53 protein-coding genes and 1 pseudogene (2 of these 54 only partly in view) are annotated in these 55,231 nt (G+C 70.3%); 23 read left to right on the top strand and 31 right to left on the bottom strand.

Annotation, left to right across the window (positions count from 1 at the left end; genetic code table 11):
* From lnt to ABS78_RS08540, 11 genes are all read right to left on the bottom strand, one after another.
* Positions 1-1,578, bottom strand: the 5' portion of a protein-coding gene (gene lnt / locus ABS78_RS08590) for an apolipoprotein N-acyltransferase (RefSeq protein ID WP_293377111.1). It extends 39 nt beyond the left edge of the window; 1,578 of the gene's 1,617 nt are visible here — the first part of the coding sequence; its start codon is at positions 1,576-1,578; its stop codon lies beyond the left edge, outside the window.
* 56 nt (positions 1,579-1,634) lie between these two features.
* Entirely contained in the window at positions 1,635-2,537 is a 903-nt protein-coding gene (locus ABS78_RS08585; RefSeq protein WP_293377108.1) for a hemolysin family protein, read from the bottom strand.
* On the bottom strand, positions 2,515-2,937 hold the full coding sequence (gene ybeY / locus ABS78_RS08580; protein WP_293377189.1) for an rRNA maturation RNase YbeY: 423 nt from the start codon (positions 2,935-2,937) through the stop codon (positions 2,515-2,517). The genes ABS78_RS08585 and ybeY overlap by 23 nt, the downstream gene beginning before the upstream one ends.
* A 53-nt stretch (positions 2,938-2,990) precedes the next feature.
* A complete protein-coding gene (locus tag ABS78_RS08575; RefSeq protein WP_293377105.1) occupies positions 2,991-3,947 on the bottom strand; it encodes a PhoH family protein in 957 nt (318 codons plus the stop codon).
* Positions 3,948-3,960: 13 nt separating this feature from the next.
* Entirely contained in the window at positions 3,961-5,292 is a 1,332-nt protein-coding gene (miaB, locus tag ABS78_RS08570; protein ID WP_293377102.1) for a tRNA (N6-isopentenyl adenosine(37)-C2)-methylthiotransferase MiaB, read from the bottom strand.
* A gap of 63 nt (positions 5,293-5,355) precedes the next feature.
* Entirely contained in the window at positions 5,356-5,763 is a 408-nt protein-coding gene (locus tag ABS78_RS08565; RefSeq protein WP_293377099.1) for a Fur family transcriptional regulator, read from the bottom strand.
* Positions 5,764-5,796: 33 nt separating this feature from the next.
* Positions 5,797-6,252, bottom strand: coding sequence for a GNAT family N-acetyltransferase (locus ABS78_RS08560; protein WP_293377096.1), 456 nt, complete (start codon positions 6,250-6,252; stop codon positions 5,797-5,799).
* Positions 6,249-6,902, bottom strand: coding sequence for a tRNA (adenosine(37)-N6)-threonylcarbamoyltransferase complex dimerization subunit type 1 TsaB (gene tsaB / locus ABS78_RS08555; RefSeq protein ID WP_293377186.1), 654 nt, complete (start codon positions 6,900-6,902; stop codon positions 6,249-6,251). Before tsaB ends, ABS78_RS08560 begins: the two co-directional genes overlap by 4 nt.
* A 34-nt stretch (positions 6,903-6,936) precedes the next feature.
* Positions 6,937-7,518: a NifU family protein gene (locus ABS78_RS08550; protein WP_293377093.1), complete on the bottom strand. Its 582-nt coding sequence runs from the start codon at positions 7,516-7,518 to the stop codon at positions 6,937-6,939.
* Between the two features lie 68 nt (positions 7,519-7,586).
* Positions 7,587-8,873, bottom strand: a complete 1,287-nt coding sequence (locus tag ABS78_RS08545) for an amidohydrolase family protein (RefSeq protein ID WP_293377090.1) — start codon at positions 8,871-8,873, stop codon at positions 7,587-7,589.
* The gene (locus ABS78_RS08540; RefSeq protein WP_293377087.1) at positions 8,870-10,369 is read right to left on the bottom strand and encodes an amidohydrolase family protein; all 1,500 of its coding nucleotides are present in this window, start codon (positions 10,367-10,369) and stop codon (positions 8,870-8,872) included. The genes ABS78_RS08545 and ABS78_RS08540 overlap by 4 nt, the downstream gene beginning before the upstream one ends.
* Before the next feature lie 251 nt (positions 10,370-10,620).
* Here ABS78_RS08540 and ABS78_RS08535 point away from each other — a divergent pair, with 251 nt between their 5' ends.
* Positions 10,621-12,117, top strand: coding sequence for a hypothetical protein (locus ABS78_RS08535; RefSeq protein ID WP_293377084.1), 1,497 nt, complete (start codon positions 10,621-10,623; stop codon positions 12,115-12,117).
* 52 nt (positions 12,118-12,169) lie between these two features.
* Here ABS78_RS08535 and ppa read toward each other — a convergent pair whose 3' ends face one another.
* Both ppa and ABS78_RS08525 read right to left on the bottom strand, forming a co-directional pair.
* Positions 12,170-12,703: an inorganic diphosphatase gene (gene ppa / locus ABS78_RS08530; protein WP_293377081.1), complete on the bottom strand. Its 534-nt coding sequence runs from the start codon at positions 12,701-12,703 to the stop codon at positions 12,170-12,172.
* 141 nt (positions 12,704-12,844) lie between these two features.
* Positions 12,845-13,285 (bottom strand): YidB family protein, encoded by a 441-nt coding sequence (locus ABS78_RS08525; RefSeq protein ID WP_363082921.1) that lies wholly within the window; start codon positions 13,283-13,285, stop codon positions 12,845-12,847.
* A gap of 215 nt (positions 13,286-13,500) precedes the next feature.
* Between ABS78_RS08525 and ABS78_RS08520 the strand changes: the two genes are divergently transcribed.
* The 5 genes from ABS78_RS08520 (at position 13,501) to infB (ending at position 20,471) form a co-directional block, all read left to right on the top strand.
* The gene (locus tag ABS78_RS08520; protein WP_293377075.1) at positions 13,501-14,199 is read left to right on the top strand and encodes a hypothetical protein; all 699 of its coding nucleotides are present in this window, start codon (positions 13,501-13,503) and stop codon (positions 14,197-14,199) included.
* A 134-nt stretch (positions 14,200-14,333) separates the two neighbouring features.
* The gene (gene rimP / locus ABS78_RS08515) at positions 14,334-14,897 is read left to right on the top strand and encodes a ribosome maturation factor RimP (RefSeq protein ID WP_293377072.1); all 564 of its coding nucleotides are present in this window, start codon (positions 14,334-14,336) and stop codon (positions 14,895-14,897) included.
* 12 nt (positions 14,898-14,909) lie between these two features.
* A complete protein-coding gene (gene nusA, locus ABS78_RS08510; RefSeq protein WP_293377069.1) occupies positions 14,910-16,589 on the top strand; it encodes a transcription termination factor NusA in 1,680 nt (559 codons plus the stop codon).
* 109 nt (positions 16,590-16,698) lie between these two features.
* Positions 16,699-17,355 carry an RNA-binding protein gene (locus ABS78_RS08505; protein WP_293377183.1) on the top strand — a complete coding sequence of 219 codons (657 nt, stop codon included), beginning with the start codon at positions 16,699-16,701 and terminating at the stop codon, positions 17,353-17,355.
* A 71-nt stretch (positions 17,356-17,426) separates the two neighbouring features.
* Positions 17,427-20,471 carry a translation initiation factor IF-2 gene (infB, locus tag ABS78_RS08500; RefSeq protein ID WP_293377066.1) on the top strand — a complete coding sequence of 1,015 codons (3,045 nt, stop codon included), beginning with the start codon at positions 17,427-17,429 and terminating at the stop codon, positions 20,469-20,471.
* 113 nt (positions 20,472-20,584) lie between these two features.
* Here infB and ABS78_RS08495 read toward each other — a convergent pair whose 3' ends face one another.
* Entirely contained in the window at positions 20,585-21,334 is a 750-nt protein-coding gene (locus ABS78_RS08495) for a creatininase family protein (RefSeq protein ID WP_293377063.1), read from the bottom strand.
* 131 nt (positions 21,335-21,465) lie between these two features.
* The gene (locus tag ABS78_RS08490; RefSeq protein ID WP_293377060.1) at positions 21,466-21,951 is read right to left on the bottom strand and encodes a hypothetical protein; all 486 of its coding nucleotides are present in this window, start codon (positions 21,949-21,951) and stop codon (positions 21,466-21,468) included.
* A gap of 111 nt (positions 21,952-22,062) precedes the next feature.
* On the opposite strand from ABS78_RS08490, the pseudogene acs reads away from it, so the two are divergent.
* The 5 genes and pseudogenes from acs to mdoH form a co-directional block, all read left to right on the top strand.
* Positions 22,063-23,997, top strand: a pseudogene (gene acs / locus ABS78_RS08485) (acetate--CoA ligase); the annotation flags it as partial.
* Positions 23,998-24,018: 21 nt separating this feature from the next.
* Entirely contained in the window at positions 24,019-24,402 is a 384-nt protein-coding gene (locus tag ABS78_RS08480; protein WP_293377180.1) for a hypothetical protein, read from the top strand.
* Between the two features lie 4 nt (positions 24,403-24,406).
* A complete protein-coding gene (locus tag ABS78_RS08475) occupies positions 24,407-25,378 on the top strand; it encodes a small ribosomal subunit Rsm22 family protein (protein ID WP_293377057.1) in 972 nt (323 codons plus the stop codon).
* A gap of 84 nt (positions 25,379-25,462) precedes the next feature.
* Positions 25,463-26,962, top strand: a complete 1,500-nt coding sequence (locus ABS78_RS08470; RefSeq protein WP_293377054.1) for a glucan biosynthesis protein — start codon at positions 25,463-25,465, stop codon at positions 26,960-26,962.
* Positions 26,950-28,959 (top strand): glucans biosynthesis glucosyltransferase MdoH, encoded by a 2,010-nt coding sequence (gene mdoH, locus ABS78_RS08465; protein WP_363082916.1) that lies wholly within the window; start codon positions 26,950-26,952, stop codon positions 28,957-28,959. Before ABS78_RS08470 ends, mdoH begins: the two co-directional genes overlap by 13 nt.
* Positions 28,960-29,167: 208 nt before the next feature.
* Here mdoH and ABS78_RS08460 read toward each other — a convergent pair whose 3' ends face one another.
* The 6 genes from ABS78_RS08460 to ABS78_RS08435 form a co-directional block, all read right to left on the bottom strand.
* The gene (locus tag ABS78_RS08460) at positions 29,168-30,037 is read right to left on the bottom strand and encodes a ParB/RepB/Spo0J family partition protein (protein WP_293377051.1); all 870 of its coding nucleotides are present in this window, start codon (positions 30,035-30,037) and stop codon (positions 29,168-29,170) included.
* Entirely contained in the window at positions 30,037-30,837 is an 801-nt protein-coding gene (locus tag ABS78_RS08455) for a ParA family protein (RefSeq protein ID WP_293377174.1), read from the bottom strand. Before ABS78_RS08455 ends, ABS78_RS08460 begins: the two co-directional genes overlap by 1 nt.
* 49 nt (positions 30,838-30,886) lie before the next feature.
* Positions 30,887-31,522, bottom strand: a complete 636-nt coding sequence (gene rsmG, locus ABS78_RS08450) for a 16S rRNA (guanine(527)-N(7))-methyltransferase RsmG (RefSeq protein WP_293377048.1) — start codon at positions 31,520-31,522, stop codon at positions 30,887-30,889.
* A gap of 47 nt (positions 31,523-31,569) precedes the next feature.
* Positions 31,570-33,432 (bottom strand): tRNA uridine-5-carboxymethylaminomethyl(34) synthesis enzyme MnmG, encoded by a 1,863-nt coding sequence (gene mnmG, locus ABS78_RS08445; RefSeq protein WP_293377045.1) that lies wholly within the window; start codon positions 33,430-33,432, stop codon positions 31,570-31,572.
* 73 nt (positions 33,433-33,505) lie between these two features.
* Positions 33,506-34,843 carry a tRNA uridine-5-carboxymethylaminomethyl(34) synthesis GTPase MnmE gene (gene mnmE, locus ABS78_RS08440; protein WP_293377042.1) on the bottom strand — a complete coding sequence of 446 codons (1,338 nt, stop codon included), beginning with the start codon at positions 34,841-34,843 and terminating at the stop codon, positions 33,506-33,508.
* Complete coding sequence (locus tag ABS78_RS08435; protein ID WP_293377039.1) at positions 34,840-35,073, bottom strand: DUF6489 family protein; 234 nt, start codon at positions 35,071-35,073, stop codon at positions 34,840-34,842. The genes mnmE and ABS78_RS08435 overlap by 4 nt, the downstream gene beginning before the upstream one ends.
* Positions 35,074-35,168: 95 nt before the next feature.
* On the opposite strand from ABS78_RS08435, the gene ABS78_RS08430 reads away from it, so the two are divergent.
* From ABS78_RS08430 to ABS78_RS08420, 3 genes are all read left to right on the top strand, one after another.
* Complete coding sequence (locus ABS78_RS08430; RefSeq protein WP_293377036.1) at positions 35,169-35,864, top strand: dienelactone hydrolase family protein; 696 nt, start codon at positions 35,169-35,171, stop codon at positions 35,862-35,864.
* Positions 35,864-36,832: a quinone oxidoreductase gene (locus tag ABS78_RS08425; protein WP_293377033.1), complete on the top strand. Its 969-nt coding sequence runs from the start codon at positions 35,864-35,866 to the stop codon at positions 36,830-36,832. The genes ABS78_RS08430 and ABS78_RS08425 overlap by 1 nt, the downstream gene beginning before the upstream one ends.
* A gap of 482 nt (positions 36,833-37,314) precedes the next feature.
* A complete protein-coding gene (locus tag ABS78_RS08420) occupies positions 37,315-38,115 on the top strand; it encodes an SDR family oxidoreductase (RefSeq protein ID WP_293377030.1) in 801 nt (266 codons plus the stop codon).
* Between the two features lie 76 nt (positions 38,116-38,191).
* On the opposite strand, the gene rho is transcribed toward ABS78_RS08420, so the two are convergent.
* The 4 genes from rho to hemE form a co-directional block, all read right to left on the bottom strand.
* The gene (gene rho, locus ABS78_RS08415; RefSeq protein ID WP_293377027.1) at positions 38,192-39,634 is read right to left on the bottom strand and encodes a transcription termination factor Rho; all 1,443 of its coding nucleotides are present in this window, start codon (positions 39,632-39,634) and stop codon (positions 38,192-38,194) included.
* Positions 39,635-39,900: 266 nt separating this feature from the next.
* Entirely contained in the window at positions 39,901-40,377 is a 477-nt protein-coding gene (locus tag ABS78_RS08410) for a CopD family protein (RefSeq protein ID WP_293377024.1), read from the bottom strand.
* Positions 40,374-41,441 carry a ferrochelatase gene (gene hemH / locus ABS78_RS08405; RefSeq protein ID WP_293377021.1) on the bottom strand — a complete coding sequence of 356 codons (1,068 nt, stop codon included), beginning with the start codon at positions 41,439-41,441 and terminating at the stop codon, positions 40,374-40,376. The genes ABS78_RS08410 and hemH overlap by 4 nt, the downstream gene beginning before the upstream one ends.
* A 55-nt stretch (positions 41,442-41,496) precedes the next feature.
* Entirely contained in the window at positions 41,497-42,546 is a 1,050-nt protein-coding gene (gene hemE, locus ABS78_RS08400; protein ID WP_293377018.1) for a uroporphyrinogen decarboxylase, read from the bottom strand.
* A 490-nt stretch (positions 42,547-43,036) separates the two neighbouring features.
* Here hemE and ABS78_RS08395 point away from each other — a divergent pair, with 490 nt between their 5' ends.
* The 5 genes from ABS78_RS08395 (at position 43,037) to dnaQ (ending at position 46,762) form a co-directional block, all read left to right on the top strand.
* Positions 43,037-43,891 carry a pyruvate, water dikinase regulatory protein gene (locus ABS78_RS08395; RefSeq protein ID WP_293377015.1) on the top strand — a complete coding sequence of 285 codons (855 nt, stop codon included), beginning with the start codon at positions 43,037-43,039 and terminating at the stop codon, positions 43,889-43,891.
* Positions 43,892-43,908: 17 nt separating this feature from the next.
* Positions 43,909-44,502 carry a Maf family protein gene (locus ABS78_RS08390; protein ID WP_293377171.1) on the top strand — a complete coding sequence of 198 codons (594 nt, stop codon included), beginning with the start codon at positions 43,909-43,911 and terminating at the stop codon, positions 44,500-44,502.
* The gene (gene aroE / locus ABS78_RS08385; protein ID WP_293377012.1) at positions 44,499-45,359 is read left to right on the top strand and encodes a shikimate dehydrogenase; all 861 of its coding nucleotides are present in this window, start codon (positions 44,499-44,501) and stop codon (positions 45,357-45,359) included. The genes ABS78_RS08390 and aroE overlap by 4 nt, the downstream gene beginning before the upstream one ends.
* The gene (gene coaE, locus ABS78_RS08380) at positions 45,356-45,961 is read left to right on the top strand and encodes a dephospho-CoA kinase (protein WP_293377009.1); all 606 of its coding nucleotides are present in this window, start codon (positions 45,356-45,358) and stop codon (positions 45,959-45,961) included. Before aroE ends, coaE begins: the two co-directional genes overlap by 4 nt.
* Positions 45,962-46,057: 96 nt before the next feature.
* A complete protein-coding gene (dnaQ, locus tag ABS78_RS08375; protein ID WP_293377006.1) occupies positions 46,058-46,762 on the top strand; it encodes a DNA polymerase III subunit epsilon in 705 nt (234 codons plus the stop codon).
* A gap of 9 nt (positions 46,763-46,771) precedes the next feature.
* Here dnaQ and ABS78_RS08370 read toward each other — a convergent pair whose 3' ends face one another.
* Together ABS78_RS08370 and ABS78_RS08365 are read right to left on the bottom strand one after the other, a co-directional pair.
* On the bottom strand, positions 46,772-47,389 hold the full coding sequence (locus ABS78_RS08370) for a response regulator transcription factor (protein WP_293377003.1): 618 nt from the start codon (positions 47,387-47,389) through the stop codon (positions 46,772-46,774).
* On the bottom strand, positions 47,386-49,008 hold the full coding sequence (locus ABS78_RS08365; RefSeq protein ID WP_293377000.1) for a histidine kinase: 1,623 nt from the start codon (positions 49,006-49,008) through the stop codon (positions 47,386-47,388). The genes ABS78_RS08370 and ABS78_RS08365 overlap by 4 nt, the downstream gene beginning before the upstream one ends.
* A 277-nt stretch (positions 49,009-49,285) precedes the next feature.
* On the opposite strand from ABS78_RS08365, the gene ABS78_RS08360 reads away from it, so the two are divergent.
* Both ABS78_RS08360 and ABS78_RS08355 read left to right on the top strand, forming a co-directional pair.
* Positions 49,286-50,080, top strand: coding sequence for a PEPxxWA-CTERM sorting domain-containing protein (locus ABS78_RS08360; RefSeq protein ID WP_293376997.1), 795 nt, complete (start codon positions 49,286-49,288; stop codon positions 50,078-50,080).
* Positions 50,081-50,223: 143 nt separating this feature from the next.
* Positions 50,224-51,882, top strand: a complete 1,659-nt coding sequence (locus ABS78_RS08355) for an MFS transporter (RefSeq protein ID WP_293376994.1) — start codon at positions 50,224-50,226, stop codon at positions 51,880-51,882.
* A gap of 128 nt (positions 51,883-52,010) precedes the next feature.
* Here ABS78_RS08355 and ald read toward each other — a convergent pair whose 3' ends face one another.
* Positions 52,011-53,135, bottom strand: a complete 1,125-nt coding sequence (ald, locus tag ABS78_RS08350) for an alanine dehydrogenase (RefSeq protein WP_293376991.1) — start codon at positions 53,133-53,135, stop codon at positions 52,011-52,013.
* A gap of 121 nt (positions 53,136-53,256) precedes the next feature.
* Here ald and ABS78_RS08345 point away from each other — a divergent pair, with 121 nt between their 5' ends.
* Positions 53,257-53,667 (top strand): hypothetical protein, encoded by a 411-nt coding sequence (locus tag ABS78_RS08345; RefSeq protein ID WP_293376988.1) that lies wholly within the window; start codon positions 53,257-53,259, stop codon positions 53,665-53,667.
* On the opposite strand, the gene ABS78_RS08340 is transcribed toward ABS78_RS08345, so the two are convergent.
* The 3 genes from ABS78_RS08340 to mtgA form a co-directional block, all read right to left on the bottom strand.
* On the bottom strand, positions 53,636-54,064 hold the full coding sequence (locus ABS78_RS08340; protein ID WP_293376985.1) for a CBS domain-containing protein: 429 nt from the start codon (positions 54,062-54,064) through the stop codon (positions 53,636-53,638). The genes ABS78_RS08345 and ABS78_RS08340 overlap by 32 nt on opposite strands.
* An 82-nt stretch (positions 54,065-54,146) precedes the next feature.
* Positions 54,147-54,299 carry a hypothetical protein gene (locus ABS78_RS08335; RefSeq protein ID WP_293376982.1) on the bottom strand — a complete coding sequence of 51 codons (153 nt, stop codon included), beginning with the start codon at positions 54,297-54,299 and terminating at the stop codon, positions 54,147-54,149.
* Between the two features lie 104 nt (positions 54,300-54,403).
* Complete coding sequence (mtgA, locus tag ABS78_RS08330) at positions 54,404-55,084, bottom strand: monofunctional biosynthetic peptidoglycan transglycosylase (protein WP_293377168.1); 681 nt, start codon at positions 55,082-55,084, stop codon at positions 54,404-54,406.
* Positions 55,085-55,191: 107 nt separating this feature from the next.
* Between mtgA and ABS78_RS08325 the strand changes: the two genes are divergently transcribed.
* Positions 55,192-55,231: the 5' portion of a nitroreductase gene (locus ABS78_RS08325; RefSeq protein WP_293376979.1), read on the top strand. It continues 623 nt past the right edge of the window; only the first 40 of its 663 coding nucleotides appear in the window; the start codon lies at positions 55,192-55,194; its stop codon lies beyond the right edge, outside the window.

The following is a 55,231-nucleotide window of genomic DNA, read 5'->3' as shown; positions in this document are numbered from 1 at the left end:
GCTGCGCGGACGGCGGCGACGGCCCGCCAGCCAGGCCGCGGCCGAGAGCAGCAGCATGGCGGCGAACGGGACCTCCCCGATCCGGCTGTAGAGGGTGGGCGGGCCCGGCGAGGGGAGGCGGGCGTCGATGATCCCCGCGCGCCCCAGGCCGAGCATCCGCCGCGACAGGATGCGGCCCTGAGGATCGATCACGGCCGAGACGCCCGTTGGGGTGGAGCGCACCATCGGCAAGCCGGCCTCGATGGCCCGATAGCTGGCGATGTTCAGGTGCTGCCACGGACCGCTGGTCGCGCCGAACCACGCGTCGTTCGAGATGTTGAGGATCCAGGCGGGCCGCTCGGCCCCGTCGGCCAGTCGCGGGAACAGCGCCTCGTAGCAGATCAGCGGCTGGACGGTCGGCAGGCCCGGCAACTCCAGCGGGCGCGGCGGCGGGCCGGCGGAGAAGTCGTCGGGCATCCGGACCAGCGCGCGGACACCCAGGCGGTCGGCCAGGTCCCCCAGAGGCATGAACTCGCCGAACGGCACCAGGCGGTGCTTGTCGTAGACGCCGATCACGCGCAGCGCCGGCCCATCGCGGCGGAAGGCCAGGAGCGTGTTGTAGTAGAGCCAGCCGTCGCCGCCGCCCGCACGGCCGTTCGGGTCCGCATCGACCCGGTTCGCCCCCATCAGCAGCGTCTGGCCCGGCCGTACCGCGTCACGCAGCCGCGGCGCAAAGGGCGAGCCCGGGGCGAGCAGGTCGTCGATCACGGCGGGCAGGGCGCCCTCGGGCCAGATCACGATGTCCGGAGGAGTTGCGGCCGGACGGCCGGTCAGGTCCAGGTAGGCGTCGAAGACCGCCTCCAGGTTCTCGGGCTTCCACTTGTCCTTCTGGTCGATGTTGGCCTGGACGATTCGGACCACCGGCGCGTCGGCGGCGTAGGGCGTGCGCGCCGCGGCGGCGAGGCGGCCCGCGCCGCCCGCGTACAGCGCCGTGAGCGCCACCCCGGCCGCCATGAGCATCCCCGCCTGCGCCAGCCGTCGGACCGGCAGCATCAGCAGCGCCGGAGCCGAGGCGATCGCCAGGGTGATCCAGGTCAGGCCGTACGCGCCGAAGAGGGCGGCCGCCTGCGAGGGCGCGCTGCCCGCGCGCCAGCTCTCGCCCACGAGGTTCCAGGGCAGGCCCGTCAGGACGTGGCCCCGGAGCCACTCGGCCGCCGCGAACACGCCGGCGAAGACCAGCGGCTTCCAGGCGCTGCGAGGCCGCAGCGCCCGGTACGCCACACCCGCCGCGCCCCAGAACAGCGCCAGCCCGCCGGCCATCAGGACGACCGCGAACGGGGCCATCCAGCCGTGGGCCGCAACGTCCACGAGGAACGGCTCGGCGATCCAGAAGGTCGAAACCGCGAAGTAGCCCAGGCCCGCCAGCCAGCTCAGCCCGAACGCCGCCCGGAGGGGCCGCTCGCGCACCGCCTCGAGCCGCAGCAGCAGGACCGCATAGCCCGCAAGGCCGACGATCAGGCCGAACGGCGGATGGGCGATCCCGGCCGCCAGGCCCGCGAGCAGCGCGGTCAGGGGCGCATACCAGCGGGGACGGGTCATATGACGCTCTTCGCGCGGAGTTCGCCTGTCTGACCCTGCCGCCGGCGACCCGCCATTCAAGCCTCGATGGCCGTCGCGTCGACCGGCTGGGCCAGACGCACACGCACCCGTTTCACGCGCCTGGGATCTGCGGCCAGCACCTCGAAGGTGAAGCCGTCGGGGTGCTCGATGGTCTCGTTCTTCTGCGGCACGCGTCCCACGAGGGCGTTGAGCAGACCGGCGACCGTGTCGATCTCCTCGTCCAGCGCTTCGGCCGCGAGGTCCGCCCCGTCGCCGATCGCCTGCTCCAGTTCTTCCAGGGGCGCGCGGCCGTCGACGATCCAGCCTTCGTCGTCGTGGACGATGGGCGCGAAGCCCTGATCGCCGGCCTCGTCGTGCTCGTCGTCGATATCGCCGACCAGCGTCTCCAGCAGGTCTTCCAGGGTGACGAGACCGTCGGTGCCGCCGAACTCGTCGATCACCAGGGCCAGGTGTATCCGGCGCGCGCGCATGGTGGTGAGCAGCTGCGCCGCGCTCATCGAAGGCGGCACGTACAGCCCCTCGCGGACCAGATGGTGGCGGCCCATCAGGATACGGTCGTCGGGCTTGGGCTGGCGGGTCTTGCGGGCCAGGAGCTTGAAGACGTCCTTCATGTGGACGACGCCCACCGGCTCGTCGAGCGTCTCCTTGTAGACCGGCATCCGGCTGTGCTCGGCCTCCACGAACCGGGCCGTCACCTCCGCAAAGGTGCAGCTGCGCTCCACGGCCACGATGTCGGGGCGCCGGCGCATGAGATCGCCCACGCGCAGCTCCTCGAACGCTCGGGCATGGCGGACGAGTTCGCCGCCCGCTTCGGTCAGGGACTTGGGGGTTTCGTCGGCGGCCGCCTCGGCCGTCCCGCGAAAGAAGTCGAAAAGCCGTACGAGCCCGAGCCATCCCTGGCGCGGGCTCCGTCGACTAGGAGGGTCCGGGTCGTTCATGCTCTCCCTCGCCGGCCGCATAGGGATCGGAAATCCCCAGCTCCGCCAGCACAGCGCGCTCGAAGCCTTCCATGGCTTCGGCTTCATCATCGCCGATGTGATCGTATCCGAGAAGATGCAGAACGCCATGCACCGTCAAATGCTGAAGGTGATGCGCCAGCGGCTTGCCCTGTTCGGCGGCTTCGCGGGCGCAGACTCCGAACGCCAGGGCGATGTCGCCCAGGTGGAATTCCGGATTCCGCGGCGCCGGGAAACTGAGGACGTTCGTGGGCGAATCCTTCTGGCGGAATCTGGCGTTCAGCTCCCGAACCGACTCGTCGTCGGTGAGCAGGATGGTGACTCCCTCGTGCCCCGCGCCTTCGCGGTCGAGCGCGACCAGGGCCGCGCCGCGGACCAGCATCTCCACGTCCGGCAACGCCTCGACCCAGGCGGGGTCCTCGATCTCGATGTCGATCACACCGTGCGCCCCCGCCGGGCCGCATCGGCGTCGTAGGCGCGCACGATCCGCTCCACCAGCGGATGGCGGACCACGTCCTCGGCGCCGAAACGGGTGACGCCGATCCCCTTCTCCCCCTCCAGGAGGCCGACGGCGTGCGCCAGGCCGCTGTCGCCGGGGTTCGGCAGGTCGATCTGGGTCGGGTCGCCGGTCACGGCCATGCGCGAGCCCTCGCCCAGCCGGGTCAGCACCATCTTCATCTGCGCACGGCTGGCGTTCTGCGCCTCGTCCACGATGACGAAGGCATGGCTCAGGGTGCGGCCGCGGAGAAAGGCGATCGGCGCGACTTCGATCTCGCCCTTCTCGCGCCGCCGGCGAAGCTGCTCCGCCCCCAGGATATCGGTCAGCGCTTCCCAGACGGGCGCCATGTACGGGTCGACCTTCTCGTTCATGTCGCCGGGCAGGAAACCCAGCCGCTCGCCCGCCTCGACCGCCGGACGCGAAACGATCAGGCGATCCACCGCTCCCCGCAGCAGCATGCCGGCGCCGTAGGCCACCGCGAGGAAGGTCTTGCCCGTGCCCGCCGGGCCCAGGCCGAACACCAGTTCGCAATCGGCCAGCGCCTGGAGATACCGCGCCTGGTTGGGCGTCTTGGGCGCCACCTGGCCGCGGCGGCCGACCGGCAGGGGTTGCGCCCCCGGCGTCCCGCCGCCCGTGCGCGCCTGGCCGATGGCGACCCGCACGTCGGCCTCGACCACCTCGAAGCCCTGGTCGGCGCGGGCCGCGATCGCCTGCACCGCCTTCTTGGCCTGGCCGCGGGACTTGGCGTCGCCCGACAGAGAGACGCCGCCGCCGGGGGTTTCCAGCAGCACGCCGAAGGCGTCCTCGATCAGGGCGGCGTGCCGGCTGTTGGCGCCGGCCACGGCGCGGACCGCCTCGTCGGACAACGGCACGAATTCAGGGGCGCGGCTCATTCGGACGCGCGGCTCAAGCCGCCTCCAGTTCCAGGATCCCCGCGAGGGAGTTCTTCGCCCCGCGTTCGATCGTCACCGGAACGATCCGGCCCAGCAACCGATCCGGCGCCGTCACATGGACCGCCTGAAGATAGGGACTCTTGCCCACGAGCTGGCCGGCGTGGCGGCCGGTCTTCTCGAACAGCACGGGCAGGGTGCGGCCGGCCTGGGCGGCGTTGAACGCCTGCTGCTGTTCGTCCAGCAGGGCCTGGAGCCGCCGGAGCCGTTCGTCCGCGACCTCGGGCGCGACCTGTCCCATCATGGCCGCCGCGGGCGTGCCGGGCCGACGGGAATATTTGAACGAGAAGGCGCTGGCGTAGCCCACCTCGCGCACGAGCTGCAGCGTGGCTTCGAAATCGGCGTCCCGCTCGCCCGGGAAGCCGACGATGAAATCCCCCGAGATCGCGATGTCGGGCCGGGCGGCGCGGATCCGTTCGATCAGGCGCAGATAGCTCTCGGCCGTATGCGCCCGGTTCATCGCCTTCAGCACCTTGTCCGAGCCCGCCTGCACCGGCAGGTGCAGATAGGGCATCAGGGCCTCGACCTCGCCGTGGGCGGCGATCAGGGCGTCGTCCATGTCGCGCGGATGGCTGGTGGTGTAGCGGATACGGTCCAGGCCCGGGATCGTCGCCAGGCGACGGACGAGACCGGCGAGACCGCCGACGCCCTGATAGGCGTTGACGTTCTGTCCCAGCAGGGTGACCTCGCGCACGCCCTTCTCGGCCAGGGCGCGGGCCTCGGCCTCGATGGCTTCGGCCGGGCGGCTCCATTCGCCGCCGCGCGTATAGGGCACGACGCAGAAGGTGCAGAACTTGTCGCAGCCCTCCTGCACCGTCAGGAACGCCGAGACGCCGGCGGGATTGCGGACGGCGGGCAAGGCGTCGAACTTCTCGTCGGGGGCGAAATCGGCGGACAGCCGCTCGCCGCGCGCGCGGTGCGCGCGCGCGATCAGCTCGGGAAGCTGGTGATAGGCCTGCGGCCCCACCACCAGGTCCACGGCCGGCTGGCGGCGCATGATCTCCTCGCCCTCGGCCTGGGCCACGCAACCGGCCACGGCGATGGTCATGCCGCCCGGCTTCTCCTGCTTCAGGCGCTTCAACTGGCCCAGTTCCGAATAGACCTTCTCGGTGGCCTTCTCCCGGATGTGACAGGTGTTGAGCACCACCAGATCGGCGCCCGTCGGGTCGTCGGTCACGCCATAGCCCAGCGGCGCAAGGACGTCGGCCATGCGTTCGCTGTCGTAGACGTTCATCTGACAGCCGTACGTCTTGATGTAGAGGCGCTTTGCGGGCGCGGGCTCGGACATGCCGCGCGTTATGGGGACCCGGGCGCGCAGGCGCAATCCCTCCCCTCGAACGACAAAGGCGACCTACTCCTCGACCGGCACCCCGTAGAGTTCCAGCCGGTGGTCCACCAGCTTGTAGCCCAGCTTCCGGGCGATGGCCTCCTGCAGGGCCTCGATCTCGGGGTCCACGAACTCGATGACCTTGCCCGTCTTCATGTCGATGAGATGGTCGTGGTGCTCGTCGGTATGTTCTTCGTAGCGCGAGCGGCCGTCGCGGAAGTCGAGCCGATCGATGATGCCCGCCTCCTCGAACAGGCGGACGGTGCGGTAGACGGTGGCGATCGAGATGTGCGGGTCGATGGCGTGCGCGCGCCGATGCAGCTCTTCCACGTCGGGATGGTCGTCCGACGCCGACAGGACGCGCGCGATCACCCGCCGCTGGTCGGTCATGCGCATGTTCTTCTCGAGGCAGAGCTTCTCGATTCGATCCACGGGGGCCCCTTTCCGTCTCGCCTTAGGATAGGTCTAGAGGTCTGCGTTCGTAAGGTCGAGACGCATCACGAGCGCGTCGGCCCGCCCGTCGGCGCCCCGGTCGTAGTAGCCGCGCCGCAAGCCCGCGCGCACGAAGCCCAGGTCGGCGTAGAGGCCGATGGCCGACAGGTTTCCGACGTCCACTTCCAGGAAGATCTCACGCGCCCCTCCACCCCGCGCGGCTCCAAGGGCGGCGGCCATCAGGGCCCTGGCGACCCCGCGGCGGCGCGCCCACGGCGCGACGCCCACGGTCAGGATCTCGGCTTCCTCCCCGACGATGCGGACGAGCGCGACGCCGGCGGCGTCGCCCGCCTCGGCCAGGAACCCCGCCACGCCCGGCTGGGCCAGGATCTCGCGGAAGTCGGTCTCGTCCCAGGGCCGGTCGAAGGCCTGGGCGTGCGCCGAGGCCAGGGCCGGCGCATGATCCGGGAGAGCGGGGTGGAGCTTCACGGCCGGGGGTCGTCCGGCGTCCTGCCGCCGGGAAGCTTCGCGTCGGGCGCCCGCAGGTAGAGCGGCCTGAGGGGCGCGGACGATCGGCCGGCCGCCAGGCGCGCGACAAGACGGGCGTCGCAACCCTCCGGCGTCGACACCGCGGCGCCGGGCGCAGCCGAGGCCAGAAGGGGGGCGCCCGAGCCCACCAGCGTCAGCGGACGACCCTGGGCCAGCTCCGCCAGTCGCGCCGCCGCGGTTCCGACCGGCAGAACGTCGGGCGCCATCAGCGCCACGCCGCCGTCGAAGATCTGGAGATAGAGCTGGTCGCGGCGCGCATCGATGGCGGCGACGACCGTGCCCGCGGCCTCGGCGGCGAGCGCCTCCAGCGTCCCCACACCCGCGGCCGGCCGGCCCAGGGCCGAGGCCAGGCCCTTGGCGAAGGCCACGCCGACGCGCAGGCCCGTGAACGAGCCCGGTCCCACCGTCGCCCCGATCAGGTCCAGGTCGGCGAAGGGGCGGCCGGCCTCGGCCATCGCCGCCCGAACCATCGGGGCCAGCCGCTCCTGATGCCCACGCGCCATGGCTTCGCTGTGGTGTGCGAGCACGGTCCCGTCGTCCACCACGGCGACCGAGCAGGCGTTCAGGCAGGTGTCGAGGCCCAGGACCAGCATCGATCCTCGCCTATCCCGTTCGCGTCGGGCCTCAAAGGGCCTGTTCGACCGCGGTCACTTCCGGGACGTAGTGCTTCAGCATGTTCTCGACCCCCTGCTTCAGGGTCGCCGACGACGAGGGACAACCCGAGCAGGCGCCGCGCATGTGCAGCCAGACCACCCCCGTGTCGACGTCGAAGCGGTTGAACAGGATGTCGCCGCCGTCCTGCGCCACCGCGGGACGGATGCGGGTGTCCAGCAGGTCCTTGATCTCGGCGACGATCTGGGCGGTCTCGCCCTCGTAGACGCCGCCGTCGTGGTCGTCGTCCCCGGCCGCCGCGGCCGCGCCGTCGTTCAGCAGCGGTCGGCCCGACGTGTAGTGATCCATGATCGCCGCCAGGACGGGCGCCTTGATCAGCGGCCAGTCCACCGAGGGATGCTTGCCCACGGTGATGAAGTCGGGGCCGAAGAACACCCGGGTCACCCCGGTCACTTCGAACAGCTCGGCGGCCAGCGGCGAATCGCCGGCCTCCTCGGGGCTGCGGAAGTCGCGCGACCCGTCGCTCAGGACGTCGCGGCCGGGCAGGAACTTCAGCACCTCGGGGTTCGGCGTGGCTTCGGTCTGGATGAACATGCCGCAGATGTGGCGCTGGACCGCGCCGAGCGCAAGTTTTCCCGCCGGGCCGACGGCCCGCGCGCCCCTCAGTTCGCCGGCGTCAGCACCGTCCCGATGTAGCGGTCGCGGAGCAGGCGGTTGCGCGCGGTCAGGGGCTGTTCGACGCCGCGGACCATCACCATCCGCGCCGCCGTCGTGGTCTCCAGCGGGTCGCCGTTCCAGAGCACGAGGTCGGCCTCCTTGCCCGCTTCGATGGAGCCGAACCGGTCGGCCACGCCGAAGATCCTCGCCGGATTTAGCGTGATCGCCGCCAGCGCCTCGTGCGGCGTGATCCCGAAGCGGGCCGCACGCCCGGCCAGATAGCGCGGCGTGCGGATCAGGAAGACGATGCGGGCCACGCTGGGCTTGAACGCCACCAGTACGCCGGCCTGGCTGAGGATCGCGGCGTTCTCGTAGGTCGCGTTCAGGTTCTCCCACTGGAAGGCCTGGTTCTCCTCGGCGTCGATCACCACGGGGACCTTGGCCGCGGCGATCTCCCGGGCCAGCATCCAGGCCTCCGAGCCGCCGGACAGGATCACCTGCACCTTCTGCTCGCGCGCGAAGGCCAGGACGTTGCGGATATCCGAGGCGCGGTTCGCCTCGACCAGCAGCGGGACGCGACCCTCGGCCACCGGGACCAGCGCCTCGAGATCGGCGCGCGAGAGGGACAGCTCCTCAAGCCGCGCCGGATCGACCGCGGCGGGATTGCGGGCATGGGCGCGGGCGTCGGCCAGCGCCTGGGCGAGCTGGACGAACAGGGCCCCGCGCGACCCGCCCGCCGCCGATGCCCCCATCTCGCCGGCGTCCAGGTAGAGCGCCGCGCGCGGCTTCACGGTCGGATCGCCGCCTTCGCCGAGGTGGATGACCCCCACCTGGCCGCCGAAGAGCCGCGCCGGGGCGTTGGGCGGCCGCGAGGGCGGATTGGGCGCCACCACCGCACGCGTCACGCCTTCGATCCGCGCCTCGGGGACCTGGGGCGAGTTCGGATTCACGTCGCTCAGCACGTCGAAGCCAGCGCTGAGCCGCGGATTGTTCGAGCCCCGGCCGCCATAGCCGCTGCCGATGGTGTCGTTCAGGCCGATCGGCGTGACCGCAGCCACGAGGCCGGGTGTCAGGATCTGGCCACGCGCATCGATGACACGGGCGTCCGGCGGAATGGCGATCCCGGCCCCGACCGCGGCGATCCGTCCGTCGCGGACGACGACCGAGCCCTGGGCGATGTCGCCCGAGGGGCCCATCGTCAGCACCCGGGCGTTGACGATGGCCACCGTCTCGGCCGCGACAGGGCCGGCGCCCAGGAGCAGCGCGGCGGCGAACAGCAGGCGGCGGATCATCGCGGCGTCCCCGTTCCCTTCGCGTCCGAGCCCTGCCCACTCAGGCCTGGCACGTCCAGTCCCTTAGGGGCGGGCCGGGGCGGCGAGACCGGCCGCCGGGCGTTGCCGAGTTCGAAGTCCGACCGGGGCGGCGACGGCGGCGCGGCCCGGTCGTAGGCCAGGGCGCCGTCGATGAACACCAGGTCGGGGAGGCTGTAGACGCTGAGAGGATCGGCGCTCCACAGGACGACGTCGGCCGCCTTGCCCGCCTCCAGAGATCCGGTCCTGTCGTCGATCCCGATCACGCGGGCGGCGTTGATCGTCACCCACGCGATGGCGTCCTCGGGCGTCGTGCCCAGACCCGCCTCGCGCCCGGCCGTCATGGCCCGCGCCGCCTCGTGGTTCAGGTGCTGGATCAGGCGCACGTCGTCCGAGTGCATGGCCGCCACCCCGCCCGCCTTCTGGACGAAGGCCGCAGTCTCCATTACCGAATCGTAGGCCTCCATCTTGTAGCCCGACCAGTCGCCGGCCCAGGTGACGACGGCGATCTTCTCACGCGCCAGCAGCGGCGCGATCTTGAACGCCTCCAGCGCGTGGTGGAACGCGGCGATCCGGAAGCCGAACTCGTGGCTGAGATCGATCATCTGGATCATCTCGTCGGCCCGGTAGCAGTGGATGTGGACCTTGATGTCGCCGGTGAGGGCGGCGGCCACGGTCTCCAGCATCAGGTCGCGGCGGGGCGGATCGCCGCTACCCCGGCGACGCCAGTCGGCCCAACGCTGGGCGTACTCCTGGGCCGAGATGAAGGTGTTGCGATAGCCCATCATGCCGCCGGCGCGCGTGCCGGGGCGCCCGCCCCCGCCGCCGGTCGGGTTCTCGCCGCAGGCCATCTTCAGCCCATAGGGCGCGCCAGGGAACTTCATGCCCTGGGGCGCCAGCGCCGGGACGTTCTTCAGGGTGACGGTGCGGCCGTTGAACAGGTTGGACGAACCGGGAAGGATCTGGATCGTCGTCACCCCGGCCTGCAGCGCGCGCTCGAACATCGGGTCCTGGGTCCAGACCGTGTGCTCGATCCAGATCCCGCCCGGATTCGGGCCGCTCTCGTTGCTGCCGTCGCCGTTGGCGCCCGAGGGGCTGGAGCCGGCGCCGATGTGGGCGTGGGGATCGACCAGGCCGGGAGTCAGCCAGCGTCCGGCGGCGTCGATCACCCGGACATCGGCCGGCCGCGCCACGTCTCGGCCCACGGCGGCGACCTTGCCGTCCCGGATCAGCAGCGACCCGCCGTCGATCCGGGGACCGGCGGCGGTCAGGATCGTCGCGTTGACGATGAGGACCGGCGGAGCGGCCGGCGCCTCGTAGGTGGACGGAAACGGATCGGGGCGAGCGGCCGGATCCAGACCCGCGCGGATCGGCCGCGGGGCCGCCGACTCCGCCGGGGGCGGCTTCACGGCGGCCGCACAGGCCGCGAGCGGCAGGGCCAGCAGGGTCACCAGCAGGAACCCGGACGCTCTCCACATCGCGAAACACCCCAGAGGCCGGAGACCACACAAAGTCCGACAAGTGAAATCTAGTCCAGTATCCACGCAAGTTTTATTCAAGCTATGTGGTCAAAGGCACAATGTGGCATCGTTCTTCTGCATCCAGGCTTCATCGCGCATATTTTTGCGCGCCCGGCGGACACTGGGGACGTCGGGCGGCTCGCGGGAACGGCAAGGCCTTGCCGCGCGCGCGCGTGGGGCGGATGCGGACTGGACCCTGAGGAAGACACATGCGTTACGCGCCCCATCTCGACCGCCGAAGCCTCCTGGGCGCCGCGGCCGCAGGCCTGACAGGCGCTCTGACGGGCGCCCTGGCGAACACGCCGGCCCGGGCCCAGGCGCCTGTTCCGGTCTCCTCCCTCCCGCCCATCCCGCCGGCGCTCCGAAAGGGCCGCCTCTCGGTTCGCGGCCGCGACGTCGCCTACGCCTCCGAAGCCGCCGAACGGGTGATGCGCAACCCGGCCGGCGCGCCACGGGCCACCATCTTCTCGGTGAGCTATGTCGAGGAGGGCGCCGATCCCCGCGCGCGCCCTGTGAGCTTCATCTGGAACGGCGGGCCGGGCGGCGCGACCTGGCACCTGCGCGAGCATCTCTCGCCGAGGATCACCCGGAGAGCCGACACGCCGCGCGGCTACGCCTTCATCGGAAATCCCGACAGTCCGATCGACGTCAGCGACCTGGTCTTCATCGACGCCCCGGGCGCCGGTTACAGCCGGTTCCTGGCCGAGGACGCCAAGCCGGAATACTGGGGCGTCGAAGCGGACGGCCGCGCCTTCGCGGACTTCATCGCCGGCTGGCTGGCCGACAACGGCCGGCTGGAGTCCCCGGTGTTCCTGGTGGGCGAGAGCTATGGCGGCACGCGTGCGGGACAGGTCGCCAGGCGGCTGGCCGCCCGGCCCCGGCCCGTGAACCTCACCGGAATCGTCCTGATCTCACCCACCCTGGGCAGCGGCGGGCCGCCCGACCCGCCGGCGCCTGTCCTCGTCCTGCCCAGCTTCGCCGCCGTCGCACACCATCACCGCCGCGGGGCGCATACGGCGAAGCCGCTGGAGACGGTGGTCAGGGAGGCCGAGCAGTTCGCAGACGGCCCCTATGCCGCCGCCCTGGTCCGCGGCGCGGCCCTGGCGGCCGCCGAGCGGGAAGCCATCGCCGCGCAGGTGGCCGGATTCATCGGCCTGCCCCGCCGGTTCGTCCTCGACGCGGGCCTCGCGCCCTCGGTCCAGCAGTTCCGCGGGCAGCTTCTCGCCGACCAGGGCCAACGCCTGGGCGGCGGCGACGCCCGCGAGGCCCGGGTCCCGCCGCCGCCCGGCCAGGACAGCGTGCTGAGCGTCGCCGATGGTTACGACCTGGGCGAGTCCATCGTGAGGCTGTTGACCGACGAACTGGGCTACACGCCGGCCGGCCCGTACTGGCGCGACCCGGTCGAGGCCAATCGCCGCTGGAACCCGACGCTGACCGGGCCGGGATACGCACCGTCCATCTTCAAGGACCTGACCGCTTCGACGGGTCCGGCCGCGCCGACACCGAAGATCTTCCTCGTCGCCGGCTGGTTCGACCTGGTCGTCCCGTATCGTCGCCCGCTGGAGGCGCTCACGGCGGCCGGCTTCGCCCCCGGACAGTTCGAGGCCAAGGTCTATCCGGCCGGCCACGGCGTCTACGAGGACCTCGCCACCCGGGCGCGGAGCACCGACGACCTGCGCGCCTTCTACCGACGCGCGCTGGGGTGAGGCCCGCGGCGCCGGCACGAGCGGGACAATTCTGGCCGGACTCGGATCAGGCTCAGGCCTGAGCGTTGTAGCGGTCGATCGAGACCTTGATCAGTTCGGCGGCTTCGGCCGGGTCGGCCCAGCGCACGATGTCGACCGACTTGCCCTTCTCCAGGTCCTTGTAGTGCTGGAAGAAGTGGGCGATCTGCTCGGTCAGGATGGCCGGCAGCGAGCGCCAGGAATCCACGCCCGCGTAGAACGGGTGCAACTTGTCCACCGGCACCGCCAGGATCTTCTCGTCGCCGCCGGCCTCGTCGCGCATGATCAGCGCGCCCACCGGCCGCGCCCGTATGATGGCGCCCGGCACCACCGGCGTCGGCCCCACCACGATGATGTCCATCGGGTCGCCGTCGTCGGCCAGGGTGTGCGGGATGAAACCGTAATTGCCGGGATAGAACATCGCGGTGTGCAGGAAACGGTCGACGAAGATCGCGCCCGACTCCTTGTCGATCTCGTACTTCACCGGCTCGCCGCCCTGCGGAATCTCGATCAGGGCGTTGACGTCGTACGGCGGGTTCTCGCCGACGGGAATCTTGGAGAGGTCCATGGGGGAGGGTCTTTCAGGGACACACAGGAGTGAGGGCCGCTCTGTGGTCGAAAGCCCCGCGCGAGTAAAGGGCCGCGGCGGAGGTCGGAGGACCGTTCCGGCTTGAATAGCGCCGGAACGGCAGTCCCGCAGCACGGCGTCTCAGCGTCCGAGTTTCCCCAGGATATCGCCCAGGCCGCCGCTGAGCGCGCCCGCCAGACCCCCGCCCGACGCCTCGCCGTCCGGCGTGAGCTGGTCGATGATCTGCGGCAGGATCTGAGAGACCGTCGCGGCGGCGTGCGCCGGATCGATGCCCAGCTTGCCGGCGATGTTCGCCAGCGGGCCGGAGCCGAGGACGGCCTCGATCTGCTCGGCCGAGATCGGCAGGTTGTCGCCCTTGGCGATCCACGACCGCGCGATGTCGCCAAGTCCGTTGTCGTCGAACGACTTGATCAGCCCGCCGAGGCCTCCCGCGAGGCCTCCCCCGTCCTGACCGCCGCCCGCGCCGCCCAGAAGGTCGCCCAGGATGTCCGCGGGTCCGGCCGAGGCGCCCTTGCCGCCGCCCAGGACACCGCCGAGGATGTTTCCGAGAATTCCGCTCATGGATGAGTTCCTGATGTTGGGCGCCGTCCCGCTCGGGACGCTCCGACCGCCGCGCACGGGAGTCAAGCCAAGGTTGGATGAAGGCTGGGTGCGGGTGAGAGCGCAGGGAGGGGCGGAAGGCTTGTTTCACGGCCACACGCAAGCCTGGTTTTCGTGGCGGATGGTTCACCCGGGCGCCCGGGCGGTACGACTTCTTTGACGCCCGGAGGCGTGTGATGTTCGAGATCGACCATGTCGTCACCTGGACGCCCGAGCGCGACACCGCCGTCGCCGCGCTGGCCGCGCTGACAGGCCTGCCGGCGCGGGACGGTTATGCTCCCGATGGCCGGCTGCAGGCCCGCGGCCTGCGTTTCGCCAATGGGCCGTTCCTCGACATCCACGCCGCGCCGGCGGAGGGGCGGGTTCTGATGGGTCTCGAGGGCCCTCTGATCGAAGCCCAGGCGTTGGCCGACCGCCAGGGGTGGCGCACGAAGGCGGGCGCCGGACCCGACGAGCCCTGGGACATGCTTTCGTTCCGTAAAGGTCAGGGACTTCTCACCCAGCTCTTCGTCATCGACTACCGCCCGGAACAGGTCGCCAGTCGGTCCGCTTTCAACCGGGGGCTCTATCACCTCCCGCCCACGGGCGGGCCGCGGCTGGCTCGGGTGTGGATCGCCACGACGGATACGGCGCAGGCCGGGGTCCATCTGGCCGCGCTGGGGTTTGCGGCCGCCGGCGCGATCCGCTCCGACGTCGCGCCGTTCGAGGGCCAACTCCATCGGGGACCGCGGGCGGATGTGGTGCTTTGTTCCGGCGAGGACTCCGTCATCCGGATCGACGCGCCGACCGCTGAGCCGCTCCAGACCGTGGCGCTGGGGGCCAGGCTGACGGCCGTCGTGGGTCGCGACCAGCTCGACCGCGCGTCTGCGAGTTGAATCGGACCAGGGCCGTGACAACCGGCCCCGCACCCGCTATATAGCTCCCAACATCGCTGATCGCGCTGGATGGCGCTTTCAAGCGGCGGGCTCCGGCCCGGCCGCTTTTTTCTTTGCCGGAGGCCAGGGTTCCCTTGCGTGGGAAGACTGCTGAAGACCTGAGGCTCGTGGAGCTGCTCGACCCTGTCGCCGAGGCGGCGGGCTATGAGATCGTGCGCCTGCGCCTGATGGGCGGCGCCGAGCGGCGGCGGCTTCAGATCATGGCCGAGCGGCCGCCGCCGCCAGGCCAGGCCGAGGGCGAGATGACGGTCGAGGACTGCTCGCACCTGTCGCGCAAGATTTCCGAGGTGCTGGACGCCGCCGACCCCATCGCCGGCGAATATGTGCTCGAGGTCAGCTCACCCGGCATCGACCGCCCGCTGACCCGACCCCGGGATTTCGAGGCCTTCGAAGGCTTCGAGGTGCGGCTCGAGCTGGACCGGCTGGCCGAAGGCCGCAAGCGATTCCGCGGCGTACTGGCCGGCCTCGAAGGCGATCAGGTGGCCATCGACCTGGAAGGCGAGGCCGAGACCGCGATGGTCCCCTTCGCCTGGATCGTCGAGGCCAAGCTGGTGCTGAACGACGACCTCATGAAGCGGGGCGCCGAGAGCCGCGCCGCCCGCATCGCCGCAGAACAACACGAACAGACGCCCGACTAGAGGAACGACCCCATGAGCGTGACCGGGATTTCCGCGAACCGTCTCGAACTGCTCCAGATCGCCGAGGCCGTGGCCCGCGAGAAGGCGATCGACAAGGAGATCGTCATCGAGGCGATCGAGGAGGCGATCCAGAAGGGCGCCCGCGCCCGCTACGGCGCCGAGCACGACATCCGCGTCCATATCGACCCCAAGACCGGCGAGACCACGATCAAGCGCGTGGTCACGGTGGTGGCCGACGACGCCGTGTTCGGCGGCGGCATCGACGAAGAGACCGGCGAGGAACTGCCGTTCGAGGAGCCGCCGGGCATCCTGCGTCTGGCCGAAGCCAAGCGCCGCGACAAGACCGCCGAGATCGGCTCCGTCTACGAGGAGCTGCTGCCCCCGTTCGAGTTCGGCCGGGTGCAGACCCAGATGGCCCGCCAGGTGGTGATGGGCAAGGTCCGCGACGCCGAGCGCGAGCGCCAGTACGAGGAGTACAAGGACCGCGTCGGCGAGATCGTGAACGGCACGGTCAAGCGGGTCGAATACGGCAACGTCGTCGTCGACCTGGGCCGCGGCGAGGGCATCATGCGCCGCGACCAGTCGATCCCGCGCGAGAACTTCAACATCGGCGACCGGATCCGCTGCTACATCTACGACGTCCGGCGCGAGACCAAGGGGCCGCAGATCCTGCTCAGCCGGGCGCACGGCGGCTTCATGGCCAAGCTGTTCGCCCAGGAAGTGCCGGAAGTGTACGACGGCGTCATCGAGATCCGCGCCGTGGCCCGCGACCCGGGCAGCCGCGCCAAGATGGCGGTCATCTCCAACGACAGCTCGATCGATCCGGTCGGCGCCTGCGTCGGCATGCGCGGCAGCCGCGTGCAGGCGGTGGTGGCCGAGTTGCAGGGCGAGAAGATCGACATCATCCAGTGGAGCCAGGACGAGGCGACGTTCATCGTGAACGCCCTGGCCCCCGCCGAAGTCTCCAAGGTGGTGATGGACGAGGAGGACGAGCGCGTCGAAGTCGTCGTCCCGGACGAACAGCTTTCGCTCGCCATCGGACGCCGGGGCCAGAACGTCCGTCTCGCCTCGCAGCTCACCGGCTGGCAGATCGACATTATGACCGAAAGCCAGGAGAGCGAGCGCCGCCAGCGCGAGTTCGCCGAGCGCACGGCGCTGTTCCAGGAGGCCCTGGACGTGGACGAGGTCATCGCCCAGCTCCTGGTCACCGAGGGCTTCGCCAGCGTCGAGGACGTGGCGTATGTGGACGTGTCCGAGATCGCCTCGATCGAGGGCTTCGACGAGGACACCGGCGAAGAGATCCAGACCCGGGCCCGCGAGTACCTGGACAAGGAAGCCGCCGAGTACGACGCCAAGCGGCGCGAACTGGGCGTCGAGGACGGCCTGCTGGAGATCGAGGGGATCACCCTGCCGATGGCGGTCGCCCTGGGCGAAGGCGACGTGAAGAGCGTCGAAGACCTGGCCGGCCTCGTGCCCGACGACCTGCGCGGCTGGTTCGAGACGAAGAACGGCGAGCGCGTGCGCGAAGCGGGCATCCTGGAGGCCTTCAACCTCGATCCGCAGGACGCCGAACTGCTCATCATGCGCGCCCGTATCGTGATGGGCTGGGTCGAAGCCCCCCCCGAAGAGCCCGAAGTGTCGGACGAGGGCTACGCCGAGGCGGAAGCCGTCGGCGAAGCCCAAGACGCTTAGGGCCGGAGAGGTGGCCCGCCATGGAGATCCGAGCCGCACAGGCTGACCGACATCCCCACGGCGGGCTCGCCTGCGCGCAATCCACGACGCCTGAGGCGCGGCGGGTGTCATCGTGAACGCACCCGCCAGGACCCATGCCCAGGCCTCGCGCGAGCGGAAGGACATCGTCTCGGGCGAGGTGATGGACGAGGCGCGGCTGATCCGGTTCGTGGTCGGCCCCGACGGCGCCGCGACGCCCGACCTCGCGCGCAAGCTGCCGGGGCGGGGGATGTGGGTGGCCGCCGACCGCACGTCTGTCGCCACGGCGGCGAAGAAGGGCCTCTTCGCACGCTCGGCCAAGGCGCCCGTCAAGGCCGCCGCCGACCTGCCGGATCAGGTCGAGGCCCTGCTGCGGACGCGCATTCTGGCCGGCCTGGGTCTTGCGCGCCGCGCCGGCGACCTTACCTCCGGGTTCGAGAAAGTGGCCGCCGCCATCGGGGCGGGCAAGACGGCCTGGCTGATCGAGGCGACGGACGGCGCCGCCGACGGTCGCCGAAAGCTTCTGGCGCTGGCGCGCCACCAGTCTCCGCGCCCGGGTCTTCTGGCCATATACGGCTCGACCGAATTGGGTTTGGCCTTGGGGCTGGAGAATGTGATACACACCGCCTTCCTTGCGGGGCGAGCCGCCGAGCGTTGGGCCGAAGATGTCCGGCGTCTGGCGGGTTTCAGTCCGCTCCTTCCTGAGGATTGGCGCGAGGAGCCTGTCGAGGCCAAGCGGGAGCCCTAGGGCTTTCCGCCTCTCGACGTTGATGGATGTGCGTTGTCCGGGATCCGCCCGGGGCCGAGTAAAGCGAGCGAATGAGCGAGAACGACAACAACGGCCGTAAGCCCCTGACCCTCAAGCCCCGCACCGGCGGGTCCGTCAGCTCGGGCACGGTGAAGCAGAGCTTCAGCCACGGCCGGACGAAGACGGTGGTGGTCGAGACGAAGCGCGCGCGTCCCCACGCGCAGGCCGGCGGCAACCTGGCCGCCCCGTCGAACGCCGAACGTCGCGCCTACGAACCGCAGCGCCCGGCGGCGCCGCAGCAAGGCGCGGGGCGTCCGACTCCGAACGACGGCCTGTCCGCCGAGGAACGCGCCGCGCGCCAGCGGGTGATCGAAGCCGCGCGCGCACGTCAGGCCCAGGAAGAGGCCGACCGCCGCGCAGGCGAAGAACGCCAGCGCGCCGAGGACGCCGCGCGCGCCGCCCAGGCGCAAGCCCAGGCCGCGGCCGCAAAAGCCGCCGCCCAGGCCGCCGCCGCGCCGCAGACTACCGCGCCGACCCCGGTCGCCGCGGCGCCTGTGCAAGCCGCGCCGGCCGCCCCGGCTCCAGCCCCCGTCGCCCCGGCGCCCCAGGCTCCGGCGGCCCAAGCTCCGGCGCCAGCCCCTCAGGCTCAGCCCACGGCGCACCAGACCGCAGCGCCTCAGGCCGCGCCGCCGCGCGCCGCCGCGACGCATTCGCCGGCGCCGGGCCAGACCCGCACCTACCAGCCGTCGCCCGACCGGCGCGACGATCGCCCGACCACCACCACCTACCGTCCCGACCGGCCCCCCGCCGGCAGCCGCTTCGACGGCGCGACGTTCAATCAGCGCGCGCCGCGACGCGACGACGATCGTCCCCGTCCGCCGCGCCGTGACGACGACCGCGGCCCGCGCCGCGACGACCGGCCCCAGGGCGGCGCCCCGGGCGGGCCTCGCCCCGAAGGCGGAACCGTCCGCTATTCCGCGCTTGCGCCCCGGCCCGCGCCGGGCGGACCCCGCGGCCCTGGCGGACCCGGCGGTCCCCGTGGCCCGCGCATCGGACCGGCCGCCGCGCCGCCCGCGACTCCCGAAGTCCAGCGCGCCGCCCGCCAGGCGCCTCGCCCGGGCGGGTCGATCATGGACCGCCGCGACGAGGACGATCGTCGCCGCGCCAACGACGCCGGCAAGGGCGCCATCAGCCGCGCCAAGGGCGCGCCGAACCGCCGCGAAGGCCGCCTGACCATCCAGGCCGTGGCCGGGGACGCCGAAGGCGCCGAGCGGATGCGTTCGCTCGCGTCGGTGCGCCGCGCCCGGGAGCGCGAACGTGAAAAGCGCAAGGGCGGCGCCGTCGAGCAGGCCCGCGTGGCCCGCGAAGTCATCATCCCCGACGTGATCACGGTGGGCGAACTCGCCAACCGCATGGCCACGCGCGGCGTCGAGATCATCAAGTTCCTGATGCGTCAGGGCGTGATGCTGAAGATCAACGACGTCATCGACAACGACACCGCCGAACTGGTGGCGACCGAATTCGGTCACACGGTGAGGCGCGTCTCGGAATCCGACGTCGAAGAGGGCTTCATCGGCGCCGAGGACCTGGACGACCATCTGGAGCCGCGGCCCCCGGTGGTGACCGTCATGGGTCACGTCGACCACGGCAAGACCTCGCTGCTCGACGCCCTCCGCTCCACCGACGTGGTGTCGGGCGAACACGGCGGGATCACCCAGCACATCGGCGCCTATCAGGTGCGGCTTGAGAACGGCCAGCGCGTGACCTTCCTGGACACGCCCGGCCACGCGGCCTTCTCGGCCATGCGGGCCCGCGGCGCCAACGCAACCGACATCGTCATCCTGGTGGTGGCGGCCGACGACGGCGTGATGCCCCAGACGGTCGAGGCGATCCAGCACGCCAAGGCGGCCGGCGCGCCGATCATCGTGGCGATCAACAAGATCGACAAGCCCGACGCCGACCCCACGCGGGTGATCAACGAACTGCTCCAGCACGAGATCGTGGTCGAGAGCCTGGGCGGCGACACCCAGGCGGTCGAGGTGTCGGCGACGCAGAAGATGGGTCTCGACGACCTCATCGAAAACATCCTCCTGCAAGCCGAAGTCCTCGACCTGAAGGCCAATCCCGACCGCATCGCGGACGGCATGGTCATCGAAGCCAAGCTGGACAAGGGCCGCGGCGCGGTTTCGACCGTGCTGGTGAAGCGCGGCACCCTGAAGCGCGGTGACATCGTCGTCGCCGGCGCCAACTTCGGCCGCGTCCGCGCGCTCCTGAACGAACGCGGCGAACAGCTCGACTCGGCCGGCCCGTCGGTGCCGGTGGAGATCCTGGGCCTCGACGGCACGCCCGATCCGGGCGAGCCCTTCGCCGTGGTCGAGAACGAGGCCCGCGCCCGCGAACTGACCGAGTACCGCACGCGCGTGAAGCGCGAGAAGGCCGGCGCCCCCGTGGCTTCGGCGTCGCTCGCCGACATGATGGCCAAGCTGGCCGACAAGAAAGTCTCGGAGCTGCCGGTCATCATCAAGGCCGACGTGCAGGGCTCGGCCGAGGCCATTGTGGGCTCGCTGGACAAGCTGGCCACCGACGAGGTCCGCGCGCGGATCATCCTGTCGGGCGCAGGCGGGATCAACGAATCCGACGTGCTGCTGGCCAAGGGCGCCGGCGCCCCGATCCTCGGCTTCAACGTCCGCGCCTCGAAACAGGCCCGCGACCTGGCCGAGCGCGAAGGCGTGGAGATCCGGTACTACGCGATCATCTACGACCTGATCGACGACATCAAAGGCGTGCTCTCGGGCATGCTGGCGCCGATCCAGCGCGAAACCTTCCTGGGCAACGCCGAGGTCCTCCAGGCCTTCGACATCACCAAGGTGGGCCGCGTCGCCGGCTGCCGCGTCACGGAAGGCGTGGTCCGCAAGGGCGCGCGTGTCCGGATCGTCCGCGACAACGTCGTCATCCTGGAGCTGGGCGTGCTCAAGACGCTCAAGCGCTTCAAGGACGAGGTCAACGAAGTGCCCGCCGGCCAGGAATGCGGCATGGCGTTCGAAGGCTTCCAGGACATCAAGGCCGGCGACACGATCGAGTGCTTCAACCTCGAAGAGGTCAAGCGCAGCCTGTAGCGCCCAACTGGCCGCCAGCGCGGTTTCGGCGAAGCCGAAATCGGGCTGGCGAACCATTGTGGCGCGCCGGGGCGTTCGTCTTCAGCCCGGTTCTTGCTCAGCCCGGTTCTTGCTCAGGCGGGCGCGCGCTCGCGGTCGAACGCGGCCACCTCCTCTAGCAGGGCGGCGGCGGCCGTCCTGACCAGCTCGCCGCCCTTTTCGGGCGTCGCCAGGGCGGGGTCCGATCCCATCCGGCCGTCGGCGTAGCGGGCGCGGAAGTCCCGCGCCTCGCGGATCGGGCCTGTGGGCGCGATCTGAGGAGCGTAGTTGGCCGACTTGATCGCGTCGGGATACGCCCATTGGGTCACCGCAATCTCGGAAGGTGTGGCGTGGCTGCCGTGACCCACCGGGAACTGCTGGTTGGCGAGCGCGGTCACGCCCTTCAGATCCCACCAGTTCTTGAGCTTGCAGGCGAAACCGCGCGGACGGCCTGCATAGCTGGCCTCGGCGTAAAGCTCGGAGAACGCCGCCTCGATGGTCGCCACGTTGCCGCCGTGGCCGTTCAGGAAGAACAGCTTCTCGAAGCCGGCGTGGCCCAGGCTGCGGCACCAGTCGCCGATCGCCAGCATGAAGGTGGACGGCCGGAGCGCGATGGTGCCCGGGAAGTCCAGGTGGTGCTGGGCCATGCCGATGTTGAAGGTGGGAGCCACCAGGATGTCGCCGGATTTCTGCGCCTCGTGGGCGATGATCTCGGGGCAGAGCCAGTCGGTGCCCAGAAGACCCGTCGGCCCATGCTGCTCGTTCGACCCGATGGGGACGACGACCGTCTTGGAGCGGGCCAGATAGCCTTCGATCTCGGCCCAGGTGGACAGGTGAAGCAGCATGCGGGCGTGTCCTTGATGCTGAAGGGGCGCCATTTCGGCCCTCCCCTGCATAAAGCCGTCGGCGATCTACGATAAGTTCGAAACTGACGGACAGACGGGCCGATGCGGAAGCCCTGAGAATTCCGCCTTGATCAGTCGCCGTCGACCTGGACGGTGAGATCCATCGCCCTCATGCCCACGAGCCGCCAGTGATCCCGTCCCTTGGCGAAGGTCAGCAGACAGTCCCCGTCGGCCGTGGAGTCCTTGAGGCACGCGCGACTCTCGTCGACCCGGCGCATCAGAGGCGCCACCTGCTGCGGCGTGGGGGCCGAGGTCACGGCCGCGCCGAGGCGATCGACCACCCGCACCTTCTCGGGGCTGATCATGCGGTCGAGCGCGAATTCGGACGGCCCGCCATCCACGTCCAGCACGGTCGCCTTGGCCACCGCAGCCATCTGCCGGCGGACGTCCTCCCGCACCGCCGCCCGGTCGATCTGGGCCTCGAAGGCCGCGCGGTCACCGTTCAGCGCGGCGGCCAGCAGCCGGCTGGCGCTCTCGATGGCGCCGCGCGGCGCAGCCGCCCCACAGCCGTTGAGGCCGACGGCGGCGACGAGCAGGACAGTGGCGAATCGCAGCATGACGGGAAGGTCTTCTCCCCCGTGAGTCGCATCAAGGGCGCATGTCGCCACGTGTTGCACACGCCACGCTATCGCCCTACTGCGTCAGGGAAATTCATCGGGAGGCGACCAGTGTCGGACGGCGAAGTTTTTCCGGTTCCCGCGGAATGGGCGAAGACAGCCCACATGAACGCCGAGGCCTATGCGGCGGCCGTAGCGCGCGTCGAGGCCGATCCCGAGGGCTGGTGGACCGAGGTGGGCCGGCGGCTGGACTGGATCGAGCCCTTCACCCAGGTGAAGGACGTCAGCTTCGACAAGACGGATTTCCACATCGACTGGTACGCGGACGGCGTGCTGAACGTGGCCGCCAACTGCCTAGACCGGCACCTGGCCGAACGGGGCGACCAGACCGCGATCATCTGGGAGAGCGACGACGGGAAGAGCTACGATGCGCTCACCTACCGCCAGCTCCACGCCGAGGTCTGCCGCTGGGCCAACGTGCTGAAGGCCAAGGGCGTGAAGAAAGGCGACCGGGTCACCATCTACCTGCCGATGATCCCGGCGGCGGCGGCCTCGATGCTGGCCTGCGCCCGGATCGGGGCGATCCACTCGGTGGTCTTCGGCGGCTTCTCGCCCGACAGTCTGGCCGGCCGCATCCTGGACTGCGACTCCAAGATGGTGATCACCGCCGACGAGGGCCTGCGCGGCGGCAAGGTCGTGCCGCTGAAGCTCAATGTGGACGAGGCGCTGAAGAGCTGCCCCGGCGTCGAGAGCGTGATCGTGGTGCGCCGCACCCGCGCCGATGTGCCCATGGCCGCCGGCCGCGACGAATTCTTCTCGGATCTCAAGACCACCGTCTCGGACGACTGCCCCGCCGAGCCGATGGGCGCAGAGGACCCGCTGTTCATCCTCTACACCTCGGGCTCGACCGGTAAGCCCAAGGGCGTGCTGCACACCACCGGCGGCTACCTGGCCTGGGCGTCGTGGACCCACGAGGTGATCTTCGACTACCGACCCGGCGAGGTGTTCTGGTGCACCGCCGACGTGGGTTGGGTCACCGGCCACAGCTATGTGGTCTACGGCCCGCTGGCCAATGGCGCGACGTCGCTCATGTTCGAGGGCGTGCCCAACTACCCGAACCACTCGCGGTTCTGGGAGGTCTGCGACAAGCACAACGTCAGCATCTTCTACACCGCGCCCACGGCGCTCCGGGCCCTGATGCGCGAGGGCGACGAGCCGGTGAAGCGCACCAGCCGCAAGTCCATCCGCCTGTTGGGCACGGTGGGCGAGCCGATCAATCCCGAGGCCTGGCTCTGGTACCATCGCGTGGTGGGCGAGGGCCGCTGCCCCATCATCGACACCTGGTGGCAGACCGAGACCGGCGCCTGCCTGATGACGCCGCTGCCCGGCGCGCACGCGCTGAAGCCCGGCTCCTGCGCCCTCCCTCTGCCCGGCGTGAAGCCTCAGCTCGTGGACGCCGAGGGCCAGGTGCTGGAGGGCGCCGTCAGCGGCAACCTGTGCCTCACCGACTCCTGGCCCGGCCAGATGCGCACGGTCTACGGCGACCACCAGCGCTTCATCGACACCTACTTCTCGACCTATCCCGGCAAGTACTTCACCGGCGACGGCGCCCGCCGCGACGAAGACGGCTACTACTGGATCACCGGCCGCGTGGACGACGTGATCAACGTGTCGGGCCACCGCCTGGGCACCGCCGAGATCGAGAGCGCCCTCGTGGGCCATACCGCCGTCGCGGAGGCCGCAGTGGTGGGCTATCCGCACGACATCAAGGGCCAGGGCATCTACTGCTACGTCACCCTCAAGGTGGGGATCGACCCCACCGAGGCGCTGCTGGCCGACCTGCGCGGCCACGTCCGCCACGAGATCGGCCCCTTCGCCGCCCCCGACGTCATCCAGTTCGCGCCCGGCCTGCCCAAGACCCGCTCGGGCAAGATCATGCGCCGCATCCTGCGCAAGATCGCCGAGGACGACCTGGGCAACCTCGGCGACACTTCCACCCTCGCCGAACCCGCCGTCGTGGACGACCTCGTCAAGAACCGCGCCGGGCGCGGCGACGACGAGGTCCACATCAACGGCAAGCGCCTGTCGTGCCTGGCGCTCCAGGAGACTCTGGGCGGCCACGACGCCGTGGCCGAGGCCGCGATCGTGGCCGTCGACGCGCCCGGCGGCCGGGGCGAGACGTTGTGGGCCTTTGTCGATCCCGATCCGCAGATCATGGCGTCGGACGTCCTCGGCGCCGATCTGAAGGGCTGGATGCGGCGCGAGGCGGGCGAGGAAGCGGTTCCGGCCCACATCATCTTCGGCCCCTTGCCCCGGACCCGCTCCGGCGAGGTTCTGCGGCCGGTCCTGCGGCGCATCGCCGAGACCGGCGACCCCGGCGACGTCTCGGGCCTGGCCGACACTGCGGTCGCGGCGCGCCTGGCCGAGCTGCGGGCCGAAGCCCTGGCCTGAGGCGATGGCCTCCGAGCTGCCGCCCGGCCTGCGCGTCGCGCTCGAGCGCGAGCTGACCGGCGTGTCCCGACGGGACTTGGCCGGGCGCGCGGCGGCCACCAGCCGGGCCTATCGGTCCGGTCGGGGTTCGGCCGGGGTCATTCGGGGCCGGGACGACGCCCTGGCCTATGCGCTGACCCGGCTGCCCGCCACCTTCGCCGCCTGCGCCGCGGCCTTCGGGGAGGCGCAGGCCCGCGCGCCGGGGTTCGCCCCCGCCTCGCTTCTGGACGCCGGCTGCGGACCGGGCGGTGGAACCTGGGCGGCGCGCGAGGTCTGGCCGTCGATCGCCCGCGTCGACTGGCTGGACGCCAGCACACCCTTCCTCGACCTGGCGCAACGCCTGTCGGCGGGAACCTTCGAGGCCCGGATCACCCGCGGCGACCTGGGCGCGACCGCCCCATCCGCGACCGCCCTGTCCGCGGCCGACCTGGTGCTGGCGAGCTACGCGTTGGCCGAGGTCGCACCCGCACAGCAGCTCCAGGTGATCGACCGGCTGTGGGACGCCACCCTCGGGCTGCTGGTCCTGGCCGAGCCGGGTACGCCCGCCGGCTACGCCCGCATCCTCGCCGCCCGCGACGCCCTGCTGGCGCGCGGCGCGAACCTGCTGGCCCCCTGCGCCCACGCCGCGCCCTGTCCCCTGGCGGCCCCGGACTGGTGCCACTTCGCCGTCCGCCTGCCCCGATCGCGCGACCACAAGGCGGCCAAGGGCGTCGACGCGCCGTTCGAGGACGAACCCTACGCCTACCTCGTGGCCGCCCGGCCGGGAGTCGCCGGAGGACCCGCCCCGGCCCGCGTCCTGGCCCAACCCCGCGCCGGCAAGCCGGGCATCGACCTCAAGCTCTGTACGCCAGACGGCCTGGAGCGGCGCTTCGTGCCGCGGCGCGACAAGGCCGCCCATGCCGTCGCCCGCCGTCTGGACTGGGGCGACGCGCTGTAGGTCCACGCCCTGCGGCAGAGGCCACGATTTCGCCGTGGCCATCGTGCATCGGAACCAAAGTGAACCCACCCCGCTAAGGACGACATGCCCCATCGCGCCGCGGCGACGCGGAGTTTTCGTCGCCGCGACCTCGTGGCCCTGGCGCCCGTCGCGGTCTTGACCGCGGCATTGGCCCGCCCGGGCGTGGCGGACGACGACGTCCGCGAGCGGGCGCGACGGCTGGCGGCCGCGCCCTACAGGCCCCCGGCCTCGCCGCTGCCCCCAACGCTCGCCGCCCTGGGCTACGACGCCTATCGCGACCTGCGATACCGGCCCGATCAGGCGATCTGGGGCCGCGAGCGGCTGCCGTTCCAGCTCCAGATGTTCCACCGCGGCGGCCTGTTCCGGGACCCCGTGGAGCTGTTCGAGGTCGACGGCCGCGCCGTCCAGCCGATCCCGTACAGGGCGGAGCAGTTCAGTTACGGGCTGCAGAAGCCCGGCCCCCTGCCCTCGGATCTCGGTTTCGCCGGGTTCCGTATCCATGCCCCGCTCGACGTGCGCGGACGCTATGACGAGGTCGCCGCCTTCCTGGGCGCCAGCTACTTCCGCGCCGTGGCCCGAGGCGTAGGCTACGGCCTTTCGGCCCGCGGCCTGGCCCTGGGCGCCGGCGAGCCGGGGGAAGAGTTCCCCGCCTTCCGGGCCTTCTGGATCGAGCGGCCGGCGCGTGGCGCGCGCGCGATCGTCGTCCACGCCCTGCTCGACAGCCCGTCCGTGGCCGGCGCCTACCGGTTCGAGATCGCATCGGGCGCGGCCACGGTCATGGAGATCGAGGTCAGCCTGTTCCCCCGCCGCCCCTTGGCGTCCGCGGGCCTCGCCCCCCTGACCAGCATGTACCTGTTCGGGCCCGAACAGCCGCGGCGCTACGACGACTTCCGGCCGCAGGTCCACGACAGCGACGGCCTGCTCACCGACGACAAGCGGAGCCCGCCGGTCTGGCGGCCCCTGGTTCACACGCCGGCCACCCGCATCCGCGACCTCGATCCCGGTCCCCCGCGCGCCTTCGGCCTGCTCCAGCGCCAGCGCGACTTCGCGGCCTATCAGGACCTGGAGGCCCTCTATCACCAGCGCCCGGGCGCCTGGGTCGAACCGCTGGAGGGCTTCCCGCCCGGCGCCGTGCGCCTGGTGGAGCTGGGGGCCCGCAGCGAGGCCGAGGACAACGTCGTCGCCATGTGGCGCCCGGCCCAGCCGCTGGCCGCGGGCCGCGAGCACCGGTTCCGCTATCGCCTGACCTGGGCCGCCCACCCCGAAGCGCCCAGCCGGCTGGCCCGCGCCCTCGCCTGGCGCTCGGGCCACGGACACACGCCGCGCGAACGCCGCTTCATCGTCGAATTCGGGCCGGCGGGCGGCGACGACCTTTCCGCTCAAGTCTCGGCCTCGGCCGGGACCGCCCGCCTCGAGACGGTGCAGCCGAATGCCCAGACCGGTGGCGCCCGCGTCAGTTTCGCCTTCGATCCGGGAACAGCCGTCGCCAGCGACCTGCGCGTCGGTCTAGTCCGGGGTGGGGCCCCAGTATCCGAAGCGTGGTTGTATCGATGGATAGCGTAACCCGGCGAGAGCCCCGATCCGCGCGGATCCGCGCACCCCGGTTTCCCGAGCCGCGGGCCGTCGATCCACCCAGGCCCGAACCCTTCTTCCGCTCCATGCCCGAGCCGGCGCCCCTCCCGATGCCGGTGCAGGACCTGACGGACGGCGGCGGCCGGCTGGCGCCGCTGATGGAGACGCGCGGCCGGCGCATCGTGCTGCTGGGCGCGGTCGGCGCGCTGACCCTGGGCGCGGCCGCCGTCATGGCCGATCTGCTTTCGGCCGGCGGGATCTCGCCCCTGGACGTGGCGGCGTTCCTCCTCTTCGTCGTACTCTTCGCCTGGACGGCGTTCGGCTTCGTCAGCGCCGCCGCCGGCTTCATGGTCTCCTGGGCTGGGCCACGACCCGGCGGGAACGGCCCCCGGCCGGTGATCTTCACGCGCACGGCGCTGCTGATGCCCACCTACAACGAGGACCCTGGCCGGGTTCTGGCCGCGGTGCAGGCGATCCGCGAGGATCTCGCGCGATTGGGCGTCGCCGAGCTGTACGACATCTTCCTGCTCAGCGACACGCGCGACGACGGCATCGCCCGGGCCGAGGCCGTCGGCCTCTTGCGACTGAGGACGCGCCTCAGCGTCCAGCCGGGCGGCGATGGCGGCCTCTATTACCGTCGGCGGCCGAAGAACACCGACCGCAAGGCCGGCAACGTCGCCGACTGGGTGACGCAGCACGGCGGCGCTTACGAATCGATGATCGTCCTCGACGCGGACAGTCTGATGAGCGCGGAGACCATCGTACGCCTGACCGCGGCGATGGAAGCCGACCCGAAGCTGGGCCTGCTCCAGACCGCGCCCACCCTGGTCGGCGCCGAGACCCTGTTCGCCCGCCTTCAGCAGTTCGCGGCCAGCGCATACGGCGTCATGCTGGCCGCCGGCCAGGACTGGTGGTCGGGCGCCGAGGGCAACTACTGGGGCCACAACGCCATCGTCCGGGTGCGCGCCTTCGCGGCGTGCGCGGGGCTGCCGCACCTGCGGGGCCGACGTCCGTTCGGCGGCCACATCCTCAGCCACGATTTCGTGGAAGCGGCTCTGCTGCGGCGCGGCGGCTGGTCGGTGCGGCTGACCACCGACCTCGACGGCAGCTACGAGGAGGCCCCGCCCACCATCGTCGACATGGCCCGCCGAGACCGGCGCTGGTGTCAGGGCAACCTCCAGCACCTCGGCGTCCTCGGCGCCGCCGGCCTGCACTGGGTGAACCGGCTGCACATGGCCCGCGGCGTCCTCTCCTATGTGACCTCGCCGCTCTGGCTGCTGCTGCTGGCGTTCGGCGCCACCGCCTGGCTGGGCCAGGCGGGCGAGCCTCTGCGGCTCCACGGCCAGGCCGCCGTCTGGCTGTTCGCGGTCACCATCGCGCTGCTGATCACGCCCAAGCTGTTCGCCGGGATCCTGGCCATGCGCCAGCGGCGCGTGCGCGGCGCCGGGGGCGTCGCCAGACTGTGGACCGGGATCGTCCTGGAAACCGTGCTCAGCGCCCTGGTCGCCCCGGTCCTGATGCTGATGCAGAGCGTCGCGGTGGCCGAGGTGCTCCTGGGCCGCGACTCGGGCTGGAACGTCCAGCAGCGCGACGCCGGGCGGCTTTCCCGCCGCGAGGCGTGGCGCTCGCACCGGGGACACGTGCTGATCGGGCTGGCGGGCGCCGGCATCGCCTGGCTGCTCGACCCGGCGATCTTCTGGTGGACCAGCCCCGTGTCTCTGGGCCTGTTCCTGTCGGCCCCGCTATCGCTGCTGCTGGCCCGCGGCGACCTGGGCCGCGGCTTCCGCGCGCTGGGCCTCCTGGTCACTCCGGAAGAGCATCACGTCCCCGGCGTGGTGAGCCGGGCTACGACGCTTCGATCGCAGTACGACGGCGAGGCGGCCGCCCGCCTGGAGATCGAACGCCTGCTACGGCGGCCCGTCCCCGTCTATCGGGCCGAGGCCCGCGGGCGCGCCGAGGCTTACGCCGGCTGGGCCGAGGCGGCGTAGACTCCGACGGTCAGACGCGTCAGCGCCGAAAGACTCGACGGTGGTTGTCGTTGCGCCCGCTGCGTGCGCCAGACCGGACTCTGCACACGCCTCCGTCTCGCCCTTATGAGGTCGCCAAGCCTACTCTCAGGGTCTGAAATCTTCAGCGCATGCTTGACGATGCAGGCCATGAATGTGGGCCTCCCGTCCACATTCATAGAAATTGCCCTCACCCTCGGGTCAGCCGGCGGCAGATTTCGTCGAGTTGTTCCAGGGTCGCGTAGCGGATGCGGACCTCGCCCACCCCGCCGCGATCGGCGACATCGACGCTCATGCCCAGGGATTCCTCCAGGTCGGTCTCCAGCGCGACCGTGTCGGCGTCCTTCGCCTTGCGCGGCCCGCTGGCCTTCTTCGGGGCGGGGGCGCTTCCGCCGCGGGCGATGCGCTCGGCTTCGCGCACCGAGATCTGCCGATCCACCATCAGGTCGGCCAGCGTCTCCTGATCGTCGACCGACAGCAGCGCCCGCGCATGGCCCGCCGTCAGCCGGCCGTGGACGAGGTGTTCCTGCACCCGTTCGGGCAGTTGCAGCAGGCGCAGGGTGTTGGCCACGTGGCTGCGACTCTTGCCAACGGCCGAGGCCATCTGGTCCTGGGTATGGCCGAAGCGGTCCTTCAGCGCCTGGTAGGCCCGGGCCTCTTCCATCGGATTCAGGTCCGCGCGCTGGACGTTCTCGACGATGGCGACTTCCAGCACCTTCTCGTCGGCGAGGTTTCGCACCAGCGCCGGGAGCACGCCCACGCCGGCCCGCTGCGCCGCGCGCCAGCGGCGCTCACCGGCGACGATCTCGTACTCTCCGGACGTGATCGGCGACGGCCGCACCAGTATGGGCTGAAGTACGCCCTTCTCGCGGATCGACGTCGACAGCTCCTCGAGATCTTCCTCGCGGAAGGACTGGCGCGGTTGCTCGGGGTTACGGTGGATCAGCTCGATCGGAATCTCGCGGACGCCTTCGTCGGGCGGTACGGCGTGGGCGATCTCCTCGGCTTCGCCCAACAGGGCCGACAGGCCCCGGCCCAGGCCCCTGCGGTTCTCGGCCATCAGCTCACTTCCATCGGTTGCACGGCGCGCCGCCGCCGCTCGCGCAGCACCACTTCACGCGCCAGCTTCAGGTACGCCTGGCTGCCGGCGCATTTCAGGTCGTAGACCAGCGCCGGCTTGCCGAAGGACGGCGCCTCCGACACCCGCACGTTCCGCGGGATCACCGTCTCGTAGACCGTCTCTCCGAAGTGGCCACGCACGTCGTTCGCCACCTGGGCCGAAAGCGCGTTGCGGCGGTCGTACATGGTCAGCACCACGCCCTGAAGCTCCAGCGCCGGATTCAGGCTGCCGCGCACGAGGTCGATGGTGCGCATGAGCTGGGTCAGGCCCTCCAGCGCGAAGAACTCGCACTGCAACGGCACCAGCACCGCGTCCGCCGCCGCCATGGCGTTGACGGTGAGCAGGTTCAGCGACGGCGGACAGTCGATCAGGACATAGGTGTACCCTCGGCTCGCCCGCAGCGGAGCCAGCGCGTCGCGCAGCTTGAACGAACGGCGGGCCTGCTGGCCCAGCTCAAGCTCCACGCCCGACAGGTCGGGGTCGGACGGCACCAGCTCCAGGCCCGGCACCGAGGTCTTCACCACCGCGTCGCTCACCGAGCGTTCGCCCATCAGGACGTCGTAGAGTGTGGTCCGGCGTTGCGCCCGGCCCACGCCCAGGCCGGTGGACGCGTTGCCCTGAGGATCGGAATCGATCAGCAGCACCCGCTCGCCCACGGCGGCCAGCGCCGTACCCAGGTTGATGGCTGTCGTCGTCTTGCCCACCCCGCCCTTCTGGTTGGCCACCACGAGGACGCGCAGTCCCCGATCGGACGTCAGGTCCGACGCGGCGCGGGATCGGGGGTCCGACTCAGGACTTCCGGGCACGACCCAGTCTCCTCACTCGCACGATACGTCCCCTGGCGTCAGACAGAGACGGTACTATGTTCGCCGAAAATTCCCAAGATTTCGTTGCCTCCTCCATCTCGGACGCAACATCTTGTCCCTTGAGAAACAGACCGACAGCGCCCTTGCGGAAGTAGGGCTGGGCATACCCGAGCAGGCGCGACAACGGCGCGCAAGCCCGCGCGGTGACGATGTCCACAGCGAGATCCAGGTTTTCCGCCCTCGCGTTGTGAACCGTGGCCGGAAGATCCAGCCTGTCGACCACCTCGGCCAGGAAGCGACACCGCTTGGCCATACTCTCTACGAGATGGACGTGGAAGCTGGATTGTCTCTTGCCCAGGATGGCCAGGACCAGACCAGGAAACCCCGCACCCGCGCCCAGATCGGCCCACACCCTGGCCTCCGGCGCGAGCGCCAGCAGCTGGGCCGAGTCCCAGGCGTGACGATTCCAGAAGTCGGGGATCGTGGCCGGCCCGACCAGGTTCATGACCGCGTTGCCGGCGGTGAGCCTCTCCAGGAATCGCGAGAGGTCGGCCATCTGCTCGGGCGTCGCGCCGCTGACGGCCTGGAACGAGGCGGCGTCGGTGACGGCCTCGGCCATGCGAACGGGGGAGGACCACGACGCGGTGGAGGGGGCGCGACCGCCCATCACGCCGCCCGGCGGCGCACGTGAGCCAGCAGCGCCGTCAGCGCCCCCGGCGTCACGCCCTCGATCCTTGCGGCCTGGCCCAGGGTGAGCGGGCGGACGTGGGCCAGCTTCTCGCGCACTTCGTTGGAGAGGCCGCCGATGGCGGCATAGTCCAGATCGGCCGGCAGCCGCAGGGCCTCGTCGCGGCGGAACGCCTCGGCGTCGGCCGCCTGGCGGTCCAGATATCCGGCATAGCCCGCGTCGATCTCCACCTGTTCGCGCACCGGGCCGGACCAGTCGCCGATCTCGGGCCAGATCCGCGCCAGGTCCTCGAAGCCGATCGTCGGATACGCCAGCAGCTCCATCAGGTTCCGGCGCTGGCCGTCGGCCTTCACCGGCAGGCCTGCGCGCGCCGCCTCCGCCGGTGTCAGCCGCAACTCGCGCGCCCGCGACCGCGCCGCATCCAGAGCCGCCTGTTTCACGTGAAACGCCTCGGCCCGCCGCGAACCTACGACGCCCAGACCGACGCCCTTGCCGCTCAGGCGCTGGTCGGCGTTGTCGGCGCGCAGGGTCAGTCGGAACTCGGCGCGGCTGGTGAACATCCGATAGGGCTCGGTCACGCCGCGAGTGACAAGATCGTCGATCAGCACGCCGATATAGGCCTCGTCCCGGGCGAACTGCGCCGGCTCGGCCCCCGACGCCGACCGGGCTGCGTTCAGACCCGCCACCAGCCCCTGCGCCCCGGCTTCTTCGTAGCCCGTGGTCCCGTTGATCTGGCCCGCCAGGTACAGGCCCGGCAGGCGCTTCGCCTCCAGGGTCGGGTACAGTTCGCGGGGATCGACGTAGTCGTACTCGATGGCGTAGCCGTGCCGCCGCACCCGCACGGCTTCCAGGCCCGGGATGGTGCTCAGGAACAGATCCTGGGTCTCGGCCGAGACCGACGTCGAGATCCCGTTCGGATAGACGGTGTCGTCGTCCAGCCCCTCGGGCTCCAGGAAGATCTGGTGGCTGGTCTTGTCGCGGAACCGCACCACCTTGTCTTCGATCGAAGGGCAGTACCGCGGCCCTCGCCCTGAGATACGCCCACCGTAGACCGCCGATTCCTCGAGCCGTTCGGCGATGATCCGGTGGGTCTCTTCGGTGGTCCAGGTGATACCGCATTCGATCTGCGGCGTGGTGATGCGATCGGTCAGGAACGAGAACGGCTGCGGCTCGGCGTCCGCCGCCTGCATCTCCAGCCGGTCCCAGGCGATGGTCGATCCGTCCAGGCGCGCCGGCGTGCCCGTCTTGAGCCGCCCCATCGCCAATCCCAGGCCATAGAGACGGTCGGCGAGTCCGATGGCGGGGGCGTCGCCGATGCGGCCGGCGGGGATGCGGCTCTCGCCCTGATGGATGATTCCCTTCAGGAACGTGCCCGTGGTCAGCACGACGCGCCCGGCCCGATAGACTTCACCCGACACCCCCGCCACGCCCGCGACGCGCCCGGCCTTCACGATCAGATCCTCGACCGCCTCGGCCCGGATGGTCAGGTTCGGGGTCGCCGCCAGCTCGGCCTGCATGGCTTCCCGGTACAGGCGGCGGTCGATCTGGCTGCGAGGGCCGCGGACCGCTGCACCCTTGGAGCGGTTCAGGAGCCGAAACTGGATGCCGGCCACGTCGGCCAGGCGCCCCATCACGCCATCCAGGGCGTCGATCTCCCGGACCAGGTGGCCTTTTCCCAGCCCGCCGATGGCCGGGTTGCAGCTCATTTCGCCAATGGTCTCGACCTTGTGGGTGAGCAGCAAGGTGCGCGCGCCGAATCGTGCGGCGGCGGCGGCGGCCTCACAGCCGGCGTGTCCCCCGCCGATAACGATCACGTCCCAGGTCTTTTCCGGACAGGTCATGCCGCGGGCATATAGGCGAAAAGCCTCGATGTTTCACGTGAAACCCATGCCGGGAGCTTCACGCGGTACGGCGCTACTTCCCGATGCAGAAGCTCGCGAAGATGCGGCCCAGGACCTGCTCCGGATCGATCCGCCCCGTGATCCTGTCCAGGGCCCGCGCGGCCAGGCGGACATCTTCGGCCGCCAGTTCCAGATGCTGGGTCTGCGCCAGAGCGTGCCGGAGCCGGTCGGCGGCCTCGATGAGCAGTTCCTGATGCCGCAACCGCGTCGCCGCCGGGGGCGTCGCGGCGGCCAGGGCGTCGATCACCCGCTCCTCGAGGGTCGATTCCAGCCAGGCCAGGTCGCCAGGGCCCCGGGTGGTGAACTCGGCCACGCCCAGGCCCAGCCGCTTCGCCTGCGCCGCGGCCCAGGGCCCGCCGGCGCCGGCCTCGAGGTCGCGCTTGGTGATCAGGCAGAGGTCGTCCTCGCGCAGCTCCAGCGGCGCGGTCGCCGGCGCCTCGCCGGACCCGTCCACCAGCCACAGCCGCAGGTCCGCGCCCGCCGCCCAGGTGCGCGCCCGTCGCACGCCCTCGGCCTCGATCTCGTCGGCCGTCTCGCGCAGGCCGGCCGTGTCGGCGATCAGCACCTTGTAGCCGGCCAGCACCAGCGGAACCTCGATAATGTCCCGCGTGGTTCCCGGGGTCGCGGTCACGATGGCGGCGTCCCGCCCGGCCAGGGCGTTCAGCAACGTACTCTTGCCGGCGTTCGGCGCGCCGATCAGGGCGATCCGATAGCCCTCGCGGACACGCTCTCCCCGCTCCGCGTCCGCCGCCGCGGCCTCCAGCTCGGCCACCAGTCCAGCCAGAACGGGCCGCGCGCGATCTGCGACTTCCGCGGGGACCTCTTCGTCGGGGAAATCGACGGCGGCCTCCAGCATCGCCAGGGCTTCGATCAGGGCGTCCGACCACCTCGCCTGAACCTCGGACAGCCGCCCGCCCAACTGGTCCAGGGCCTGACGTCGCTGCCCTTCCGTCTCGGCGTCCACGAGATCGGCCACACCCTCGGCCTGGGTCAGGTCGAGCTTGCCGTTCTCGAAGGCGCGACGGGTGAACTCCCCGGGCTCGGCCAGCCTCAGCCCCAGGCCGGACAGTTCGAGAGTCAGCGCGTCCATCACCGCGACCCCGCCGTGCACGTGAAACTCGGCGGCGTCCTCGCCGGTGTAGCTGGCGGGGCCCTCGAAGAAGAGGACCAGGGCTTCGTCGATCGTCCGCCCCTCGCTGTCCTCCAGCCGCTTCAGCACCGCCCGCCGCGCAGGGGGAACGCCACCGATCAGGGCCTCCAGCACAGGTTGGGTCCGTGGCCCCGAAATCCGCACCACCGCCACCGCGGCCCGGCCCGCGGCCGTCGCGGGGGCGAAGATGGTGTCGGTCATCGCCGCGTCGTCGTCGCGGCCTCCATGAACTTGCGGAACTGCTCCTGCGCCCCCGTGCCGAAGCTCATCCAGTTTTTCATGAACTCCTCGGGGTTGAGCAGCGACATGTTGGCGTCGATGCGCTTGCTCATCTCGGACACGAGATGATCGTTCAGGGTGCTCACGTCGGGCAGGCCCAGGAAACGGCGCGCCTCCTCCGGGGAGCAGTCCACCTCGATGGTCATCTTCATGACGTCTCGCCCTTCTTTGATCCGACCCCATATGGCCGTGAGCCGCGCCGATGCGCTAGTACCGGTCGGACGCAATTGAGAGCGAGGAAGAGATCATGGGCGAACGGATCAGCATCAAGACGCCGGACGGCGATTTTTCGGCCTATGTCGCCCGCCCGGCCGCCGCAACGGCTCCGGCCGTGGTGGTGATCCAGGAGATCTTCGGCGTGAACCAGGTGATGCGCGACATCACCGACGGCCTGGCCGCCCAGGGCTACCTCGCGATCTGCCCCGACCTGTTCTGGCGCATCGAGCCCGACATCGACATCACCGACCAGTCCGAAGCGGAGTGGAAGAAGGCGTTCGAACTGTTCAACGCCTTCGACACCGACCTCGGGGTGAAGGATCTCCAGGCCACCATCACTGCGATCCGCGCCGACGCCGGCTCGACCGGAAAGGTCGGATCGGTCGGCTTCTGCCTCGGCGGCAAGCTCGCCTTCCTCACCGCCACGCGCACCGATGTCGACGCGGCGGTGTCGTACTACGGCGTCGGCATCGAGAATCTGGTGGGTGAAGCCGAGAAGCTGACCCGCCCGCTGCTGATGCACATCGCCGAGGAAGACGCCTTTGTGCCCAAGGAGGCCCAGGCCATCATCGTCAAGGCGCTCAAGGACCACCCCCAGGTCGAAATCCACACCTATCCGGGTCGCGATCACGCCTTCGCCCGCGTCGGCGGCGAGCACTACCATGCCGGCGATGCGACCACGGCCGGCGAACGCACCCTGGCGTTCTTCAAGCGGACGGTCGGCTGATGAAGGCGATCCGTTTCGAGCGCACCGGCGGCCCCGAGGTCCTGGAGGTCGTTGACCTTCCCACGCCCGAGCCCGGCCCCGGTCAGGTTCTCGTCCGCCACGAGGCGGTGGGAATCAACTTCATCGACACCTACCACCGCACGGGGCTGTACCCCGTGAAGCTGCCGTGCACCCCCGGCGGCGAGGCCGCCGGCGTGATCCAAGCCGTCGGGGACGGTGTCGTCCGTCACAAGGTCGGCGACCGTGTCGCGTACATGAGCGGCTTCGGAGCTTACGCCGAAGCCAACGTGGTCGCGGCCGACCGCGCGGTCCGGATTCCGGACGGCTTCGACTCGCGCATCGCCGCCGCGATCCTCCTCAAGGGCATGACGACCGAAGCCTTCATCCGCCGCACCTATCCCGTGAAGGCGGGCGAGACCGTGCTGGTCCACGCGGCCGTCGGCGGGGTCGGCCAGATCATGACCCAGTGGCTCAAGGCCCTGGGCGCCGAAGTGATCGCAACCGTGGGGTCCGAGGCCAAGGCGGCCAAGGCCCGCGAACTTGGGGCCGACCATGTCGTCCTCTATCGCGAACAGGACGTGGCGGCCGAGGTGCGGCGGATCACGGGGGGCAAGGGCGTGCCGGTCGCCTACGACTCCGTGGGCAAGGACACCTTCGAAGGCACGCTCGCCAGCCTGGCCCGCCGGGGGCTGTTCGTCAGCTTCGGCAACGCCTCGGGTCCGGTCCCGCCCTTCGCGCCGGGACGCCTCGCCCAGGGTGGGTCGCTCTATCTCACCCGCCCCACCCTTTTCGACTATGTGGCCACCACCGAGGAACTGGACGCGTCGGCGGCCGCCGTGTTCGACATCGTGGCCTCGGGAAAGGTGAAGATCGAGATCGGCCAGACCTTCCCGCTGGCGGACGCCCGCAAGGCGCATGAGGCGCTGGAAAGCCGGTCCACCGTCGGGGCGAGCCTTCTGATCCCATGATCGTGACGTCTCCCGCCCCACGCGTTTCACGTGAAACGGGGCGGGAGGCGCCCCGATCCCCGGCCCGGAAAACATGCCGCGTCAAAGCAGGCATACCATTCCGGACCGGCCGACGCTTAGACCCCTGAGAATGTTTCACGTGAAACGGCGAAACCTCGTAATACCGGTATGGCCAAAGTCCAACCGTTGGACCCCACGCATCGAACGGCGGTTGTCTTGCGAGCACGCCGGACGCGTATGACTTCGCGCCGACATCCCGCTCGTAGAGCCAGGGAGCAGTGACGTCCATCAGCCCACGGCCCCAAATTCTCTACAGAGCGAATTCCTCATGTCGGACCTTGAAAAGGCTCTGGTTTTTCCGCCCAAAAAGAACTCGGTTCTTCCGTTCGTTCCTTCTGAAACCCGGATCACGACCCTGACCCAGCGGCAGGCTCGTTTACGGTGTATATTCTAGAGAATGGCTTTGGCCGCGGAGGAAACCCATGAGCCCGTTCCGTGAAAACCTGCTCGCCGGAAAGTCGGCCTTCGTCGCCGGCGGGACCAGCGGCATCAACCTGGGGATCGCCAAGCGCTTCGCCGAACTCGGCGCCCGCGTCGCCGTCGTCGGCCGCAACCCCGAGAAGGCCGCCAACGCCGCCCGCGAGATCGGTCGCGACGCCATCGGCCTCTCCGCCGATGTCCGCGACTACGCCGCGATCCGCACGGCGATGGAGCAGGTGGTCGCCCACCAGGGCAAGATGGACATCGTGGTGTCGGGCGCGGCGGGCAATTTCCTGGCGCCCGCCCTGGGCATGTCGGCCAATGCGTTCCGCACCGTCGTGGACATCGACCTCAACGGCACCTTCAACGTCTTCCGCGGCTGCCACGACCTGTTGAACCTGCCGGGCGCCTCGCTGATCGCCATCACGGCGGGCCAGGCGGTGAATCCGTCGCCGCTCCAGATCCACGCCTGCGCCGCCAAGGCCGGGATCAACCAGCTCATCCGCGTGCTGGCGATGGAGTGGGGACCGGACGTTCGGGTGACGGGTATCTCGCCCGGTCCGATCGCCAACACCGAGGGCATGGCGCGCCTGGCTCCCGACGCCGCCGCGCGGGAGGCGCATTACGCCCGCATCCCCATGAAGCGCTGGGGCGAGGTCGAGGAGATCGCCGAGGCGGCCGTCTTCCTGTGCAGCGACGCGGCCCGCTACATCACCGGCACGATCCTGGACGTGGACGGCGGCTCTCAGCTCGGCGACGCCAGCCCCCGCAACATGGCCCGCGGCATGGCGCCGGCGAGCTGACGTCGGGAAAACCGCCCTTCCCTGCTCCCGGCGGGGGCGGGCGGCCAACATGGGGAGGGACGCGAGGCCCCGCCGCCTAGGTGTTCATCGACTGGAAGAAGTCGTCGTTGTTCTTCGACTGCCGCAGCTTGTCGAGCAGGAACTCGATCGCGTCCTGGGCGCCCATCGGATTGAGGATGCGCCTCAGGATGTAGGTCTTCTGGAGGTTCGCCTTGTCGGTGATCAGCTCTTCCTTGCGGGTGCCGGACTTGAGCACGTCGATCGCCGGATAGATGCGCTTGTCGGCCACCTTGCGGTCGAGGACGATTTCCGAGTTCCCCGTGCCCTTGAACTCTTCGAAGATGACCTCGTCCATGCGCGAGCCGGTGTCGATCAGGGCCGTGGCGATAATGGTCAGCGAGCCGCCTTCCTCGATGTTCCGCGCCGCGCCGAAGAAGCGCTTGGGCCGCTGGAGGGCGTTGGCGTCGACACCGCCGGTCAACACCTTGCCCGAGGACGGGACCACCGTGTTGTAGGCCCGGCCCAGGCGGGTGACCGAGTCCAGGAGGATCACCACGTCGCGCTTGTGCTCGACCAGGCGTTTGGCCTTCTCGATCACCATCTCGGCGACCTGCACGTGGCGGGTGGCCGGCTCGTCGAAGGTCGAGGAGATGACCTCGCCCTTCACCGTGCGCTGCATGTCGGTGACTTCTTCCGGGCGCTCGTCGATCAGAAGGACGATCAGGTAGCACTCGGGATGGTTGGTCTCGATCGACTTGGCGATGTTCTGCAGCATCACCGTCTTGCCGACCCGCGGCGGGGCGGTGATCAGGCAGCGTTGCCCCTTGCCCAGGGGCGCCACGATGTCGATGACCCGGCCCGAACGATCCTTCAGCGTGGGATCCTGGATCTCCATGGTCAGGCGCTGGTCGGGATAGAGCGGCGTCAGGTTGTCGAACATCACCTTGTGGCGGACGTTCTCGGGCGCCTCGAAGTTGATCTGGCGCACATTGACCAGGGCGAAATAGCGCTCGCCCTCGCGCGGCGCGCGGACGGCGCCCACCACCGTATCGCCGGTGCGCAGGCCGAACTTCCGGATCTGCGAGGGGCTGACGTAGACGTCGTCCGGGCCCGGCAGGTAGTTGGCCTCGGGGCTGCGCAGGAAGCCGAAGCCGTCCTGCACCACTTCCAGCGTACCCGAGCCCTCGATCTCGACGCCCTCTTCCGCGAGCGTCTTCAGGATCGCGAACATCATGTCCTGCTTGCGCATGGAGTTCGCGGATTCGACTTCGAGCTGCTCGGCGAAGGCCAGCAGGTCGGCCGGCGACTTGTCCTTCAGCTCCTGCAGGCTCATCCGGGTCAGGCCCATGGCGGCGATCGCCTTGGCGGCCTGCGAGGGCTCCTCGGGTTCGTCGTCGACGCCGTCGGCTTCCGACTCGGCTTCGGCGGCGGCGACGTCCTGAGCGTCGGTCTCGGGCTCGGCGGCGTCGGCCTCGGCGGCCGGAACCTGGTCCTCGGTGTTTTCGGTCTGGTCGGTCATGGGATTCACTTCGGGAAAGCGCACCCGCCGGACGGAGTCCGAGGGTGGGCGGAAAAGGTGTGGGCGCATCGCTGCGCCGTTGTGATCTTCGTCTGGAGGTCCGGCGGTCGGCGCGGATGTCGCGCGGCGCCGGAAAAAGGCGGGGCGCGCCGGGACCCGACGCGTGCGTCAGGGGAACCACAGTTGGGGGGCCGGGGTCAAGGGATCAACCCGTCGCCCGCCATCGCCCGGAAACCCGCCTTGGCCCGAATCTACCGCCCCGGAATCTAGCGCGCCCAGAACTGGAGCGTCACCGCCAGGACCGCCACGACTGCGGCCAGGAAAGGAAGCTCGTTGGTGGCCCGCCAGAATTTCGCGGTCTTCGGCCGCTGGCCGGCGACGAACCGGCGATACGAGCCGGCCAGAAAGCCATGCCAGCCCGACAGGAACAGCACCGCCGCCAGCTTCACCAGCATCCAGGGCTGGGCCAGGAAACTCCACCCCTCGCGGGCGGCGTAGACGTGCCAGAGAACCAGGCTGATCCCCAGGACCCAGGTTAGGCCCATCGAAGGATTTATGATGATCTTCAGGAGCTTGCGCTCCCACACCAGGAAATGGGCGTCGAATTCGCTGCCGGGCGGCGCCGTCTCGGTGTGGTAGGCGTAGAGCCGGGGCAGATACATCATGCCCGACATCCAGGCGATCACCGCGATGATGTGCAGGCCCCGCAGAAGGTCGAAGCTCAGGAATTCCGGCCAGCTCATCGGTCGCCTCCATCCCTGCGCCCGTCCCTGCACCCGCACTTGCCATGCGTCGCCGGGCATCGCCAACCGCCATGCGGCGCGGCGCACCCAGCTTCTCTAGATGCGACCTTGCCCGGCCTTTCCAACGCATTGTCGACCGCATCCGCCAGCTCGGCGATGAATTCCGGCCGCACGCCGGGCGTCCGCGCCCGCAGGTAGGGGACAACGCCCAGGCGCCCCGCCAGCGCAGCGTACTCGTGATCCAGCTCGACCAGCGTCTCCACGTGCTCCGAAACGAAGGCGACGGGACAGATCAGGACGCCCTTGCCGTCCTGCGCCGCCGCCTCGATCGCCTGTTCCGTGGAGGGCTCCAGCCACTTCAACCGGCCGACCCGGCTCTGGAACGAGACCCGCCAGTCGGACAGTTCGGGAGTCCGGGCCGCCACCGCCTCAGCCGTCGCTCGGATCTGGGCCTCGTAGGGATCGCCGTCGTCCACCACCCGCTGCGGCAAGCCGTGGGCCGAGAACAGCAGGCGGACGTTGGACGGCCGCCCGGCCGCGTCCCAGACTTTGCGGATCTCGGCGGCGTAGGCCTCGGCGAGACCGCTCGCCGTCGGATAGCAGCCCACCGCCCGGATCCGGCCCGGTCCCCGATAGGCGGCGTTCCACGCTTTCAGCGACGACCCCGTCGTCGTCGTGGAGTACTGCGGGTAGAGCGGCAACAGCACGATCTCATCCGGCGCGTAGGCCGCCACGGCCCTGGCCGTTTCCGGGGTCTGCGGCCGCCAGTAGCGCATGGCGATGAAGGCGCGCGCCTCGCGCCCCCGACGCGCGAGTTCCGCCTCGAGCGCAGCGGCCTGGGCCTCGGTCTCGGGCAGCAGCGGCGAACGCCCGCCCATCAGCGCATAGTTGTCCTGGGCGGTCTTTGTCCGCGTTGCGGCGATCAGCGCCGCCAGCGGATAACGCGCGACCGCGGGAAGCTGGATGATCGCGGGATCCCGGAAGAGATTGAACAGGAACGGCCTGACCGCCTCCGGGCTGTCGGGTCCGCCCAGGTTGAACAGGACGACGGCTATCCGGCTCATCCGCCTTTTCCTTCTCCCGACGCGGAAGCGCGCGAAAGGAGAGCCGTCGCCAGGATCATTCCGCCGCCAGCCGGTTCGCGGGCTTGCCCGTCACCCGCTCCACCACCCGGGCGATATGTTCGATCGGCGTGTCGGGCATCACCCCGTGGCCGAGGTTGAAGATGTAAGGCCCCGACGCCCACTGGGCCAGAAGCTGCTCGACCCGCGCCTCCAGAGCCGGCCCGCCGGCCCGCAGCAGCAGGTTGTCGAGCGCGCCCTGGATCGCCTTGCCTTGCGCCTGGATGGAACGCCCCAACCCGGCGCTCGCCTGGGTGTCGAGGGCGACGGCCTGGACCGGAACCCGCTCGGCGTAGCCCTCCACCAAGGCGCCGGCGCTGCGTGGAAAGCCGATGATCGGAGTGTCCACACCGGCGGCCCGGACCTGTTCCACGATCCGCCGATGAGGTCCCACGACGATCCGCTCGAAGACATCCTCGGCCAGGTTGTCGGCCCAGCTCTCGAACAGCTTGAGCACCTGCGCCCCGGCCCTGGCCTGCATGACCAGGTATCGGGCGGTCGCGTCGACCAGGACGTCGAGCAACGCGTCCAGCGCTTCGGGATGGGCGTAGGCGTAGGTTCGGGCGGACTCACGCTGGGACCCGCGGCCTTCCAGCATGTAGGTGGCCACCGTCCAGGGCGCGCCCGCAAAGCCGATCAGCGCCCGTTCGGGTTCCAGCTCGACGCGCACCCTCGCCAGGGTCTCGCCCACGTTGGCCAGGCGCGCGGTCGAACCTTCCACGGCGTCGCGGAGGGCCTCGATCGGCGGCAGCGCCCCCAGGCGCGGGCCTTCGCCCGCCTCGAACCAGACGTCCTGGCCCAGCGCCAGCGGGATCAGCAGGATGTCGGCGAACACGATGGCGGCGTCCATCGGGAAGCGGCGCATGGGCTGAAGCGTGGCTTCGGCCGCCATTTCGGGATGCAGACAGAAGGCGATGAAGTCGGGGGCCTTCTCGCGGAGGACCCGGTACTCGGGCAACGACCGTCCGGCCTGGCGCATGAACCACACCGGCGGCCGGTCGAGGGTCTCACCGGCGAGGACGCGGAGAAGGCGGGGCGTCTGGCTCATGACTGCCTTAAAGCCCGATGCCCTTCCAGGCTCAAGGGCGCCGACGGATCGCTCTTCGTTCTTCAAACAAGGAAAGATTCGAAATGGATGATGGAAGAGGTCGTTGGGCCTGTCGGCGGCGTGGAAAACCTTAACCATCCGTTGACGACCCTCATCCGATCCACAGTCGGCGCCCAGACGGCTGCGGCGCTCGTCGCGACCTGTGAATTGCGGGGACGCCGGCCAGGACCCACGGACCGCCTTAAGGAATCGGTAGGACTTTCGGGGATGATCGGCGGCGCCGGCCGGAGTCCACATCGTTGACCAATGTCCGCCGTCCGGAAATCCACGATGCGCCGGGCCTGGGGGTTAACGGATGGTTAACGGCCCTGGCTGTCCCCGCCCGTCCACGGGCCGACGGGTTCATCCGCCTGACGCAGCGTCTATCCCCATTGGCGTTCAGCTTCGCTAAGAGAGGAATCCACCGGTCCATCCCCAGGGATTTTCGTCCTTGCCCAACGCCCAGCCACCCCGGCTCGCCACCTACTTCCACGTCCATCTCGTCTCGGACTCCACGGGCGAGACGCTGAACGCCATGGCCCGCGCCGTCTGCGCCCGGTTCGAGAACGTCATTCCCATCGAACACATCTACGCCCTGGTCCGTTCCCAGCGGCAGCTCGATCGGGCCCTGGCCGACATCGAGGAGGCGCCGGGCATCGTCCTGCACACCATCGTCGATGCGACTCTGCGCGAGACCCTCGAGGAGGGCTGCCGGCGGCTGGACATGCCGTGCCTGCCGGCCCTGGACCCGCTGGTGGGCGCCATGCAGCGCTACCTCGGCGCCACGACCACCAGCCGGGTGGGCGCGCACCTGCGCCTGGACAACGACTACTTCAATCGGATGGACGCCCTGAACTACGCCATCGGGCATGACGACGGCCAGGGGGGTCAGGACCTCGACCAGGCCGACGTGGTCCTGCTGGGCGTCTCGCGCACGTCCAAGACCCCGACCTGCATCTACTTGGCGCATCGGGGCATCCGGGCGGCCAATGTGCCGCTGGTGCCCGGCCGGCCGCTGCCCGAGAAGCTGTTCCAGCTCAGGAACGCCCTGATCGTCGGCCTGCTGATCTCGCCCGACCGGCTGATCCAGATCCGCCGTAACCGCCTGCTCAGCCTGAAGGAGACCCGCGACACCAGCTACACCGACCAGGAAGCGGTGCGCGAAGAGATCATCGCCGCCCGACGGCTGCTGGAGCGCCACGGCTGGCCCACCATCGACGTCACCCGCCGTTCGGTGGAGGAGACGGCGGCGGCGGTCATGAACCTGCTGCACAAGGGCCACGGCCAGGTCGAGGTCCTGGCGTGAGCCTGAACCAGGCCCCGATCCCGGCCCTCATTCTGGCGTCGAAGAGCACGGCCCGGCGCGCCGTCCTGGACGGGGCCGGCGTAGCCTATGAAGCCGCCTCTCCCGGCGTGGACGAGGACGCGGTGAAGGTGGAAATGCTGGCCGCCGGGGCGGGGCCGGCCGCCATCGCCGAGGCCCTGGCCGAACGCAAGGCCCTGGCTGTTTCGGCGGTCAGGCCCGGCCTGGTGATCGGGGCCGATCAGACCCTGGATCTGGACGGCCGGCTCTACGACAAGGCCGAGGATCTGGCGGCGGCCGGGGAAAGGCTGGCGCTCCTGCGGGGCCGGACCCATCGGCTGCATTCGGCCGTGGTGGTGGCCAGGGACGGCGCGCCCGTCTGGCGGACGCTGGAGACCGCCGTCCTGACCATGCGGGACTTCTCGGACGAATTCCTGGACGACTACCTCGCCACCGAGGGAACCCACGCCCTCGGATCGGTCGGCTGCTACCGGCTGGAGGGACCGGGCGCTCAGCTCTTCTCCCGGATCGAAGGCGACTATTTCTCCATCCTGGGCCTGCCGTTGCTGGGCCTTCTGGACTTCTTGCGAAACGAAGGCGTGCTGGCGGCATGACGGGCGGCGACAGGATCACCGGAAAGACCGTCGTGGCCGGCGTCGTGGGTCGGCCCGTGGCCCACTCGCTGTCGCCGGCCCTGCACAACGCCTGGCTGAAGGCCGCCGGGATCGACGGTGTCTATGTGCCGTTCGCACCGGACGCCCACGGATTCGAGCGGCTGGTCCACGGATTCCGCGGCGGCGCGATCCGCGGGGTCAACGTGACCCTGCCGTTCAAGGAGGAGGCCCTGCGCCTGGCCGACCGGGTCAGCGACGCGGCGCGCGACGCGGCGGCGGCCAACGTCCTGCTGTTCGAGCCCGATGGGCGGATTGTCGCCGACAACACCGACGGCTTCGGCCTGCTCAAGGCCTTTGAGGTCCAGGCCCCGCAATGGTCCGCGGACCGGGGCCCGGTGACCGTCGTGGGCGCCGGCGGCGCCGCCCGCGGGGCGGTGGCCGCCCTGATCCGGGCCGGCGCGCCGAAAGTCTTCGTGGTCAACCGCACCCTCGCCCGGGCCGAGGCGATCGCCCATGCGCTGGGGGCGAAGGTCCGTCCGCTTCCGCTGCCGCATGCGGCCGGCGCCCTGCGGGACTCCACGGCCGTCGTCAACGCCACGTCCGCCGGTCTCGCCGCCGAGGGCGCGCTGGACCTGCCGCTGGACGCCACGCCGGACGGCTGCGTGGTCATGGACATGGTCTACAAGCCTCTGGAGACACCCGTCCTCGCCCAGGCCCGGGCGTTGGGCCGCCCCGTCGTGGACGGCCTGGAGATGCTGATCCGCCAGGCCGAGCCTTCGTTCGAGGCCTTCTTCGGCCGCTATCCGCCAGCGGACGTGGACGTCCGCGCGCTCGCCCTGGAGGCCCTGGGACTATGACCGCACGCAAGCTCATCGGCCTGACCGGCTCGATCGGCATGGGGAAGTCGACGACGGCGGCGATGTTCCGCGACGCCGGCATCCCGGTCTATGACGCCGACGCCGCCGTCCACGACCTCTACGACCAGGGCGGAGCCGCGGTGGGGCCGGTGGGCGAGGCCTTTCCCGGCGTGGTCAGGGACGGACGTGTCGACCGCGAGGCGCTGCGCCAGCGCGTCCTGGGCCAGCCTGACGAACTGAAACGGCTCAACGCCATCGTCCACCCGCTTGTAGGCCAGGACCGTGGAAAATTTTTCAAGCATGTGGATGAGATCGGCGCCGATCTGGTGGTGCTCGATATTCCCCTGCTGTTCGAGACCGGCGGCCACGCCAATGTGGACGTCGTGGTGGTGGTCTCGGCGCCGCCCGAGATGCAGCGCGAGCGGGTCCTGGCGCGTCCGGGCATGACGCCCGACCGCTTCGACGCCATCCTGGCCCAGCAGATGGCCGACGCCGAGAAGCGCGCCCGCGCCCACTATGTGGTGGATACGGGCCAGGGCCTGGAGCACGCGCGCGGCCAGGTCGCGGCGATCATCGCCGATCTGCGCAGGACCGAAGTCTGAGGCGAAGGGTTTCAGGAGACCGGGTTCTCGGCCCGACAGGACGCCCGAGGGTCGAGCACGGTTGAGCCTCCACCCGAACCGCGGCATGGATAGGCCATGGCCCGCGAGATCGTGCTCGACACCGAAACCACCGGCTTCGACCCCCGGACGGGCGACCGCCTGGTCGAGCTGGCGGCGCTGGAGATAGAACACTTCATCCCGACGGGACGCAGCTTCCACGTCTACATCGATCCCTGCCGCGACATGCCGGCCGAGGCGGAGAAGGTGCACGGCCTTTCGGCCGCCTTCCTGAGGGGAAAGCCGCGCTTCGAGCACGCCGAGGTGGTGGATGCGTTCCTGGAGTTCGTGGGCGACGCGCCGATCATCGCGCACAACGCCGCCTTCGACCGGGGCTTCGTGAACTGGGAGCTGGCCAACATCCGCCGGGAAGAGATTCCCGAGGGACGCTGGATCGACACGCTGGCGCTGGCCAAGCAACGCTTCCCCGGCATGCACAATTCGCTGGATGCGCTGTGCAAGCGCTTCAAGATCTCGCTCAGCGAACGCGAGAAGCACGGGGCGCTCATCGACGCCAAGCTGCTGGCCGCGGTGTACCTCGAGCTCAAGGGCGGCCGCGAGCGGCGGCTGGAGCTGACCAGCGCGGTGATGGTCAATGCGGTTTCGGCGGCGTCCAGGGTCGATTACGGCGTCCGGCCACGACCGCTCGCGCCCCGCTCCACGGACGAGGAACGCGCCCGCCACGCCGCCTTCATCCGGGAGAAGGTCAAGGGCGAAGACCTCTGGAGCCGGTTCGGGCTGTAGCGCCGGCCGTCAGCCCAGGTTCCGTTCGCGGGCCAGGATCGCCAGCTCGGTCCGCGAGGTCACCGACAGCTTTTCGTACAGGTTGTGCAGGTGCATCTTCACGGTGCCTTCCGAGATGCCGAGGTCGCGCGCGATCTCCTTGTTGCGTCGGCCCTGGGCGACCAGCCGGACCACCTCGGTCTCCCGCGGGGTCAGGCCCGGCGTGGTCTCGCCGCCCGCCAGCAGCGGCAGCACCTTGTCCATGATGTCCCGGTCCACCCACTGTACGCCGTCGGCCGCCGAGCGGGCCGCGCGCACCAGGACATCGCCCGCGGCGCCTTTCAGCACCAGCCCGTCGACCCGCAGCTTCAGCGCCTCCAGGATCGGCGCGGAGTCCAGGCCGGCGGTCAGCAGCAGCACCCGCGTGGGCCAGTTCCGGCTCCGTACCTCGCGCAGCAGGTCCAGGCCGCTCAGCCGGGGCATGTGGACGTCGAGGATCGCGAGCTGCGGCGACAGGCGCTCCAGCGCGGCCAGCGCCTGGGCCCCATCCTGGCAGCGGGCGACCACGTCGAACGCGGTGTCCGAGAACAGGCCGGCCACCGCTTCGAGCATCAGCGGATGATCGTCGGCGATCAGAACGGAAGTCATGAGGCGAGATCCAGGGGCGTATGCACGACGAGGCGACAGCCGCCGGGATCGTTCTGCACGTCCAGGCGCCCGCCCAGCGCCCGCGCGCGTTCATGCAGCGAACGAGGCGGTTCGGTGGGATTGCGGGTGAAGCCGCGTCCGTTGTCCTGAATGGTCAGGTCGAGCATCCGCCCGTTCGCCCGCGCCTCGATCCGCACGCGGTCGGCCTGGCCGTGGCGCACCGCATTGGCCACCGCTTCGCGCACGATCCAGCGGAGGTCGTAAAGCAGCGGCTCGGGGGCCGCCGTATCGAACGGATCGGCGTCGGCCGAGACCTCGATGCTCCAGTATCGCGACAGCCGCTCCGCGAGGGCGTCCAGCTCGCCCTTCAGCGATCCCGTGGCGGCCCGGCCGGCGCCGTCGGTCGGCCGCATGGCCGAGATGAAGCCGCGCAGCTCGCGCTGTTCCTCTACGATCGCCTGGCGCAGGGTGGCCAGCCGCCCCCGCACCGCGTCGGGCAGGTCCGGCATGCGGTCCAGGGCGTCCAGTTGCAGCCCGGCGCCGGCCAGGAACTGGAGCACCCCGTCGTGAAGGTCCCGGGCCAGCCGGATGCGGTCCTCCACGGCGGCCGCGGCCTGCTGCTCGCGCTGGGCCTCCCAGCGCTCCAGGGCCATGGAGGCCTGGGCGCCCACCATCTCCCCGATCGCCAGGTCCTCGTTCGCCGGCTCGTGATGGTCGAGGACGAAGAGCCAGGCCGAAAGCCCCTGGGACCGGGCGGGGATCGCCAGCACCCGCTGGAACGACGCCGCCTCGCGAAGGGCCGGCGCCAGGGGCTGGGCGGCGCCGACATAGGTCCAGCGGCCGCTGCGCACCAGGGTGGCTCCGGCGCCCGCCTCGTACAGGAACACGCCGTCCGCCGCCTCGCCCAGAACCCAGCCGTCCGCCGTGGGCGGCAACCGTCGACTTTCGAGTTCGCCGTCGCCCAGCAACAGAAGCTGGGCGTAGGGCTCTTCGCTCTCGAGCAGCGCCATGCCGCGCCGGGCTCCGAACACCCGCAGGGCATGGCGGAGAGCGTCGGCGAGCGGCGCCTCGCCGTCCTCGGCGTCCGGTCCGATCGGGTCGGACAGGCGGGACAGCTCCTGCACCACCCGTTCCAGATGGCCGCCGAACGCCGCCATCATGATGGTGATGACCATCGTGTAGCCGATGCGCAGGACGAAGATCTGGCTCTGAAAACTGCCCAGGCTGGTCGCCACGAAGGCGGTCAGCGTCAGGCCCCCCATGACCACCGCGCCCCGCGACCCCCACTGCAGGGTGCCGCTGAGGATCATGAAGATGAACGGGCTGAAGAACGGACTCTCGGCCCCGTTGGTCAGGAAGAGCAGGACCGTGAACACCGCGAAGTCGAGCCCCGAGGTCAGCCAGGGCCGTCGCAGCACGCCGTAGACGAACAGCCGGCTGCGCGTTCCGGCCAGCATGAGCAGGCTGTAGGCCAGGTAGCCGACGATCAGGCCCCGCACGATGGCGTCGTCCGCGACGTGACCGACCACCAGCGACAGGCACAGGAACGCGGCGAGGATCGCCCGTCCAAGGGCGATGATGCGCTCGCCCCGAACCGAGAAGAGCCGTCCGCCGTCCAAAGTCCCGCGTCCTCCGGGCGGCCTGTCGCGCCCCCATCACCACTGACGTCCCCACGGACCTCACCACTATCCGCGATCGTCCGGCGCCGCGACACCTGATCGAAAGTTAGGGGTGCGGCCTGTCCGTCACGCCAGATTGTTACGCCGGCTCCACCGCGGATAATCCCCGGCAAGGTCGCCCACCCTCCGCCCCGTCGCCCTGGCCACGCCTGGCCGGACGCGGGCCGGCAAGGTCGGCGAAGGCGGTCTGTGACCGCGGACAGAGGGATTTGTGATGGTGCGTTTCTCGACTTTGGCCTTTACGGCCGCTCTCGTGGCCGGCGGCGTCTCCGCCGCCGCTTCGGGCGCCGAAGCCGCGACGCTGGTCCAGGTGGCCAGCTTCAATCAGGTGGGCGGCGGTAAGACATTCGCCTGGGACGGCTCGGGCGCCAACGCCGGCCGGCTGATCTCCAACAGCAGTCTGGCGGTAAATCCCACCGCATCGGCCTATGCGGGCGCCACCGCCCAGTGGATCGACGTCCTGTTCAACCTGAACGACGCCGGACTCTACGGCCTCACCGCCCAGCTGCTGTTCGACGCGAGCGCCCCCAGCGGCGGCGCCTCCCAGCTCACGGCCGGGGCGCCGATCCGCCAGAGCGACCTGAACGGATCGTTCCAGTTCAAGTACACGGGGCTGACTCCCATCACCGCGTACGGGAACACGATCGGCACGGGGGGAATCCTGCTCAGCGGCACGTTCACCCACGGATGGCTGTCGGTGGGCGGCACGTCGGGCGGCCTCGCCGACTCCTTCGCCCTGACGGGCGGCACGGTGACCCTGGCGTCCGACGTCATTCCGGCGAACCGCCTGTTCGACGGCGACCTGGCCCTGGCCTTCACGGGTCTGAACCAGGTGGCGGCCATCACCGGCTCGGGCTCTACGCGCCAGCTGCGCGATTTCCGCGCCTCGGTCGGCGGCGTGATCGGCGCGGCGGCCGTGCCGGAACCGGCGACCTGGGGCCTGATGATCGGCGGTTTCTTCGGGACCGGCTCGGTCCTGCGGCGGCGGCGTCGCGCGCTGCCCGTCGCCTGAGCATTCGCCTGAGGGCTGGGCCCCTCGCGGGCTCACGCCCGGCCCCGCGCCGCCAAGGAGGCTTCTCAACCCGGCCGCCAGCCCATAGATCAGGCTGAACAACGCGTTCTGGGGATCGCGTTCTGGGGAAGGGAACACACCGTATGGCGGATGCCGAAGCCGGGCAGCCGGGCGAAAAGCCGGCTTCGCTCAAGACCGTGGTCGCCGCTTCGTCGGCCGGCACGACCTTCGAGTGGTACGACTTCTTCGTCTTCGGAAGCCTGACCGGCGTCATCTCCCGGACGTTCTTCACGGGGCTCCCCGAAACGGCGGCCCTTGCGGCCGCCCTGGCGCTGTTCGGAGCGGGCTTCCTGTTCCGTCCGCTCGGCGCCCTGGTCTTCGGCCGGATCGGCGACCAGGCCGGCCGCAAGGGGGCGTTCCTGGCCACGGTGCTGCTGATGGGCGGCGCCACGCTGGCCATCGGCCTCCTGCCTTCCTACACCCAGGCCGGACTGATCGGGCCGATCCTGCTGATCCTCATGCGCATCCTTCAGGGGTTCGCGCTCGGCGGCGAGTATGGCGGCGCCGCGATCTATGTGGCCGAACACGCGCCGTCGAACCGCCGCGGCTTCGCCACGAGCTGGATCCAGAGTTCCGCGGCCTTCGGCCTGTTCGGCGCCCTGATCGTCATCCTCCTCTCGCGCCTGGCCGTCGGACCCGAGGCGTTCGAGGCCTGGGGCTGGCGCATTCCGTTCCTGTTCTCGGGCGTGCTGCTGGCCATCTCGGTCTGGATGCGCCTCAAGCTGTCCGAGAGCCCCGAGTTCGAGCGGCTGAAGGCCGAGGGCAAGCAGAGCAAGGCGCCGTTCAAGGAAGCCTTCGGCGAATGGCCGAACCTCAGGCTGGTGCTGATCGCCCTGGTGGCCATCATGTTCGCCCAGGGGGCGGTCTGGTACACGGCGTTCTTCTACGTCCAGACCTTCATGGAGCGGTTCCTTCGCGCGCCGCCCGAGACGATCAACCTGCTGATGCTGGCCGCGGTGGCCGCCAGCGCGTTCCTCTACGTGTTCTTCGGCTGGCTGTCGGATCGCGTGGGCCGCAAGACGGTGATGCTGTTCGGCATGACCCTCATGCTGGTGGCCTACTTCCCGGGCTTCCACCTGCTCGCCCAGACGCTGAACCCGGCCCTGGCCGAGGCCGAGGCGCGGACGCCGGTGGTGGTCATCGCCGATCCGGCCGACTGCAAGCTTCAGTTCGATCCCGTGGGGCGCGGCAGCTTCCTGTCGTCATGCGACATCGCCAAGTCCACCCTGGCCAACGCCGGCATCTCCTACACCAACCAGGCCGGCGCGCCCGGCCAGGCGGCGTTGGTCCGGGTCGGCGAACAGACCATCCCCTCGGCCAGCGCCGCGGGTCTCGCCCCGGAAGCGTCCAAGGCCGTGAAGGCCAGCGTCGAGGCGCGGATCAAGGCGGCCCTCACCAGCGCCGGCTATCCTGAAAAGGCGGACCCCGAGCGCATGAACCTGCTGGGGGCGTTCGGCGTGCTGCTGGTCTTCACGATCGCGGCCACGGCGCTTTACGGGCCCATCGCGGCCTGCCTGGTGGAGCTGTTCCCGACCAAGGTGCGCTACACGGCGCTGTCGTTGCCCTATCACATCGGCACCGGCTGGGTGGGCGGCTTCGTGCCGTTCACGGCGTTCGCCATCGTGACCGCGACCGGCCAGCTCTATTCGGGCCTCTGGTATCCCTTCGCCTTCACGGCGATCTCGGTGGTCGTCTGCCTGCTGCTGCTGCCCGAGACCCGGGGCAAGCGGCTGGACACCTAGAGGCTGTTGGGGCCTCGAAGGGTGAGAATAGGGTATTGTCGCCTCACCCTCCTCTCCCTGCGGAGGAGCAGGAACGGCGCCGCAACCACCGCGCATGTCTAAAGGCCACGACAAGTCCCTGACAGCTCCTAGCCTTCAGGGGTCTCCCAGGCGCCGAAGGGGTCGCTGAACGGCTTGCCGAGGGCCTCGGCGACGGCCGGATGGGTGATCTCGCCGGCCAGCACGTTCAGGCCCCGGGCCAGGTGGATATCGGCCTTCAGGGCGTCCAGGCCCCGGTCCGCAAGCTGCAGGCCGAACGGCAGGGTGGCGTGCACCAGGGCCTCGGACGAGGTGCGCGGCGCGGCCCCCGGCATGTTGGCGACGCAGTAGTGGACGACGCCGTCCACCTCGTAGGTGGGGTCCTTGTGCGTCGTCGGCCGGCTGGTCTCGAAACAGCCGCCCTGGTCGATGGACACGTCCACCAGCACCGAGCCGGGCTTCATCCGGGGCAGGTGCGCCGCCGTCACCAGCTTGGGCGCCGAGGCGCCCGCGGTCAGCACCGCGCCGATCACCACGTCGGCCTTCAGGATCTCCTCGTCCACCGCGTCGCGGGTGGAATAGCGGGTGACGACGCGGCCCTGGAACATGTCGTCCAGCTCGCGCATCCGCGGGATCGAGCGCTCGACCACCACCACCTCGGCGCCCAGGCCGGCGGCCATCCGCGCCGCGTTCATGCCCACCACGCCGCCGCCCAGAACCAGCACCCGGGCCGGCGGCGATCCGGGCACGCCGCAGATCAGCAGGCCCATGCCGCCGTTGTGCTTCAGCAGGGTCTCGCCGGCCGAGAGCACCGCGAGCCGCCCGGCCACCTCGGACATGGGCGCGAGCAGCGGCAGGCCGCCGTCGGCGTCGGTCACGGTCTCGTAGGCGATCGCGGCGCAGCCGCTCGCCAGCAGCCCTTCGGCCTGCGCCCGATCGGGCGCCAGGTGCAGATAGGTGAAGAGGATGTGGTCGTTCGTCAGCCGCGCCCACTCCAGCGCCTGCGGCTCCTTGACCTTCACGATCAGCCGCGCCGCGTCGAACACCGTCGCGGCGTCGGGCAGCAGACTCGCCCCGGCGCGGGCATAGAGGTCGTCGCCGTAGCCCGCCCCGACGCCGGCCCCCGTCTCCACGAACACCTCGTGCCCATGGCCCACATACTCGCGCACCGCCGTGGGCGTCAGCCCGACACGATATTCGTCCGGCTTGATCTCTCTCGGCACGCCGACACGCATAAGGTGACCTTTCGAGGCGGATTATTCCTTGAAGCAGGAGCTTGAGGGGCGCTCATTCCAGGATCAACGGGCGAAGGGTCGAATGGCGACGCTGTCGGAATGGACCTAAGGTCTCCAGCCGATGAAGAAGATGGGTCCAAGTCGTCGCGACATCCAGGTCGCGCGGGAATTTCGACGGGCCGCTCTGCCGGAGTCGGAATCGCATGGCGGCAGGCTCCTGCTCGCCATCCTCCTTCTTGCCGCGATATTGATGGCCATTCTGTGGGAAGCGACGCCGGTCGGCCCGACGACCGAGGTCTACGGTTCGGTTCTGCGGCTGGGCACCCTTCCGTCCGAGTATGGGACCAGGGCGTTCGCCATATCGCATGTCGGCGACCGGGAGGTGCGTGTGAACCTCTATCCGGGAACCTTCTGTCGCGTGGGTGATCGAATCCTCATTTGTCGCCAGCAGATGGCATGGGGCTTTCGCCATGGCGCGGGTCCACGAGCCTGCTCCGCCTTCACGACTGAGCCGCCGCCGGACTCTCGCTGATCTCCTCGAGCGTCCGGCCCACCTGCTTGGCGCCGTACTCCTGGGCCACATCGCCCAGCGACAGGATCCCGGCCAGGCGGCCGCCGTCGTTCAGCACCACCAGCCGGCGGATCTGCTTCCCGCCCATCTTACCCGCGGCGTCGGCGACGCTGTCGTCCTCGCGGCAGGTCTCGACGTCTTCGGTCATCACCTCGGAGACCGGCGTGCTGAGCGGCAGGCCCTCGGCCACCGCCCGCAGGACGATGTCGCGGTCGGTGATCAGGCCCACCACCTTGCCGTCGTCGGTTACTGGCACGGCGCCGGTCTCGATCTGAGCCATGGTGCGCGCCACCTCGGCGATGGTGGAGCGGGGCGTGGCGGTGACCACCTGGGCGGTCATGACGTCGGCGACTTTCATGGAGATGCCTCTGCAACCGGTTGGGTGCAGGAAAACGCGATCCCCGTGTCCAGCGTTCCGTCGGCGGGTGTTTGCCTGAGGTCTACCGGGCGTTCTCGAACGCCGGCGGCGTGGGGATGTCGGCGCCGCCCGGTCGGGGCGCGAGGACCACGGCGGCCAGCGCCGCGAGCGCGACGAGGCCGAGTTTCGGCGCGGCCCTCGGGCCGGATCTCGACAGGTGGCCAGCTCGCGACATGGGAGCGTTTCCGAATTCCAGTCCCGGCATTCTGCCCGTCCAGGCCTAATGATCGATGACTTCCGGACAAAATATTCGTGGCGCCCGTTACTTGAGGACGCCCCTTACTTTAGGACGCAGGCGGTCAGGCCCTCGTTCCGGACCACGCGGGCGTTGCGGTTGATGGCGCCCGCGCGGCGCTGCACATAGGGTCCGGGCTTGGCCGCCCGCCAGCCCAGCGGCTTGGGCAGGATCGCCGCCAGCCGCGCCGCCTGTGTGGGGGTGAGCTGGCTGGCCGGAACGCCGAAGTTCTTCCGGGCCGCGGCTTCGGCCCCGTAGACGCCGGGTCCGAACTCGATCGTGTTGAGGTACACCTCCATGATCCGCCGCTTGCCCCAGCCGATCTCGATCAGGCCGGTGAACCAGGTCTCCAGGCCCTTGCGCACCCAGTCCCGCTGCGGCCACAGGAACACGTTCTTGGCGGTCTGTTGGCTGATGGTGGAGCCGCCGCGCAGCCGCTTGCCCGACGCATTGGCCGCCATGGCTTTCTCGATGGCCTCGACGTCGAAGCCCATGTGCTCGCAGAACCGGGCGTCCTCGGCGGCGATCACCGCGCGCACCAGGTTGGGCGAGATGTCGTCCAGGCCGACCCAGCGGCGGTCCAGCCCGTGGCCCTCGAAGACCCGCTGGATCATCAGGATGGTGACGGGCGGTGGGACGAACCGATAGACCGCGACCGCGATCGCCGGGCCGATGAAGAAGACGACGAGGCCGGCGATCACGACGATCTTCAGCGCCGCGCCCAATGCGCCTGCGATCCCGCCCGATTTACCGCGTTTGCCCACGTGGCTTGCCTTCACCTAGCGTTGAGATGCTAGCCGAGATTCGCAAGGCCAAGGTCAACAGGCTTCCCATGAACGTTTCCGACGCCGTCGAACATCGCATCTCGGTGC

Source organism: Phenylobacterium sp. SCN 70-31 (assembly GCF_001724605.1).
Lineage (GTDB): Bacteria > Pseudomonadota > Alphaproteobacteria > Caulobacterales > Caulobacteraceae > Phenylobacterium.
This window is presented reverse-complemented; position numbering and strand designations above follow the sequence as displayed.

What these genes read in the sequence shown, in the direction of transcription:
- ABS78_RS08585 (WP_293377108.1), bottom strand. Translation starts at nt 2,537, where the DNA reads ATGAACGACCCGGACCCTCCTAGTCGACGGAGCCCGCGCCAGGGATGG.
- ybeY (WP_293377189.1), bottom strand. Translation starts at nt 2,937, where the DNA reads ATGCTGGTCCGCGGCGCGGCCCTGGTCGCGCTCGACCGCGAAGGCGCG.
- ABS78_RS08575 (WP_293377105.1), bottom strand. Translation starts at nt 3,947, where the DNA reads ATGAGCCGCGCCCCTGAATTCGTGCCGTTGTCCGACGAGGCGGTCCGC.
- miaB (WP_293377102.1), bottom strand. Translation starts at nt 5,292, where the DNA reads ATGTCCGAGCCCGCGCCCGCAAAGCGCCTCTACATCAAGACGTACGGC.
- ABS78_RS08550 (WP_293377093.1), bottom strand. Translation starts at nt 7,518, where the DNA reads ATGTTCATCCAGACCGAAGCCACGCCGAACCCCGAGGTGCTGAAGTTC.
- ABS78_RS08545 (WP_293377090.1), bottom strand. Translation starts at nt 8,873, where the DNA reads ATGATCCGCCGCCTGCTGTTCGCCGCCGCGCTGCTCCTGGGCGCCGGC.
- ABS78_RS08540 (WP_293377087.1), bottom strand. Translation starts at nt 10,369, where the DNA reads ATGTGGAGAGCGTCCGGGTTCCTGCTGGTGACCCTGCTGGCCCTGCCG.
- ABS78_RS08535 (WP_293377084.1), top strand. Translation starts at nt 10,621, where the DNA reads ATGCGTTACGCGCCCCATCTCGACCGCCGAAGCCTCCTGGGCGCCGCG.
- ppa (WP_293377081.1), bottom strand. Translation starts at nt 12,703, where the DNA reads ATGGACCTCTCCAAGATTCCCGTCGGCGAGAACCCGCCGTACGACGTC.
- ABS78_RS08525 (WP_363082921.1), bottom strand. Translation starts at nt 13,285, where the DNA reads ATGAGCGGAATTCTCGGAAACATCCTCGGCGGTGTCCTGGGCGGCGGC.
- ABS78_RS08520 (WP_293377075.1), top strand. Translation starts at nt 13,501, where the DNA reads ATGTTCGAGATCGACCATGTCGTCACCTGGACGCCCGAGCGCGACACC.
- nusA (WP_293377069.1), top strand. Translation starts at nt 14,910, where the DNA reads ATGAGCGTGACCGGGATTTCCGCGAACCGTCTCGAACTGCTCCAGATC.
- infB (WP_293377066.1), top strand. Translation starts at nt 17,427, where the DNA reads ATGAGCGAGAACGACAACAACGGCCGTAAGCCCCTGACCCTCAAGCCC.
- ABS78_RS08495 (WP_293377063.1), bottom strand. Translation starts at nt 21,334, where the DNA reads ATGCTGCTTCACCTGTCCACCTGGGCCGAGATCGAAGGCTATCTGGCC.
- ABS78_RS08490 (WP_293377060.1), bottom strand. Translation starts at nt 21,951, where the DNA reads ATGCTGCGATTCGCCACTGTCCTGCTCGTCGCCGCCGTCGGCCTCAAC.
- ABS78_RS08475 (WP_293377057.1), top strand. Translation starts at nt 24,407, where the DNA reads ATGGCCTCCGAGCTGCCGCCCGGCCTGCGCGTCGCGCTCGAGCGCGAG.
- ABS78_RS08470 (WP_293377054.1), top strand. Translation starts at nt 25,463, where the DNA reads ATGCCCCATCGCGCCGCGGCGACGCGGAGTTTTCGTCGCCGCGACCTC.
- mdoH (WP_363082916.1), top strand. Translation starts at nt 26,950, where the DNA reads ATGGATAGCGTAACCCGGCGAGAGCCCCGATCCGCGCGGATCCGCGCA.
- ABS78_RS08460 (WP_293377051.1), bottom strand. Translation starts at nt 30,037, where the DNA reads ATGGCCGAGAACCGCAGGGGCCTGGGCCGGGGCCTGTCGGCCCTGTTG.
- rsmG (WP_293377048.1), bottom strand. Translation starts at nt 31,522, where the DNA reads ATGGCCGAGGCCGTCACCGACGCCGCCTCGTTCCAGGCCGTCAGCGGC.
- mnmG (WP_293377045.1), bottom strand. Translation starts at nt 33,432, where the DNA reads ATGACCTGTCCGGAAAAGACCTGGGACGTGATCGTTATCGGCGGGGGA.
- mnmE (WP_293377042.1), bottom strand. Translation starts at nt 34,843, where the DNA reads ATGACCGACACCATCTTCGCCCCCGCGACGGCCGCGGGCCGGGCCGCG.
- ABS78_RS08435 (WP_293377039.1), bottom strand. Translation starts at nt 35,073, where the DNA reads ATGAAGATGACCATCGAGGTGGACTGCTCCCCGGAGGAGGCGCGCCGT.
- ABS78_RS08430 (WP_293377036.1), top strand. Translation starts at nt 35,169, where the DNA reads ATGGGCGAACGGATCAGCATCAAGACGCCGGACGGCGATTTTTCGGCC.
- ABS78_RS08425 (WP_293377033.1), top strand. Translation starts at nt 35,864, where the DNA reads ATGAAGGCGATCCGTTTCGAGCGCACCGGCGGCCCCGAGGTCCTGGAG.
- ABS78_RS08420 (WP_293377030.1), top strand. Translation starts at nt 37,315, where the DNA reads ATGAGCCCGTTCCGTGAAAACCTGCTCGCCGGAAAGTCGGCCTTCGTC.
- rho (WP_293377027.1), bottom strand. Translation starts at nt 39,634, where the DNA reads ATGACCGACCAGACCGAAAACACCGAGGACCAGGTTCCGGCCGCCGAG.
- ABS78_RS08410 (WP_293377024.1), bottom strand. Translation starts at nt 40,377, where the DNA reads ATGAGCTGGCCGGAATTCCTGAGCTTCGACCTTCTGCGGGGCCTGCAC.
- hemH (WP_293377021.1), bottom strand. Translation starts at nt 41,441, where the DNA reads ATGAGCCGGATAGCCGTCGTCCTGTTCAACCTGGGCGGACCCGACAGC.
- hemE (WP_293377018.1), bottom strand. Translation starts at nt 42,546, where the DNA reads ATGAGCCAGACGCCCCGCCTTCTCCGCGTCCTCGCCGGTGAGACCCTC.
- aroE (WP_293377012.1), top strand. Translation starts at nt 44,499, where the DNA reads ATGACGGGCGGCGACAGGATCACCGGAAAGACCGTCGTGGCCGGCGTC.
- coaE (WP_293377009.1), top strand. Translation starts at nt 45,356, where the DNA reads ATGACCGCACGCAAGCTCATCGGCCTGACCGGCTCGATCGGCATGGGG.
- dnaQ (WP_293377006.1), top strand. Translation starts at nt 46,058, where the DNA reads ATGGCCCGCGAGATCGTGCTCGACACCGAAACCACCGGCTTCGACCCC.
- ABS78_RS08370 (WP_293377003.1), bottom strand. Translation starts at nt 47,389, where the DNA reads ATGACTTCCGTTCTGATCGCCGACGATCATCCGCTGATGCTCGAAGCG.
- ABS78_RS08355 (WP_293376994.1), top strand. Translation starts at nt 50,224, where the DNA reads ATGGCGGATGCCGAAGCCGGGCAGCCGGGCGAAAAGCCGGCTTCGCTC.
- ald (WP_293376991.1), bottom strand. Translation starts at nt 53,135, where the DNA reads ATGCGTGTCGGCGTGCCGAGAGAGATCAAGCCGGACGAATATCGTGTC.
- ABS78_RS08345 (WP_293376988.1), top strand. Translation starts at nt 53,257, where the DNA reads ATGAAGAAGATGGGTCCAAGTCGTCGCGACATCCAGGTCGCGCGGGAA.
- ABS78_RS08340 (WP_293376985.1), bottom strand. Translation starts at nt 54,064, where the DNA reads ATGAAAGTCGCCGACGTCATGACCGCCCAGGTGGTCACCGCCACGCCC.
- ABS78_RS08335 (WP_293376982.1), bottom strand. Translation starts at nt 54,299, where the DNA reads ATGTCGCGAGCTGGCCACCTGTCGAGATCCGGCCCGAGGGCCGCGCCG.